Below are 57,671 nucleotides of genomic sequence, written 5' to 3'. Positions count from 1 at the left end.
ACTTCGATCAGGGCCGCGATCTTCTCGGGCTCGACCGCCGTGCGTTCCAGGGCGCGGATGTCGCGCATGTCCTTGGACGCTCGCAGCAGGGCCAACTGGTCCCAGCGGGCGAAGGCGGCGTAGTAGCGCTGCGGGATCGGCAGGCTGTTGGAGAACGACCGGTACTCCGACCCCTTGCCCAGCTCGGGCGAGACCAATTGGTCGATGATCCGATAGTCGAAGGCGTCGCCGGCGATGCCGACCCCCGACCGCGACAGCGGCGTCGAGCGCAGCGTGCCGTCGGCGTCGCGCTCGAAACGGACCAGCGAGAAGTCGGAGGTGCCGCCGCCGAAGTCCGCGACCAGCACGGTGGCGTCTTGCTTCAGTTGGCGGGCGAAGAAGAAGGCCGCGCCGACCGGCTCATAGGCGTAGCGGATGTCGCTGAAGCCCAGGCGCTTGAACGCTTCCTCGTAGCGGGTCAGGGCCAGGGCCTCGTTCGGCGACGAGCCGGCGAAGGTCACGGGACGGCCGACGATGATGCGCGAGGGCAGGGCGTCCAGCTGGGCGCCGGCGTGTTCCTTCAGGCGCAGCAGGAAAGCGGCCAGCAGGTCCTCGAACAGGTAGCGCTTGTTCAGGATCCGCGTCTCGGTGAAGGCCTGCGAGGCCGCGAAGGTCTTGAACGACTGGATGAACCGCGTCTCCAGCGGATCTTCCAGATAGGACTCGATCGCCCAGGGGCCGGCCTCGACCACGCGCTCGTTCGCCGCGCCGGCCGCGCCCTGCACGCTGTGGAAGCTGAGCGCCGAGCGGAAGGCGAACAGGTCGCGGTTGTCGATCGAGAAGCGCACCAGCCGCGCGTTGTCGTCGCCGTGTGTCAGCGAAACGACGGTGTTGGTGGTGCCGAAGTCGACGCCAATGGTCGGCGCGCCAAAAGTCGACGCAAGGGGGGCGGCCGTCATGGGATGGCTCGATATGGTCGGAACGGGGAGGGGCGTGCGTCGTAACGCCTCCCCGAAGAAGGTCAAGCGCGATGACCCGTTTAAGCGCTCATTTACAGTCGGCGCCCGATGGTCAGGCCAATTGAAACGGTGCGGTCGATTCGACTGATACCGGTGTCGCCGAAGCGCGAAAACTCAGGGGGCGCCGTGTTGGGGCGTCCGGTGTATTTGGGGGAACGCTGTGAAGCTCGACGATCTGAAGGTCTCGTCCAAGGTTCTGCTGCCCGCCATCGTGCTGGCCATCGCCACCGTGGCCTGCGCTGGCCTGGGCGTCTGGCAGCAGAAACGCGCCGACGCGGCGACCGAGGTGCTGGTCAAGCGCCGCTCGCCCGCCGAGGTCCAGTCGGCTCGTTTCCTGCGCCGGATCAGCATGATGGGCTACGCGGCCCACCGCACGGCGACGTATGACGGTCTCTCCGAGCAGGCCGCCGCCGCCTCCGAGGAGCTCGACAAGGTCTATGGCGAGGGCGCCGAAAGCCTCGACAAGATCGCCGCCGCCGATCCGGCGACCGCCGACTACACGGCCGGCATGAAGGCCAAGCTGGACGCGGCCTATGCCGACGCCCGTTCCGCCGCCGATCTGGCCCTGAAGAACGACGATGTCGGCGCTGTCAGCGGGTTGACCAGGGTCGATCCGGCCATCGACGCCATGGCCAAGGAAGGCAAGGCCTGGGGCGACGTCTACAACAAGGAGACGGCGGCCATGGTCGCCAGCGCCAGCAAGTCGGCCGCGGCCGGTTCGTGGTTGACGCTATTGTTCGGCCTGGGCGCCGCGGCCTGCGGCATGGGCTTCGCGCTCTATATCGGCTCGCACAAGATCTCGCGCCCCGTGCGCTCGCTGTCACGCAGCATGACCGACCTAGCCGACGGCCAGTTGGATGTCGACGTGGTCGGGGCCGGCCGCAAGGACGAGGTCGGGCTGATGGCCCGCGCCGTCCAGGTGTTCAAGGACAACGCCGTGGCCCTGCGCTCGTCCGAGGCCGAGCAGGCCCGGATCTCGGCCGCCAGCGAAAGCGCGCGGGTCCGCAATGAGGAAGTCTCGTCGGCCGCCGCCCGTGAGCAGGCCTTCGTCATGGATCGCCTGGCGAGCGCCCTGTCGAGTCTGTCGAACGGCGACTTGACCGTGCGCATCAGCGAGGCTTTCCCGACCGGCTACGAAGCTATCCGCAACGATTTCAACGGCGCCATCGTCCAGTTGGACGAGGCTATGAGCGGCATTGTCACCGTGGTCGGCACGGTTGGCTCCAGCGCTGACGAGATCGCCGCCGCCGCCGACAACACCGCCCGTCGCAGCGAGCAACAGGCCGCCAGCCTGGAAGAGACCGCCGCGGCGCTCGACGAGATCACCGCCACCGTCCGCCGGGCCTCGCAAGGCGCCGGCGAGGCCAGCCGCGTCGTCACCTCGACCCGTTCCGACGCAGAGCGTTCCGGAGAGGTCGTACGCGGCGCCGTCGCGGCCATGACCGGCATCGAGCAGTCGTCCTCCAAGATCGGCAATATCGTCGGCGTCATCGACGAGATCGCCTTCCAGACCAACCTGCTGGCCCTGAACGCCGGCGTCGAAGCGGCCCGCGCCGGTGAAAGCGGCAAGGGCTTCGCGGTCGTCGCGCAGGAAGTGCGGGCCCTGGCCCAGCGCTCGGCCGACGCCGCCAAGGAGATCAAGGGCCTGATCAGCGCCTCGACGGCCCAGGTCGACGAGGGCGTGCGCCTGGTCGGCCAGACTGGCGAGGCTCTGGACGGCATCGTGCTGAAGGTCGGCGAGATCGACGCCCTGGTGTCGGAATTGGCCAGCTCGGCCCAGGAACAGGCGCGTGGCCTCAACGAGGTCAACACCGCCGTCAACCAGATGGACCAGGGCGTGCAGCAGAACGCCGCCATGGTCGAACAGGCCACGGCCGTCAGCCATTCGCTGAAGAACGACATCGACGCTCTGGTGCGGATGATCGGCCGCTTCCAGGTCAGCCAGGCGGCCCAGCGTCCACAAGCCGCTTCGCGTCCGGGCTATCGCCGCGCGGGCTGATTGACTTCCTCGGCTTGCTCGGCTCGAACGAGGCCGAGCAAATCGTAGGAAGACCTTGGAAAACTTCGACGTCCTGGTGATCGGCGCGGGCGCGGCCGGCATGATGTGCGCCATCGAGGCCGGCAAGCGCGGGCGCTCGGTGCTGGTGATCGATCACGCCAAGGCGCCGGGCGAGAAGATCCGCATCAGCGGCGGCGGGCGGTGCAACTTCACCAACACCGGCGCGTCGATCCATAATTTCCTGTCGGCCAACCCGAAGTTCGCCCTGTCGGCCCTGCGCCGGTACAAGCCCCGGGATTTCATCGCCTTGGTCGAGCGGTATGGCATCGCCTATCACGAAAAGACCCTTGGCCAGCTCTTCTGCGACGGCTCGGCCAAGCAGATCATCGATATGCTGCTGACCGAGATGAAGGCCGCCGGCGCCAAGCTGCGCCTGGAGACCAGCTTCCAGGACGTCGCCAAGACCGAGGCCGGCTTCGAGGTCGAATTGTCTTCCGGCAAGGTAAGCTGCGCCTCGCTGGTCGTGGCGTGTGGCGGCAAGTCGATCCCAAAGATGGGCGCGACGGGCTTGGGCTATGAGATCGCCAAGCAGTTCGGGCTGAACATCGTCGAGACCCGGCCCGCGCTCGTGCCGCTGACCTTCGAGGCCGGCATGCTGGCGCGACTGACGCCGCTGTCAGGCGTGGCGCTGGACGCCGTGGTCGCCCACGGCAAGACCAAGTTCCGCGAAGGCATGCTGTTCACCCACCGGGGCCTGTCAGGTCCTTCGATCCTGCAGATCTCGTCCTATTGGCGCGAGGGCGACGAGATCCGGGTCGACATGGCGCCGGGCGTCGACGCCTTGGCGACGTTGAAAGCGGCCCGTACGGCCTCGCCGCGCCAGGCGGTCGCGACGGTGCTCTCGACCCTGGTTCCCAAGCGCGTGGCGCAACTGATCGCGGATGAGGAAGCGCCGGGCAAGGGCAACATCGCCGACTGCTCGGACAAGGTGCTGGGACCGCTGGCCACGGCGGTCAACGCCTGGACTTTCAAGCCGGTCGGCTCGGAAGGCTATCGCACGGCCGAAGTGACGCTGGGCGGGGTCGACACCGAGGCCCTGGATTCTCGCACCCTGGAGGCCAAGGCCGTGCCGGGTCTCTATTTCATCGGCGAGGTGGTCGACGTCACCGGCTGGCTGGGCGGCTATAACTTCCAGTGGGCCTGGGCGTCGGGCTGGTCGGCGGGACAAGAGGCCTAAGAAAAAGCCCCTCCGGTGAGGGAGGGGCTCTTCGTCATCTACTTCTTCTTGAACGGCTTACCGGCCGGCTTGCCGCCGGGCTTGGCGTCGAAGCTCTTGGCCTTGAAGGGCTTGGGACCCTTGAACGGCTTGCCAGCGCCCGCGTCGTCGCGCTTGCCGGCATAGGGCTTCGAGTACGGCTTCGGTCCGGCGGCGTTGTCGGCGAAGGCCTTCTTGAACGGCTTCTTCGGGCCATCGCCGTCCGCGCGGGGCGCGCGGGGCTTGTATTCGCGCGGAGCGTCAGCGCCGGCCTCGTGGCGCGGCTTGAAGGCGCGCTTTGGAGCGCCTTCGGAGTCCTGCGGCGAGTACGGACGCGGAGCTTCGTCACGCTTGAAGTCGCGCGGCGCGTCGTTGTCGCGCGGCGCGCGTGGCTTGAACTCCCGGGGCTTGTAGTCGCCCTTCGGCTCTTCGCCACGGCCGTAGGGCTTGGCGTTGCTGACGCCGTCGTCGCCATAGCTGGACGGACGCGGCGTGTGATCGCGCGAGCCCGGTGCGTTGGCGCGCGGCGTATAGGGACGATCTTCACGCGGCGGGCGCGGCTTGAACTCGCGCGGACCATCATTGTCACCACGCGGCGGACGCGGGGTGAACTCCCGACGCGGACCGGCTTCGCGCGCGGCCGGGGCCGCCGTCGGGGTGATCGTGACGTCCTCACGCACCGTCTGCTGAACAGCGGCGCCGAACTTCACGGCCGCCTCGGCCGAGATCTCGAACTTGGTGTCGTAGTCGAAGATCCGGATCGACCCGATGTCCTTCTTGGTGATGTGGCCCAGGCGGCAGATCAGCGGGATCAGCCACTTGGGGTCGGCATTATTGCGACGGCCGGTGTTGAGGCGGAACCACTCCGAGCCGTCCATGCTGACGCGTTCGGGGCGGTCACCAAAGTCACGGTCGCCGCCAAACTCACGGGGCTCACGCGGCTCGCGGCCGCGCGGGCCCGGATCGGCGCCGTGGCGCGGGTCGTCATAGATCTCTTCCGGCGCCGGCAGTTTGGCGCGGCGGGTGCGGATCAGCGCCGCGGCGATCTCCAGCGGCGTGCGCTTGGCGAGCATGGCCTCGGCCAGGGCGGTGTCTTCCTCGACCGCGGCCTCGTTGAAGATCGGATCGTCGAGCAGGCGCTCGGTGTCCTTGATGCGGATCTCGTCGGCGGTCGGAGCCCCGCCCCACTGGCCTTCGACGCCGGCGGCCATCAGCAGCTGCTCGGCCTTGCGGCGGCGGGTATAGGGCACCACGAGGGCCGAGACGCCCTTCTTGCCTGCCCGGCCGGTGCGGCCCGAACGGTGCAGCAGGGTCGCCTTGTTGACCGGCAGTTCGGCGTGGATGACCAGGCCCAGGTCGGGCAAGTCCAGGCCGCGCGCGGCGACGTCGGTGGCGACGCAGACGCGGGCGTGGCCATCGCGCAGGGCTTGGAGGGCGTCGGCGCGCTCGCGCTGGCTCAGCTCGCCCGACAGGCCGACGACGTCGAAGCCGCGCTCGCGCAGCTTGGAATGCAGCGAACGGACGCTTTCACGGGTGTTGGCGAACACCAGGGCGCCGGGGCTTTCGAAATAGCGCAGCAGGTTGACGACCGCGTGCTCGACCTCGTTCGGCGCGACGCGGACGGCGCGGTATTCGATGTCGCGGTGCGGCTCGTTGCGGCCGATCGTGTCGATGCGGATCGCGTCGTTCTGGTAGCTCTTGGCCAGCTGCACGATCTCGCGCGCCAGGGTGGCCGAGAACAGCAGGGTGCGGCGCTCGGCCGGGGCGGCGTCGAGGATGAACTCCAGGTCTTCGCGGAAGCCCATGTCGAGCATCTCGTCGGCCTCGTCGAGGACGGCGACCTTCAGCTCCGACAGGTCCAGGTGACCGCGCTCGATATGGTCGCGCAGGCGACCCGGGGTGCCGACGACGATGTGAGCGCCGTAGTTCAGGGCGCGCTGCTCGCGGCGAGCATCCATGCCGCCGACGCAGTTGACGACCACGGCCATGGCCTGGGCGTACAGCCAGGTCAGCTCGCGATTGACCTGGATGGCCAGTTCGCGGGTCGGGGCGATGACCAGGGCCAGCGGCGCGCCGGCGCGGCCGAAGATCTCTTCGTCGCCCAGCAGGGTCGGGGCGGCGGCGAGGCCGAAGGCCACGGTCTTGCCAGAGCCGGTCTGGGCGCTGACCAGCAGGTCGCGGCCTTCGGCGTCGGCTTCCAGCACGGCGGCCTGGACGGGGGTGGGCTCGAGATAACCTTGAGCGGCGAGAGCCCGCTCGAGAGCGGGGTGGGAGGCGGGGAAGGGCATATGGGTCCAGTTCATTTGCGGCCGCGCACACAAAAAACGCGCGGCTCGCGCCAATGACCAAATCGGGCCCCCTGAAGCCTGTAACGCTTCCCTCGGACCGCTTATTGGTCGAATTCCAACGAAAATAGCCCCCTCCGCGATGGAAGGGGGCCCACGAGAAGCCTTATGCGCTTGCTGCAGTGCAAAAAGCAAGCGCGATGACGGATTTGTTTCAGTTCACCGTCGCGAGGGCTTGATCGATCGCCTCGGCGATACGCTCGGGGGTCTCGGCCCCGACCACGGCGACCTTGCCGGCGAAGATCGCGAACGGCACGCCGGTCACGCCGCCCTGGACGGCCATGGCGTGTTCGCGCGCCACGGCCTCCTTGTCGGCTCCTTCGGACAACAGCTGCAGCACCACCATGCGCTCCATGCCGGCTGCCTCGGCGATGTCGGCCAGCACCATCGGATCGCCGATGTCGAGGCCTTGCTCGAAATAGGCCTTGAACAGGGCTTCGACGACGTGGTCCTGCACACCGGCCGTCAGGGCCCAGCGGATCAGGCGATGGGCGGCGTTGGTGTTGGGCGAGAACGCGATGGCCTCGAAGTTGAACGCGATGCCTTCCTCGGCGCCGCCCTCGACCAGGGCGGCGTGGACGGCCTTCAGCTTGTCGGGGTCCTTGAACTTGTTGGCCATGTACTGCTTGCGATCGACGCCTTCCTCGGGAAGCGTCGGATCCAGCTGGTAGGGCCGCCAGACCAGCTGGGCCTCGACATCGGGGCGCAGGGCCACGGCCGACTTCAGACGACGCCAACCCAGATAGCACCAGGGGCAGACCACGTCGGCGACGACGTCGATGATCATTTGCTGGGCCAAGGGCGCACTCCTACGAACCGATGTCCGCTACAGGACATGTTCCATATAGGCGCTGCCCCCGCGGCGCCCAAGCTCTAGCCGGCGTCGCGCTTCAGGGCGCTTGCGGCGGCGCGTTCCAGGGCCTTGACCGCGCCTTCGCCGCGCTGGACCTCGGCCACGCCGATGTCGAACTCGCAGACGAACGGCGGGCGGTCCTCGCCGGCGTCGAAGGCGGTGCAGCCGATCACGGCGGCGATCCGCTCCGCGGCGGCGCGGGCGGCGTTCTGATTGGTCGCCGGCAGGGCCAGGGCGAAGACCTCGGTGGCCAGGCGGGCTGGGGTGTCCTCGACACGGACCAGGCGGCCGACCATCGAGCCGATCTGCGGAATGGCGCGGTCCAGCCAGCCGTTCTGGCGGGCCCAGACGGTGTCTGGCTTGTCGGCGACTCGCAGGACGCAGATCGACAGCGGTCGGGCGCGGTCGGTGGCGGCCTTGGCCAGGCGCGCCAGGTGGGCGGCGAACAGGTCGCGGGTGAAAAGGCCGGTGGCGGCGTCCATCAGGCCCGAGCTGCGGGCCTTCTCCAGGGCGCCGCGGATCGACTCGCCGCGCCGGAAGCTGCGGGCCAGCTCCATCACGCGCATGGCCGTCTCGACCTCGGGCGTCTCGGGCGAGGCCACGTCGGACACGCCGCGATGGAACGCCTCGGACATGGTCACATAGCTCTCGGCCTTCAGGTACAGCAGGGCCGGGATGTGGAAGAGGCGGGTGTTGCGGCGCATGCCGGCCGCGATCGACAGGGCCTCCTGCTGGCTGTCGCCGGCCCACAGCACCACGGAGTCGAAGGCCCGCTCGTGCAGGTAGTCGAAGGCCGTATAGGCGGTGAAGGCGCCGACGACCTCGGCCCCGCTGCTCTGCAGGGCGTTGGACAGGGCCAGGAACTGCGGCGCCGGTTCGCCGACGGCCAGGATGCGGAACGGAACGTCCGAGTTCTCGGGCAGGTCCAGGCGGCGACCGCGCTCGCCGAAGGTCTCGAGGCGCAGCTCGAACTCTTCCTCGGCGATGGCCGTGCGCACTAGGCTCTCCAGGCGCAGGGCGGCCTGGGACGGGTGCAGCGGCGGCGACAGGGTCAGGTCGAAGGCCTGGTTGCGATAGTCGCCGTCCGGCTCGCCGATCGCGATGACCGGCAGGCGGCGCGGGGCCACGGCGGCCTTCAGCCGGCGGGCCAGGGTCTGGGTCTCGGGACCGGCGCTGGCCAGGTCGACGATCACCGCCTCGATGGGAAGATCGCCGAGGGCGGCGAGAGCGGCGTAGGGCCCCCGCGCCGTGATCGTGCGCCAGCCCAACCGGTCCAGCCCTTCGGCCAGCGGTCCGGCGCGAACATCGTCGCGCGCCACGATCAGGATCCGGGCGTCAACCGCCAAACCAACCTCCGGCCAAACGCTCGCATGCCCGGTCTGTACGCGACCGCCGAGATTCGACGCCGCAACATAGCAGAGGCTTGGTGCGGTCAAAGGTACGGAACGCCGCAGGCAGGGGATGAATCGACACCACTCCCGTAAGGGCTTGCCTGACCGAACGTCAGGGTCGTTCTAGTTAGCGCGATCGGTGTCGAAAGAGCGCCGAAAGGGAGAAGATCATGGGCCAGGGGCCGCTTTCGGGACTGAAGATCGTCGAGTTCGCCGGCATCGGCCCAGGACCGTTCTGCGGCATGTTGCTGTCGGACCTCGGCGCGGACGTGGTGCGCATCGACCGCAAGGGGCAGGGGCGAGGCTCCCCGGCCGACGTCACGGCGCGGGGGCGGCGCTCGGTGGCGCTGGACCTGAAGAACCCCGAGGCCATCGAGACCTGCCTGAAGTTGCTCGATCAGGCGGACGGCCTGATCGAGGGTTTCCGGCCAGGCGTCATGGAGCGGCTGGGTTTGGGTCCGGACGTCGCCCTGGCCCGCAATCCCAAGCTGGTCTACGGCCGCATGACCGGCTGGGGCCAGACGGGTCCCTACGCCAAGGCCGCCGGCCATGACATGAACTACATCGCCATCACCGGGGCGCTGGACGCGATCGGGACCAGCGACAAGCCGGTGCCGCCGCTGAACCTGGTCGGCGATTTCGGGGGCGGGGCGCTCTATCTGGCCTTCGGTCTGCTGGCTGGGGTGATCCACGCCCGCGAGACGGGGCAGGGACAGGTGATCGACTGCGCCATGAGCGACGGCGCGGCCTCGCTGATGGCCATGTTCTATGGCTTCAAGGCCGGGGGCATGTGGAACGAAGGGCGGCGGACCAATCTGCTCGACGGCGGGGCGCACTTCTACGACACCTACCAATGCGCCGACGGCAAGTGGATCTCGATTGGCTCGATCGAGCCGCAGTTCTACCTGCTGCTGCTGGAGAAGACCGGAATCAGCGATCCGCAGTTCCAGCACCAGATGAGCCGCGAGGAGTGGCCGGAGCTTCGCGAGAAGCTGGCCGCCGTCATCAAGACCAAGAGTCGCGATGACTGGTGCGCGATCATGGACGCCACCGACGTCTGTTTCGCCCCTGTCCTGACCATGGACGAGGCCCCCAAGCACGCCCACAACGCCGCCCGCGAGACCTTCGTCGAGGTGGCCGGGGTCATGCAGCCCGCGCCCGCGCCGCGTTTCTCGGCCACGCCGGGCGTCATCCAGGGGCCGCCGCCGAAGATCGGCGCGAACAATGACGACGCCTTGGCCGACTGGGGTTTCTCGGCCGACGCCATCGCGGCGTTGAAGGAAACTGGAGCCCTCTAGGACCTGACGAACACGTTCAGGTTCGGTTCAGGCGGCGGGTCATAGCTTGCGGGTGTCGACCGGTCGTCGCGCCATCCGTCCCTCGATGTGGCGATCGGTTCACAGGTCCAACCTGCGGAGACGCGTCGCTTTTCCCGAGCGGCGCGTCTTTGACTCTGGTCCCGTCTTTGACTCTGGGACCCCAGGTCGCCATGGTCCGCCGGATGCAAGACCCGCAGCATCAAATCCGCTGGCGCGACCTCGACCTCGATCCGACACACTGGGCCCGTGAAATCCTGCGCGTACTGGGCCTGGCCCTATCGCGCCTCTGGGGCCGCGACGTCATGCTGTACGTCGGTGGCGTCTCGTTTTTCGCCCTGCTGGCGGTGTTCCCCGGCTTGGCGATTCTGATCGGCCTCTACAGCTTCTTCCTGACCCCTTCGAGCGCCGCGCATCAGGCCAACAGGCTGGCCGAGCTGATTCCCTCCGGCGCCCGGTCGATGTTCCAGGACGAGTTCTCGCGCCTGGCTCACGCGCCGGGCCAGACGATCTCCCTGCAGAGCGCCATCGTGCTGATCGTCGGGGCCTATGCCGCCCATCGCGGCTTCAAGGCGCTGCTGGCGGGGCTGTCGTTCATCCACGACGAGGAAGATCAGCGCGGATTCGTCGGCTTCAACCTGATGGCGCTGTTCGTGCTGATCGCCGCGTTCGGCCTGCTGTTCGTGATGTCGGGCATCTTCCTGACCCTGCGCCTCCTGGGCTCCGCCCTGAACCTGCGGCCGCTGGCTGGCGTCTCGTGGATCCAGTCGGAATGGACCTGGGCCAGCTTCGGCATCGTGGTCGGCATGAGCCTTGTCTATCGCTACGCCATGTCGCGCGAGGTGGTCGGCTGGCGCGCGTCGATCTCGGGCGGCGTCGCGGCCGCGGCGCTGTGCGTCTTCATGTCGTGGGCCAGCGCCTTCTATGTCGAGAAGATCGTCCACCTGGGCGCCACCTACGGCTCGATCTCGGCTGTGATCATCTTCCTGATCTGGCTGTCATGGAGCGTGAACGCCATCTTCTTCGGCGGGGCCCTGGCCACCGAGGTCGAGATCGCCCTGGACGAACGCCCAAGGGCCCTGTTGGAGGGGCCTAGGGCAATCCCGCTTAAGTCGCCTTCCGAATACGAAAACGGATGACCCCGCCGTCCTGGTCGACGACGTCGAGCAACGTGGCGCCGATCTGGCCGGCGAAGTGCGGGACGTCGATCCGGGCCATGGGATCGGTGGCCAGCAGGATGAGCTCGGCTCCCGACGCGGCGGCCTCAAAAGCCTTTCGCAGCTTCAGCGTCGGCACGGGGCAATGATGGCCGCGCGCGTCGATCAGAATAGGTTCAGGCATCGAACACCGCCTCGGCCTCGGCGGCCGGCAGGATGCGATACTGGCCCGGCTCCAGGTCGGTCGGCAGGGTCAGGCCGCCGATCCGCTCGCGGTGCAGCGTGACCACGTGATTGCCGACGGCGGCGAACATGCGGCGCACCTGGTGGTAACGCCCTTCGGTGATCGTCAGCCGAGCGGTCTTGGCGTCGACGATGTCCAGCTGGGCCGGCAGCAGCGGCTTTTCCTCGCCATCCAGCATCAGCGTCCCGGCGGCGAAGACCTCTCCCTCGGTACCGGCCAGCGGCCGGTCAAGCGTGACGAGATAGGTCTTGGGCACATGGCGCTTGGGCGAAATCACGCGGTGCAGGAAGTCGCCGTCGTCGGTGATCAGGATCAGGCCGCTGGTATCCTTGTCGAGCCGGCCGACCGTCGACAGGCCCGGATCCCGGATCTGCCAGCGACGCGGCAGCAGGTCGTAGATCTTCTGGCCATCTTCCTTGTGCGAGCAGGTCACGCCCAGCGGCTTGTGCATCAGCAGCACCAGCGGCGCGGGTGGATCGACCGCGACGCCACGAACGGTCATGCGCGTAGGCAGGGTGGCGTCGACGGCGATGCGGGCGCCGGAGTCCTTCATCACCTTGTCATCCAGCACGACCTTGCCGGCGGCGATCAGGGCCTGGACGTCCTTGCGACTGCCGTAGCCCAGATTGGCCAGCAGCCGATCCAGCCGGGCCATCAGCGCCTTGGCCATTATTTGCGGGCCTCGAAGACCTTGTAGCCGCCGCCTTCACCGACCAGTCGCACCTTGGCGAAGCTCTCACCCAGGATCGCCTCGTAAGGCAGGTGGCGGTTGGCGACGATCCACAAGGTCCCGCCCTTGCGCAGCGCGGCCGCGGCCGAGGTGATGAAGGCCTGGCCCAGTGTCTTGTCCTCGCCGCCGCCCTCGTGGAACGGCGGGTTGCTGACGATGAAGTCGAGGTCCTTCAGCTCGATCTGGCGCACGTCGCCCCAGACGAAATCGGCGCGCGGATCGGCGACGTTGCGCTTGGAGACCTCGACGGCCCGATGGTCCAGCTCGACCAGGGTCAGCTTGGTCACCTTGGGCGAAGCCAGGACGTTCAGCGCCAGGATGCCGATGCCAGACCCGAAGTCGGCGCCCACGCCGGCGAACGGCGGCAGGACCTGGAGCAGGGCGTTGGTGCCGGCGTCCAGGCGGTCCCAGCTGAACACGCCGGGCTGGGTCCAGAGGCCGTCTTCGCTGATCCGGCGCGGCGCCCCGCTAGCGATGGCGTCGGCGAGGCCCGTGATCTCCGTCGGCCGGACCACGAGGCAGATGCGGTTATGGCGTCTGGCGCTCTCGCCGACCTCGCAACCCAGAGCCTGGAGCTCCTTTTTCATCCGCAGGCCGCCTCGGTCTTTCGGCGCGAAGGCGGTCAGGCGGCCGCCCGGTGTTAAAACGCGCAACGCTTGAGCGAGGACAAAACGTCGCTCCACCGCTCCGGCGGGCGCGCGGACGGTCACGGCGGTAAAGGATTCGTCTGGAACCGAGGCCAAGTTGGTCGAGCCGACTAGGAACGGTGACAGCTGGACAGCGTCCGGCGCGGACGGCGCCAGGTCGTGATCGGCCTGGCCATAGAGCGCGGTGGAGGTCGCCGACATGCTTGTCCTGAAAAGGTTTTTCGAGATTCAGAGATCTTGGCGGGCAGGGTGGGATTCGAACCCACGGTAGACTTTCACCTACGGCGGTTTTCAAGACCGCTGCCTTAAACCACTCGGCCACCTGCCCGGAGCAGGCGGCTATATCAGCGCGCTTCGCCCTTAACCAGACTTCAAAACAAACAGGCGACGATGTCCGCTCGGAAGGGGTGTCGCCCCTCTGGACGACGAGCGGAATGAACCAGCGTATCCATCAGGTCTGGCGGAACTGGCGCACCTTGGGCCTTCTGGCCATGGCGGCGGCGAGCCTGGCGGCCTGCGCGACGCCCAAGTATGAGACCGGCAAGTCCGGCTACACGGCCACCGCGCGCAACGACACCACACGAGGCTCGGCGCCGCGCGCGGGCTCGACGGTCGGCCGTGACGGCAAGCCTCTGCGGGGCACCGAAAAGCCCTATCAGATCAACGGTATCTGGTATTATCCGAAGGCCGACCCTGACTACAATGTCGTGGGAATCGGCTCGTGGTATGGTGAGCAGTTCCACAACCGCCGCACCGCCAACGGCGAAGTCTTCGACATGGATGTCCCATCGGCGGCCCATAAGACCCTGCCGTTGCCCAGCCTGGTCGAGGTGACCAATCTCGACACCGGCCAGAAGATGATCGTGCGAGTCAACGACCGCGGGCCGTTCGTCGGCGATCGTGTCATCGATTTGTCCAAGGCCGCCGCCGAACAACTGGGCTATCGCCGCCAAGGCGTGGCGCGCGTGCGGGTGAAATATATCGGCCCCGCCTCCAAGGGCGTTTTCAATCCACCGCGCCAATATGCCCGGGCCGCGACGCCGCCGCCCGTGCGATCCGGACCGCGAAGCTTCGACGACATCAAGGAACCAACCCAGCGCGTTCAGGTGCTGCCGTCGCGCGGCGAGCCTGACTGGTCGCCGATCATGCAGTCGGCGCCGCAGATCAATCCGCCGGATCGTGTCCCCAATCGCGTCTACGCCTCGGTCAAGTCAGCCTATCGTGTTCAAGCCGGTTCGTTTTCCAGCCGCGAGAACGCCGAGAAGGCCGTGCGCCAGCTCTCAGGGACCGGGCAGGCCGCGATCGACACCATCGAGCGCGCCAACGGCACGCTTTATCGCGTCACCGTGACCGCCGGCCAGGACGAGGGCTCGGCCTGGAGCCTTCGCGATCGCGTGGAGTCGCTGGGCTATCAGGGCGCGACCGTTCTGAAGCCCTAGACAAGGCCCGGAAACCGGTCGAATGGAAGCCGGTGACTAGAGGTTTCTTCATCAGTTTTGAAGGCGGCGAGGGGGCTGGAAAGTCGACCCAGATCCGCCGTCTCGCCGAGCGGCTGCGGGCCGCCGGCCATGACGTCGTCGTCACCCGCGAGCCGGGCGGCAGCGCGGGCGCCGAGGCGATTCGCGAGCTGCTGGTCAATGGTTCGGCCGACCGCTGGTCGCCAGTCACGGAGACGCTCCTGATGTACGCCGCCCGCCGCGACCACGTGGAGCGGGTGATCCGTCCGGGCCTGGCCGAGGGCAAGGTCGTGCTGTGCGACCGCTTCGCCGATTCCACGCGGGCCTACCAGGGCGCGGGCGGTGACGCCCCCGCCAGCCTGATCGCCTCGCTGGAAGAGCACGTGCTGAACGGTACGATCCCGGCGCTGACCCTGATCCTGGACCTGCCGGCCGAGGTCGGCCTGCATCGCGCCGAGGCCCGTGGTGGCGCGGCCCGCTTCGAGTCCAAGGGCCTCGACTTCCACCAGCGTCTGCGCGCCGGTTATCTGGAAATCGCCCGCCGGGAGCCCGAGCGCTGCGTCGTGATCGACGCCGACGCGCAGATCGACGCCGTGACCGCCGCGATCGCCGAGGCCGTCGCCCAGCGGCTGGATCTCTGATGGCCGCCCCGGCCCATCCGCGCGACGTCTACCAGCTGGACGGCCAATCGGCCGCGGAGGCCGCGTTCCTCGACGCCCTGGACCGTGGCCGGCTGCACCACGCCTGGCTGCTGACTGGCCCCGAGGGCGTGGGCAAGGCGACCTTGGCTTATCGCATGGCCCGCCGCCTGTTGGGCGCGCGGCATGAGCCGAGCCTTGGCCTGTTGGGCGCGGCGCCGTCCGACGTGGTCAGCCGCCAGGTCGCCGCGCGCTCGCATCCCGACCTCATGGTGCTGGAGCGCCTGACCGACGACGGCAAGGCCCGCAAGTCGATCCCGGTCGACGAGGCCCGCCAGCTGCCGGAGTTCTTCTCGACCACGCCGGCTGTTTCGCCTTATCGCGTAGCGATCATCGACGCCGCCGACGACCTGAACGTCAACGCCGCCAACGCCGTGCTGAAGACCCTGGAGGAGCCGCCGGCGCGTGGCGTGATCCTGCTGATCAGCCATGCGCCCGGCAAGCTGCTGCCGACCATCCGCTCGCGCTGCCGGCGTCTGGCCGTGCCCGCGCCGGGCGTGCCGGCCGCCGCCGAGATGGTCGAGCGCATGGCCGACGTCTCCGGGCGCGACGCCGAGCGTCTGGCCCGCATGGCGCATGGCGCCCCGGGCAAGGCGCTGCAACTGGCCGCGGCCAAGGCCATCGAGGTCGACGACGCGGCCAACGAGATCCTGCGCGGCCTGCCCAAGATCGACGAGGGCGCGCTGCTCGCCATGGCCGACACCTTCCGAGGCGGGGAGGGCATGGCGCGGTTCGAGCTCCTGATGGATCGCTTGGCCGACCAGGTGCGGATCTTCGCCACCCAGGTCGCGGCCGATGGCAAGCAGTCGCCGGGCCTGGACCGCTGGGCGGCCGCCTGGGAGCGGCTCTCCAACGTCTCCGGCGAGGTCGAGGCCGTGAACCTGGATCGCGCCGACGCCTTCTGGAGCGTCATCTCGGACTTGCGCGCGGCGGCCAAGACGGCGATTTGAGCGGCATGCTCATCGACAGCCACGTGAATCTGCACGCGCCCCAGTTCGCCGAGGACAAGGACGCCGTCATCGCCCGCGCCCGTGAGGCCGGCATCGCCTTGATGGTCACCATCTGTGACAAGGTCTCGTCATTCGAGGCCGTGCACGCGATCGCCATGGCCGAACCCGACGTCTGGTGCACGGTCGGGACTCATCCGCACGAGTCCAAGGAAGACCCGGGCCTGACCGCCGCCCGCTTGGTCGAGCTGGCCCAGCGGCCACGCGTCATCGGCATCGGCGAGTGCGGCCTGGACTTCCACTACGACCTGTCGCCGCGCGACGTGCAAGCGGCCGTGTTCCGACAGCACTGTGTCGCCGCGCGCGAAAGCGGCCTGCCGCTGGTGGTCCATACCCGCGAGGCCGACGATGTCATGGGCCCGATCCTCGAGGAGGAGCACGCGGCCGGACCGTTCAAGATCCTGATGCACTGCTACACCAGCGGTCCGGCGCTGGCCGCCCGCGCCATGGCGCTGGGCGCCTGGTTCTCGGTCTCGGGCATCGCCACCTTCAAGGCGGCCGAGGACGTGCGGGAGGTGATCCGCGACATGCCGGCCGACCGAATCATCGTCGAAACCGACTGTCCGTACCTGGCCCCCGTGCCGATGCGGGGCCGCCGCAACGAGCCGTCATATCTGCCGCATATCTACGACAAGCTGGCCGAGATTCGGGGCTGGAGCCGGGCTGACACCGAGCAACGGACCGAGGACGCCTTCTTCAACTTGTTCGACCGGATCCCGAGGCCATGACCGGACCGCTGGAGTTCACCATCCTGGGCTCCGGCTCGTCCGGCGGCGTTCCCCGAGCCGACGGCAATTGGGGTGACTGCGATCCCGCCGAGCCCAAGAACCATCGCTCGCGCTGTTCGATGCTGGTGCGCCGGAAAGGCGAGGGCGGTGCGCTGCACGAGACCACGGTCGTCGTCGACACCTCGCCCGACCTCCGCCTCCAAACCGCCACGGCCGGCGTGAAGCGGGTCGACGCGGCGCTGTTCACTCACGATCACGCCGACCAGGCCCACGGCATCGACGACCTGCGGCCGTTCTTCCTCAATCAGCGCCAACGCATCCCGACCTTCATGGACCAGGCCACGCACGACGGCCTGCTGACGCGGTTCGAATATATCTTCAAGACTCGCGGCGGGTATCCGGCCATCCTGGAACCGCGCCTGATCCCACCGCTGGGCGTAGACTTCGCGATTGATGGTCCCAGCGGCGCCATCCCGGTCCACACCTTCGACGTCGACCACGGCGAGATCCGCGCGGTCGGCTACCGCTTCGGCGGCGTGGCCTATACGCCCGATGTCCGCGCCATCCCGGACGGCAGCTGGGCGGACCTGGCGGATCTGGATGTCTGGATCGTCGACGCTCTGCGCTGGACGCCGCACCCGACCCACGCTCATGTCGAGCTGGCCCTAGAGTGGATCGCCAGGGCCAAGCCGAAGCGGGCCCTTCTGACCAATCTGCACATCGACTTGGACTATAACGCCCTGACCGCGCGGCTGCCGGCTGGCGTCGAGGCGGCCTATGACGGGCTTCGTTTCACGCTCTAGGCAACCTTCCAGCGTGTTGCGGAGTTTCCAAGCGACGCCGTATGCCTCGAGACGGGCGACGAATGTACGCCTCGATCGCAAGTTCGCCCAAGTTTGTCGAAAACCTGACTGTACGTAACAGGGTTGAAATAAGCTCGCCCAACAACACCGTCATAGGGACGCGGTAGAGTCACCTTCCCGTGCGTCACTGACCAGACCTTCCATGGCTGAAACCGTCACCATCTCCCGAGAAGTCTTCCAGCGCTTGCGCTCGCGGCTGCCCGCGGTCACCCGCGAGCATCTGTTCGATTGCTATGCGATCAGCGAAACGACCTGGACCAAGCTGCGCGACGGCAAGCCGGTGAAGCGTTCCACCCTGGACCGCATCCTGGCCAAGCTGGCCAAGCTGGACGCCCGCGTCGCCGCTTGAGGCATTCCTTTATGCCGCCCTTATGCGGCGGCCCAGCTTCGATATAGAGCCCTTACGCGCCGAAATGGTCTTTGCCCTCCAACACCAAAGGAGGCCGCGATGGCTGATCTTCTCTATGGGGCGCTGGCCTTGGGCCTGTTCGCCCTGTTCGGCGCATTCGTCGCCGCGCTGAGGCGCGTGTGACCATGCTCGTGAACCTGCTGTGGGCGGCCGGGGCCATCGTGGTCGCCGGCTACATGGTCGCCGCGATGATGCGACCCGACAAGTTCTGACGGATTTTCTCAAATGACTTGGCAAGGATGGGCGGAGATCGCCCTGACCCTGAGCCTGGCGGTCGCCATCGGTTGGCCGCTGGGCGTTTTCATGTCGCGCGTCTGGAATGGCGAGCGCACTTTTCTCGACCCGGTCATGCGACCCGTCGAAGCCTTGTTCTACACCGCCATCGGCGTTGACCCGAAGAAGAGCCAGAGCTGGCATGCCTATGCCCTGGCGCTGCTGACCTTTAACCTGGTCGGCTTCGCGATCACCTATGGCGTCCTGCGCCTGCAAGGCGTTCTGCCGCTGAACCCGCAGGGTTTCCCGGGCCTGTCGGGCCACCTGTCGTTCAACACGGCGATCAGCTTCGTCACCAACACCAACTGGCAGAGCTATGCGGGCGAAACGACGATGTCGACGCTCAGCCAGATGGTCGTGCTGACCGTGCAGAACTTCGTCTCGGCCGCGACCGGCGCGACCGTGGCCGCGGCCCTGGCGCGAGCCTTCCTGGCCAATCGCGGCGAGGGCGTCGGCAACTTCTGGGCCGACCTGATCCGCACCACGCTGTACGTGCTGCTGCCGCTGTCGTTCTTGGTGGCCGTGCTGCTCGTTGCCCTGGGCGTGCCGCAAGCGCTGTCGGCCGGCGTCACCGCCCACACCCTGGAAGGCGCCGACCAGAAGATCTCGCTCTACGCCGTGGCTTCGCAGGAGGCCATCAAGATGCTGGGCATCAACGGCGGCGGCGTCTTCAACGTCAACTCGGCGCACCCGTTCGAGAACCCGACGCCGCTGACCAACCTGATCACGGCGATCTCGATCAACACGTTGGGCTGGGCCGCCTTCTTCGCCTTCGGCCGCATGGTCATGGCCAAGAAGGACGTCCGCGCCCTGGTCATCGCCGCCTTCGTGCTGTTGTTCGCTGGCGCGGCGGGCATCTACGCCACGGAAACCCAGCCTTCTCCGGCCCAGGTCGCGGCCAAGGTCGACACGTCGGTCAACATGGAGGGCAAGGAGGTCCGCTTCGGCGCGCCCGCCACCGCCGCCTGGGCCGCCGCCACGACCGGCGCCTCTAACGGTTCGGTCAACGGCATGCACTCCAGCTTGATGCCCCTGGGCGGCGGCATCGCGATGTTCCTGATGCAACTGGGCGAGATCCTGCCGGGCGGCATCGGCTCGGGCATCGCCATCATGGTCGTCATGGCCCTGCTGTCGGTGTTCGTCGCCGGCCTGATGGTCGGCCGCACGCCCGAATATCTGGGCAAGAAGATCGAGGCCCGCGAGATCCAGTTCTCGATCCTGGCGGTCGTGATCATCCCGCTGTCGATGCTGGGGTTCTCGGGCGTCGCCGCGGTCCTGCCCGAGGCGCTGAAAGGCCTGATGCACACCGGGCCGCACGGTCTGTCGGAGATCCTCTACGCCTACGTCTCCGGCACGGCCAACAACGGCTCGGCCTTCGCCGGCCTGACCGCCAACGCGCCGTGGTGGAACGTCACCTTGGGCATCGCGATGGCCATGGGTCGTTTCCTGCCGATCGTGGCCGTCCTGGCCATCGCCGGCGCCCTGGTCGCCAAGCCCAAGCTCGCCCCGACCGCCGGCGCCATGCCGACCGACGGCGGCCTGTTCGTCGGCCTCCTGATCGGGGTGATCCTGATCCTGGGCGGCCTGCAATTCTTCCCCGCGATGGCGCTGGGACCGATCGTCGAGCACTTCCAAGCGCTCGGCGCGGTCGCGGCCCTTCGCTGAACGGTGACATCATGAGCGCCATCAATATCCGCGCCGGCGGTCTTTCCGGCCCGGTCCTGGCCCGAGCGGCCAAGGATTCCTTCCTCAAGCTCGATCCGCGCAAGCTGACGGGCAATCCGGTGATCTTCGCCACCTGGATCGTGGCCCTGCTCTCGACCGTCTCGGCGGTCGCGGCGGTGGCCAGCCACCAGGCGGCGGGCTTCGCCATCCAGGTCTCGGTGTGGCTGTGGGCCACGGTGCTGTTCGCCAACCTGGCCGAAAGCGTCGCCGAAGGTCGCGGCAAGGCGGCCGCCGACAGCCTGCGCGCCACCCGCGTCACCACCAAGGCCAAGCTGATCGTCGACCCGACCACGGGGACCTACATCCCGACTCCGGCCCACAAGCTGGGTGTCGGCGAGGTGATCCTGGTCGAGGCCGGCGACGTGATCCCGACAGACGGCGAGATCATCGAGGGCATGGCCAGCGTCAACGAAGCGGCCATCACCGGTGAAAGCGCCCCGGTGATCCGCGAGAGCGGCGGCGACCGCTCGGCCGTCACCGGCGGCACCACCATCGTCTCCGACTGGCTGAAGGTGCGAGTCACGGCCGAGGCCGGCAACACCTTCCTCGACCGCATGATCGCCATGGTCGAGGGCGCGGACCGTCGCAAGACTCCGAACGAGATCGCCCTGGCGGTGCTGCTGGCGGGCCTCACCCTGATCTTCCTGATCGCGGTCGTGACCCTGCTGGGCCTGGGCAAATTCTCGGGCGTGGTTTTGGATCCGCTGGTGCTGGGCGCGCTGTTCATCACGCTGATTCCGACGACCATCGGCGGCCTGCTGTCCGCCGTCGGCATCGCCGGCATGGACCGCCTGCTGAAGGTCAACGTCCTGGCCACCTCGGGCCGCGCGGTCGAGGCCGCCGGCGACGTCGACACCCTGTTGCTGGACAAGACCGGCACCATCACCTTTGGCAACCGCATGGCCACCGAAGTGATCCCGGCCCCAGGCGTACGTCCGGAGGCGGCCATGCGCGCCGCTCTCATGGCGTCGCTGGCCGACGAGACCCCGGAAGGCCGCTCGATCATCGAGCTGGCCCGCAACCAGGGCCTGACGGTCGAGCAACCGGTCGGCGCCACGGCGATCCCGTTCACCGCCCAGACCCGCCAGTCGGGCCTGGACCACGACGGCCGTTCTTGGCGGAAGGGCGCGGTGGACGCCGTCTATCGCTCGCTGGCCCTGGAGCCCAAGAGCGTCGCCGCCGAACTGACCGGCGCCGTGGACCGTATCGCCCGCTCGGGCGGCACCCCGCTGGCGGTCAGCGAGGACGGCGTCCTGGTCGGCGTCATCCACCTGAAGGACGTGGTCAAGCCGGGCGTGAAGGAGCGCTTCGCCGACCTGCGTCGCATGGGTCTGCGCACGGTGATGATCACCGGCGACAACCCGGTGACCGCCGCCGCCATCGCCTCGGAGGCCGGCGTAGACGACTTCCTCGCGGAAGCCACGCCCGAGGACAAGCTGCGCCTGATCCGGGAAGAGCAGGGCAAGGGCCGCCTGGTGGCCATGTGCGGCGACGGCGCCAACGACGCGCCCGCGCTCGCCCAGGCCGATGTCGGCGTGGCCATGCAGACCGGCGCCCAGGCCGCGCGCGAAGCGGGCAACATGGTCGATCTCGACAGCGACCCGACCAAGGTCATCGAGATCGTCGAGGTCGGCAAGCAAATGCTGATCACCCGCGGCGCCCTGACGACCTTCTCGATCGCCAACGACGTGGCCAAGTACTTCGCCATCATCCCGGCGATGTTCGTGGCCTCGCTGCCAGCCCTGGGCGCACTGAACGTCATGCACCTGCACAGCCCGCAGAGCGCGATCCTGTCGGCGGTGATCTTCAACGCCCTGGTGATCGTCGCCCTGATCCCTCTGGCCCTAAAGGGCGTGAAGTATCGCGCCATCGGCGCCGGCAAGCTGCTGTCGCGAAACCTGACCCTCTACGGAATCGGCGGCCTGGTCGCCCCGTTCGTCGGCATCAAGCTGATCGACATGATCGTCTCGACCCTGGGGCTGGCCTGATGCTCCGCCCGATCGTCAAGGACTTCGCCTTTGGCGCGGTGGCGATCGGGCTCGTCTTCCTGGCGGCCTTCTCCGCCGAACTCTTCCATTGAAAGAACGACTTCCATGACTTCGCAGTTCGCTTTCCGTGTTCTCGCCGCCGCCTCGGCCCTGGCCCTGTCGGCCGGCGTCGCTCAGGCGCAAGACGGGCCGAAGCCGAGCTACAACCTCGGCGTCGCTTCGGACTACGTGTTCCGTGGCGTTTCCCAGACCCAGGAAGATCCGCAGATCTTCGGCGGCGTCGACCTGAGCGCCGGCGAGTTCTACGCCGGGACCTGGGCCTCGAACGTCGATTTCGGCGACAAGACCGACGCCGAGGTCGATCTCTATGCGGGCTACAAACCCACCGTCGGCGTCGTCTCGCTGGATCTCGGCGTGATCTATTACGGCTATCTCGGCGCGCCCAAGGGCGCCGACTACGGCAATGTCGAGTTCAAGGCCGCCGCCTCGATCCCGGCCGGCAAGGGCGGTCTGGGCGCCGCAGTCTACTATAGCCCCGACAGCTTCGGCGCCGCGGACGAGGCCGTCTATTACGAGCTGAACGGCAGCTACCCGGTCATCGACAAACTGTCGGTCTCGGCCGCCGTTGGCCGCCAGACCTACAACGGCTCGGGCGACTACGCGACCTGGAACGTCGGAGCGGCTTACGCCATCAGCGACCACCTGTCGCTCGACCTCCGCTATCACGACACCGATGAACACGGCTTCGGCAAGATCTATGGCGCGCGCGCCGTGGCGTCGCTGAAGGCCGTGTTCTAGAAGGGAGTTCAAAGCCATGCTTTCACATCTTCGTCCCGCTCTGGTCTCGATGGGCCTGTTCACCGCGCTGCTGGGCGTGGCCTATCCGCTGGCCGTCACCGGCGTCGCCCAGGCGGCGTTTCCGGCCCAGGCCAACGGCAGCCTGATCAAGGACGCCAAGGGCCAGATCGTGGGCTCGGCCCTGATCGGCCAGGTCTTCGCCAAGCCGGAATATTTTCACGGTCGCCCGTCGGCCGCCGGCAATGGTTATGACGCCAGCGCCTCCAGCGGCTCGAACATGGGCCCGCTGAACGACACGCTGATCGAGCGCGAGAAAACCGACGCCGCGAGCCTGCGCGCCGAAAATCCCGGCGTGGCCATTCCCGCCGACGCGGTGACGACCTCGGGCTCGGGTCTGGATCCTGAAATCTCGCCGGCCAACGCTCGCTTCCAAGCGCCCCGCGTGGCCCGCGAACGCGGTGTTCCGGCAAGCCAGGTGACCGCGCTGGTCGACACGCTGGTTCAGCAGCCGCTGCTGGGCTTCATCGGCCAGCCGCGCGTCAACGTGCTGGCGCTCAACAGAGCGCTCGACGCTCGTTTTCCGAAGGGCGGATAGTTGCCGGCGGACGAGCGCTCGCAAAAGGAACCTGGGCGCCCCGACCCGGAGGCGCTCCTGGCCGCCGCCAACAAGGCGGGCCGGGGGCGCCTCAAGGTGTTTCTGGGCATGGCCCCGGGCGTGGGCAAGACCTACGAGATGCTGCGCGCCGCCCGTCGTCGAAAGGCGGAAGGCGTCGATGTCGTGATCGGCGTGGTGGAGACCCACGGACGCCGTGAGACCGAGAGCCTGCTGCGCGGCATGGACGTGCTGCCGCGCAAGCCCATCGAGCATCGCGGCCGCGTCCAGATGGAGTTCGACATCGACGCGGCGCTCGAGCGCAAGCCCAAGGTCCTGCTGGTCGACGAATACGCCCACTCCAACGCCATCGGCTCGCGCCATCCCAAGCGCTGGCAGGATGTCGAGGAACTGCTGGCCGCCGGCGTCGATGTCTGGACCACTCTGAACGTTCAGCACCTGGAGAGCCTGGTCGATGTCGTCCAGCGCATCACCGGCGTGCGCCAGCGTGAGACCGTGCCCGACAGCGCCCTGTCGCGCGCCGACGCGATCGAGCTGGTGGACATCACGCCCGACGAGCTGCGCGAGCGGATGGCGGCCGGCAAGGTCTATGTCCCCGAGACCGCCCGCCTAGCCTCGGAGAATTTCTTCAAGGTCGAGAACCTGACGGCCCTGCGCGAGTTGGCCTTGCGCCGCGCGGCGCAGACGGTGGACGACCAGCTGGTCGCCGCCATGCGTGAAAAGGGCGTCGAGGGGCCCTGGGCGGCGGGCGAGCGGATCCTCGTTTTGGTCAGCGGCGACGCCATGGCCGGCGCCTTGGTCCGCGCGGGCCGGCGGCTGTCGGACATGATGATGGACGCGCCCTGGATCGTCGCCCACGTCGAGCGCACCGACCGACCGGCGGCCGGAGAGGGCAGCGCGGCCCGTCTGCGCGAGGCCTATCGCCTGGCCGAGCAATTGGGTGGAACCACCGTGGCCCTGACCGGCGGCGACATTGTCGCCACCGTGATGGCCTATGCCCGGCGCGGCAACGTCACCCAGATCGTCATCGGAAAATCGGTGGAAAGACGCTGGCGCGAGATCCTCGGTCGCTCCCTGGCCGCTGCTCTGTTGCGCGAGGCGCGGGGGGTGGCGGTGCACGTGGTCACCGAAGCCGCTCCCGAGCGCAAAGCCAGGCCGACGCGGTCGCTGAGCCTGGGGCGCTGGCAGGGCTATGCGATCGGCGCGCTGTTCGTGGCGATCGCTACGCTGACGGCCTGGGGCCTGGATGTCGCCTTCGACCGTGTCGACCTGGGCATGATCTTTCTCGCCGCCGTGCTGGCCGCTGGCGTGCTGTACGGCCTGAGGCCCGCCCTGGCGGCGGCGACCGTGGCCTTCGTCCTCTATAACTACCTGTTCCTGGAGCCGCGCTACAGCTTGGCGATCGGCGCGCCGACGGACTTCATCACCCTGGTGGTGTTCTGGGCCGTGGCCCTGGCCTCCGGTGGCCTGGCTGGTCGAGTCCGCGACCAGGCGCTGGGCTCGCAGCGCCGGGCCGCCGCCGTCGCCACCTTGCTGGCCGCCAGCCGGACGCTCTCGGCCGCCACGGGCCGCGACGCCGTCGTCCGCGCCCTGGCCGAGCAGGTCGCCGCCGCGGCCGGCGGGCGGTCGATGGTGTTCCTGCCCGAGGGCGATGAGATCGCGCCCGCGGCCGGTTCGCCCAGCCTGGAACCGCTGGACGCCGCCCAGATGGCCGCCGCGCGCTGGGCCTGGGAAAAGGGCGAGTCGGCCGGCTTTGGCACAGGCACCTTGCCACAGGCCCGGTGGACCTTTTGGCCGCTGGAGGGCGTGCGCGCCCGCACCGGCGTGGCTGGCGTCGAGGCCGGCGCCGCGCCGCCCGGCTCGGACCTGGAGCGCCTGGTCCTTGCGCTGCTGGAGCAGGGCGCCGTGGCGCTGGAGCGCTCGCAATTGGCCTCCGAGGCGCTGGAGACCGAGACCCTGCGCCGCGCCGATCGCTTCCGCTCGGCCCTCATGAACTCGGTCAGCCACGATCTGCGCACGCCGCTCTCGACCGTGCTAGGCGCCTCGACCACGCTGCTCGACTATGGCGACAAGATGCAGAAGGCCGTGCGCCACGACCTGCTGCTCAGCATTCGCGAAGAGGCCGAGCGCCTGAGCCGCTACGTCGCCAACCTGCTCGACATGACCCGCCTGGAAGGCGGGGGCCTAAAGCTGCGCAGCGACTGGATCGACGTCCGCGACGTGCTCAACGCCGCCGCCGAACGCGTGACCCGGCGCCTGGGCCAGCGGGTGCTGGCGCGCGACTATCCCGCGACCCTGACCCTGGTCCAGGCCGACGCCAGCTTGCTGGAGCAAGTCATTGTCAACATTCTGGAAAACGCCATTACCTACAGCGGCGACGGCAGCCGCATCGAGCTCGCGGTCTACGAAGACCGCGGCAATGTCGTGATCAGCGTCGAGGACGAGGGCAGGGGCGTGCCCGCCGTCGAGCTGGAGCGTATCTTCGACAAGTTCCGCCGCCTGGAGGAGCCCAGCGACCGTCACCAGGGCGCGGGTCTGGGCCTGGCCATCGCCAAGGGTTTCATCGACGCCATGGGCGGCCGCATCGCCGCCGCCAGCCCGATTCACGACGGTCGCGGTACGCGGATGCTGATCAGCCTGCCCAAGGCCATCGCCACGCCGCGCGATCTGCTATGAGCCCTCCATGAGTTCGCGCCACCGCATCCTGGTCATCGACGACGAGCCGCAGATCCACCGCTTCCTGGGTCCGGCGCTAGACGCCGCCGGCTATGAGCCGCTGCGCGCCGACAGCGGCCAGGAAGGCTTGCGGGGCATCGCGCTGTGGTCGCCCGACGCCGTGGTGCTGGACCTCGGACTGCCCGACATGGACGGCAAGGACGTTCTGGAAAAGGCGCGGGCATTCTACGACGGTCCGATCCTGATCCTGTCGGCCCGTGATCGCGAGATCGAGAAGATCGAAGCGCTGGATCGCGGCGCCAACGATTATGTCGAAAAGCCCTTCGGTGTCGGTGAGTTGCTGGCGCGTCTTCGCGCGGCGCTGCGCCAGACTGGACGCACCCAGGCGCCCAGCGGTCCGATCCGCGCTGGCGATGTCGAGATCGATCTGGAGAAGCGCCGCGTCACTCGGGCCGGCGAGGCCGTGAAGCTTTCGCCGCGTGAATACGATGTGCTGACCCGCCTGGCGCTGGGTCACGGCAAGGTCCTGACCCACAAGGAACTGCTGACGGCGGTCTGGGGTCCGGCGCACGCCCACGACACCCAATATCTGCGCGTCTTCGTCGGCCAGCTGCGCCAGAAGCTGGAAGCCGATCCGGCGACGCCGAAACTGCTGCAGACCGAACCAGGCATCGGCTACCGCTTCGTCGGCGACGAATACTGAGGCGACGGACGCCCGCCTTCCCGGTTGGGGAGGCGAGCGCCTTTCGCGTTAGAACTTGGCGCGCACCCCGAAGAAGAAGCGCGAACCGAAGGTCTCGTTGCCGATCCGGCGGACGGCGTTGTTGTTCTCGATCCGGACCTCGTCGGTCAGGTTCACGCCTTCGACGAAGACCGTGATGTTGTCGTTGACGTTGTAGCTGGCCGAGGCGTCCAGCGAGCCGTAGGCCTCGTTGAACTCCGGCAGGCTGCCGCGTCCGACGGCCGTGATCAGCCACTGGTCGCGCCAGTTATAGGAGGCGCGAGCGCTGAACTTCTCGTTCTCGTAGTAGAGCGAGACATTGTAGCTCTTCCGCGACAGGCCTGGGAACGGCAGGATCTCGCCGGTCAGCAGGTTCGTGCCCTTGAAGCCTTCGTCCTTCTGGTAGGTGTAGTTGGCCAGGACCCCGAAGCCGTTGAACGGCGCGGGCAGGAAGTCGAACGCATACTGGCCGCCGATCTCCAGGCCATTGATGTTGACCTGGTCCGTGCCATTGACCGGCCGTGTGATGTTGTAGGTCGTGCCGTCGATGGTCTCGGCCGCGGCCTGGTTGATGATGAACGACGAGATTTCCTTCCGGAAATAGGTCGCCGAGATGAAGCTGTCGCGGCTGAAGTACCACTCCAGGCCCGCGTCATAGGCGGTGGCCTCGAACGGCTGCAGGTCCGGATTGCCGCGCGAGCCGGTCAGGCCGACAACGTCGATGCTGCGGCGCAGGGCTAGCTGGCTGGGCGCGGCGCGGGCCATCACCTTGCTGGCGGCGGCGCGGCCGATCAGCGTGTTGGGGATGATCTCGAAGCGCAGGTTCAGCGACGGCAGGGTCTTGGTGTAGCCGCCTTCCTGCTCGCCCTTGACGAAGTTGACCGGCGCGCCGCCACCGGGACCGGTCGTGCGGTTGTAGCCGGTCGAGACCGTCTTGGTGTCGACCACCCGGACGCCCAGCGTACCGCTGATCGGCACGGGCAGGTTGGCGAAGTCGAAGGCGGCCTGGATATAGGCGCTCTTGGTCTTCTCCTCGACCGACCAGGTGTCGAGGAAGGTCTGGAAGCTGCCCGTGCCGCCAGCGGTCTGGGCCGTGTTGGGGTTGGGATTAACGCCATGGACGTCGTTCTGCAGGCCGGCCGCCGCCAGGGTGGCGTTGTAGGTGGCCAGGGTGTTGTCATTCCAGTAGCGGACCCCGCCCGAGTAACCCAGGTCGCCAGTCTTGAAGAACGGGATGCTGTTGGTCACCGAGTTGCTGTTGACGATGCCCTCGATGGTCGCGCAGGGGACGTTCACCGCGACGGCGGCGCCGCCGCTGGCGTCGTTGCGGCAATTCAGGCGTGTGGTGCGCTGGTACAGGACCTGGTCAGTCTGGAACTGACGCGCCTGGACGCCGCCCTTGATCTGCGTCAGCCACGAATCCGTGGGCTTGTAGGTGATGTTGAACTGCTCGGCGGTCTCTTCCGAGGTATTGTTCCGTGGGTTGAACACGGCGTCCAGGCGGTTGACGCCCTGGCCCGTGGTCACATCCAGGCCCGGGAACGAGAAGTTCGGGGCGCGCTGCCCGCCGGTGTAGTCGATGATCGCGCGCGGCACGCCGAAGACGGTGGCGGTCGAGTTGATCTCGTTGTTCTGGACCTCGGCGTTGGAGTAGTCGAGGCGAGCGTCGAACACCCAGTTGTCCAGCTTCCACTCGCCGCCCAGGGCGGTCGTGTACTGGGTGCGGGTCAGGTCGCCCAGGATGTTGCGGTAGGCCAAATCCATCGGGAAGGCGGCGCTGCTGGTCAGCTCGATATGGTTGACCGTGTTGTCCGAACCCAGCGTCGTCTTGCTGTAGTCGATCAGGCCGCCCGAGGCGCCCAACTGCAGCAGCGTGCTGTTCACCTTCTCGGTGGCCGTGGCGTAGGTGCCGTCGAAATAGGCCTTGAAGTTGTCGTTCGGACGCCATTCCAGGATGCCGTTCAGCGCCTTCCGCTTGGTCTCGCGGCGGTCGATGATCAGGCGGGGGATTTCCGGAACCCAGTCGAGCGTGCCGTCGCCGTTGACGTCGGTGCTGCGCCCGGGCGTCGCGCCCGCGCCGGTGGCCGTGGCCGCGCGGCGAATCCAGCCGGTGGTGCGGGCGTTGTTGCTGTTGAGGTGACGGTTCTCCCAGGTGCCCGACAGCAGCACGCCCAGGGTGTCGTTGAAGAAGGTCTTGCTGCCGATCAGGGCGAACTTGGGGTCGTACTTCTTGGCCAGGTTCGAATAGACGCCCTGGACGGAGCCGGCGATGAAGGGCTCCTTGCTGTCGAACGGACGGCGGGTGATCACCCGCACGGTGCCGCCGATGCCGCCTTCGGCCATGTCGGCGGTCGGCGACTTGACGACGTCCAGGCGCGAGACGAACTCGACCGGGATGTCGCGGAAGTCGACCGCGCGGTCGCTGCCGCCCACGGTCAGGGATAGCGCGGAGGAGCCATTGATCTCGACGCGGTTCAGGCCGGGATCGGCGCCGCGGATGCTGACCCCGCGGCCTTCGCCGTCCTGGCGGCTGATCTGCACGCCGGTCACCCGTTGCAGGGCTTCGGAGAGGTTCTTGTCGGGGAAGTCGCCGATGTCCTCGGCCGAGATGGTGTCGACCACCTGCAGCGAGTTGCGCTTGACGTCCATGGCGCTGCGCAGGCTGGCGCGGATGCCGGTGACGACGATCTCGTCGACGACGGCGGGCTCGGAAGGGGCGGGGGCGGTCTGGGCCGCGGCGGCGCCGGCGACCGAAGACAGCAGGATAGTTGCGACCGCAAGGCGCGAGGCGCCCGACCGCCATTGCGTACGCTGAGACGTATTCATGGGTTTCCTCTCCATTGTGCGAACCCATCGTTGCTCGGCCTGTCTGCCCGTGCAGATCACCCAAGGTCGATGGTCTCATATTTTGGTATTCGATCCCGAATATGGGGAAGATACCGTCATTTCTGCATTCGTGTCGAGAGGGGCGCAAAGTTTCGGCGCCGAAATCCGTACAGCGCCCGAGCCTGCATGAACCATGCGGAGACCGCGCCCAGCGCGCCGCGGTTCAAATAGAAATTTCCGGATGTGGCCCTACGATACCTTGGCTGTATTGGGTTTCAGGGTGTCATCGATGTCGGCTGGAAACCTCGCGGGACCAAACCCGCAACGGCGTCGGATGATGCTAGCCGCCAGTCTGGCGCGTAAGACCGCCGAGAAGGGCCTGGACGGCGCCTGGAGCGATCGCGCGGCCCTGGCGCGTCAGTTGGAGGCTCTGAAGGCAGCTCGGTCGAGCGCCGTGCACGAGGCGATTCGGAGGCCGTGGCCGAAGCGATCCGGGTCTATCTCACTCGTTATGACGTCTGGAGCCAGCCGCTCTATATCGCCGGCGAGAGCCTGCGCCTCGACAGCGGCGTGTTCTTTGATCGCCTGCTGGCGGATCAGGGACTGGAATTGGGCCGCTACGATGGTCGGATCACCGTGAAGTCGCGGCCCGAGGGAACACCATGGTTGCCGACCGGCGACCCCAGCCTGCGGCGAGTGGCCGATCTGATGAACGGCACGTCGTGGATCTATAACGGCAATATCCGCCACGACCTGAGCTTACGGCGGTCGTTCAAGCGCCAGTTCGACGTCTTCGTCGAAGCGGGGAAGTAGGCGCGGCTCTAGCGGCGCCTACAGGTCACGGACATCATTCCCAACTGGATCGACGAGCGGGGAGAGTGTTCTCGATCAGGCTCCCCCGAAGATGAAGTCCGCCTTGTAGTAGCCCTTCGCGGGATCAAGGATGTCGATCGCGAACGGCGCGGACCCGTCGGCCAGATCGGTCAGCCAGGCGGCGTTGGATCGGGCCATGACGCCGACGTCGGCCTTCTCGGCCTCGGCCAGCAGCCAGCCGACCATCGCCGCCTTGGTCCCGAGACCATCGGCGCCATCGCCGCCATAGCTGGCGAAATAGTCGACGCGGGTGTCGATCAGGGCGTGGACCTTGGCGTCGCTCGGAACTCCGCCAAAGATCGCCGCATAGGCCTTCTTCGTGGCGTCGAATAGGGATAGCGCCGCATATTCAGCCGAGAATTTGGCGGCGCCTTCGCCCACCTTGCCGAGATTGACGGCGAAGTTGATGTAGCGGTTCTCCAGATTGAAGAACTGATAGTAGGCGCTGTTGAGGTTGTTGGCGTTGGGGCCGCTCGCCGACACCAGATAGTCGACCCCGGCCTGGCCCGGAATCTTGCCGGTGAAGAACAGGTAGCTCAGCGTCGCGACCGAGGTCGTCTGGTCGGCGGTCTTCACCACCTCGGCTATGGCGCCGGCTTGGGTCGAGGCGCCGGCGGTGATCTTGGCCGTTAGGTCGGCCACCAGAGTTCCGCCGGCGCCCGCCGCCGCGTTGACCCGCAGCAGCGAGGCGATCGCCAAACCCACCGTGGCGTCGCCCAAGTTGATGGTCTTGTCCGCGAAGACCAGGTTTTCGACATTGAGGAGGGTGTCGGCTCCGTCGCGTGGATTGGCGCGGGCGTCGACGACGGTCCAGCCGGACGCCGAAACGCCGATCGTGTAGTCGGCCGCCCGGCCGCCGTAGCGCGCCTCATCGACGCCGGGTCCGCCGTCGATCCTGTCCGCGCCCACGCCGCCCACCAGGATGTCGGCCCCATCGCCACCGTTCAGCGTGTCGTCGCCCGCGCCGCCGAACAGCACGTCGTTTCCGGCCAGACCGCTCAAGGTCTCATTGCGCGCATCACCGACCAGGGCGTCGGCCATCGCGCCGCCGTCGATGCTGCTTCCCGCGTCGCCGGCCAGATGCACGGTGATGTGTTCGGCCCCGTCCCACAGGCCGCGCCAGGCGATCACGTCCATGCGACCGTCGCCATTGACGTCGGCCGCCTGCAGTCGGTCGTACTGCGAAATGTTCAGCCAGCCTTCGGGCAGTTGGACGAACCGGCCCGCGCCGTCGTTCAGAAACACCGCCTGCTTGTGGCTGTTCGACGCCAGGAGGTCGACATAGCCGTCGCCGTTGATGTCGACCAGCTGGGTGCGCGTGTACCAGTCCTCGGTCGTCTGGACGGGCAGCCGGCTGGCGGTCTCGTTCGCGAAGCCGCCCTGCCCATCATTGATCCAGATCTGGGTTGTACCCGGCTTGAACAGATCAACGACAGTGGTCATCACCAGGTCCAGCTTGCCGTCGCCATCGATGTCGGCCGCCTTGGCGTCGATCACGGTTTCGGTCGCGCCGTTCTTGGGCATGGCGAACGCGGAGAGGGCCGTGAAGGCGCCCTTGCCATCATTCCGCAGCAGGCGAGCGTTCTGGCTCTGTGTCTCGTTCGGCGTCAGCAGCAGATCGAGGTCGCCGTCCCCATCGGCGTCGAACAATAGGCTGGTGGGCGAATTGTACTGACCCGCCGTGATATCGGCCGGCAGGCCCGTACGGCTGAGGGTGAAGTTGGCCGCGCCGTCGTTGATCAGGAAATACGGCGCTTCCTCGGTCCCGCCGTTGTAGTTGCCGACATAGAGATCGATGTCCCCATCGCCATCGATGTCCCCCGCGGCGGCCGTATGGCTGAAGTCCGCCAGGCTTGGCAGCCGCGATGTCGCGTTGGTCAGCCCCGTCGCGCCCGACGATAGGAAGAGCGCATTGCGCGCGCCTGGGAAGGGCGCGGCGTCATAGCCGTGGTCGGCGAAGAAGGCGTCGGCCCGGCCGTCCTTGTTGAAGTCGGCGACGACGATCTCCCGTCCATGAACGGTCACAGGCGGCAGGTCGCCGAACAGCGCCGTGGTCGAGTCGGTGAAATTCCCCGCGCCGTCTCCCGTCAGCACCCGGATGGGAACCGCTCGATCCTCCAGCGGATAGAGGAAATAGGAGAGAGCGACGTCGATCTTGCCGTCTCCGTTGAAGTCAGCGACCGCGATCTCGTGGGCCGAAGCGGCCGTAAGACCGCTGCGAAGGACGAGCGCCAGATCCTGGGTCAAGAAGTTGATAGCCATGGAACTCTCCGGCGCGGTTCAACGTGAGGGGGGCGCGGCCTCAGCTAATCCAGACTCATCGGAGCGGCCATCGCCGTTTGTAGGGTGTCGGCGTCGCCCCCTGGACGCCCGGCTCGGCTCACGCCAAGGTTCAGCGCTTTCGACTTTCGGGGACTTGCGTTGGCGGTTGTGGCTTTGGGGTCGGCGCTTGCCTGGGCATGACCTGCCCCTGTTCCTGCGGGCGGTGCTGGACGACGCCGACGCCGTCCTGGCCACGGCGCGAACCGCGCCCGACACCCTGGCCGGCTTGATCGCGGCGGATGCCGCCCAAGCCGAGTTCCTGCCTTTGTTCGATGCGCAGAGCATCGCCGCGGCCGTCTTGGATGCCCATGGCGCCGTCCGGCTCGCGTCGCGCTTGTTCGCGGAGGAGGGGGGCGAGCGCTATATCGATCCGGAGCTCGTCGACCGCGCGCTGCGCTCGGACAAGCCGATCGTGGCGCCGGTCGCGGTCGAGAACGATACCGGCTCGGAGTCGGCCATCTTCGTCTACGCGTCGGCCGCGGCGGCGCTGCCGCTCTGGCATCTGCCGCCGGAACTGGCCGCCGAGACGCCGGCGGGAAAGGTTGTGGTGCTGACGACCTTGGCCGCGCGCGCGGGCCCGGTCGAGCGAGCGTGCGCCGCCTTTGGCCTGACGGGATCTCAGACCCGCGTCGTCCTGGCCGTGATCCGGGCCGGATCGATCAAGGTGGCGGCCGAGATGCTGGGCCTGTCGCACGTCACGGCTCGGGAGACGCTGTCGGACATCTATCGCCGCACTGGCGCGCGGCGCTTGCCAGAGCTGGTGGGCCTGCTTTCCGGCCTGGCATTCGGTCTGTTGCCGTCGCGGTCAGGTCACGCCGAGCTGCTGGTCGACGTCTGGGGGCTGAACCAGAAACAGGCCTCGATAGCGTTGCTGGTCGCTGGCGGAGCCTCGCGTGAGGAGGCGGCCCGCACGCTTGGCTTGTCGGTCTCGGTCGTGCGCAAGGATCTGGAGCAGGTCTTCGCGGCCCTGCGGGTGAGTTCCGCCAGCGAATTGGCGCGGACGGTGGCCGCCATGAGCGCCCTGGCGGCGCTGCTGGGCGCGACCCGAGGGCAGTTGGGCTTTGCCGATCCGCGGGCTGAACCGCTGCGTCTGCTACCGCGGGCGGATGGGACGCGCATCGCCTGGAGCGACTACGGCCCGGCCGGGGCGAGGCCCGTCCTGATCGTCCATTCCAGCATGACGTCTCGGATCGCGCCGTCGGGTCTCGTCACCGCCTTGCAGGACGCCAGCTTCCGCGTCCTGTCCATCGACCGGCCCGGCTTTGGCATGACCGACACCGTCCCGGGATCGCGCGCGGGCGAGCATGATCCTTTCGACGCCTCGGCGCATGACGTGATCGCGCTGCTGGACGCGCTGCGGCTGCCAGTGATCGACGTCGTCGCGCGGGGCGGCGCCCAGGCGGTGCTGGCCCTGGCCCGCCTCGCGCCAGGCCGGCTGGGCAAGGTCGTGCTGGTCAATCCCGACCCGCCGTCCGTCGCCGACGGTCGCCGACACGGGCCACTGGGCGCCTTCAAGGAAGCCTATCTTCGCCGACCGGAACTGATCGGCGCCTTCGCGCGCCTACTGGCCGGCAGCCTGACGCGCGAGCGCCTCAACCGCATGGTTCGCCAGTCGATGCGGGGCAGTCCGCCGGACGAAGCGGCCGCCACCGACCCGCGCATGGCGGAAGACTACTGGCGATCGGTGCGGATGTTCGCGACGGGGCGGATCGAGGGCTATGTCAACGAGCAGGTGGCGATCGCGCGCGGCGGCGAGCTGGAGCCGATGCCGGGGTTGACCCATTGGTCGATCCTGATTGGAGCGCACGACACGATGCACGATCCGCGGCAGGTCGAGCGTTACTGGCGCGATGTGCTGCCGGACAGTCATTTCGCGTTGGCGCCGGAAGCCGGACGCTTCCTGGCCATGACCCACGCCTACCGTGTGGTGGAAGCCCTGCGAGGCTGACCTAGCACGCCCCCCTTGCGCCTCAGCATGCTCGGCTTGAGGCGATATTGGCCCGCGATCGGGTGTGGATGGCGTCGAAACCGTACACCATCGCGGGCTCTCGCAGCTGCTTCTCGATCGCCGCACGGACCGGCGCCTCGCGATCATAGGCCGCGCGTAGCTCCGCGGCCCGCAACGCCACCCGCGGCGGGCGGCGCTCCTCCGGCGTCTGGAACAGACCCAGAAAGTCGCCGATGTGGGGCTGCGACAGGAAGAGGGCCAACGGCGCCGAAAAGATCAGGCCCAGATAGACCGGGCTGGACCACCAGAACATTACTGGATCCAGCGTGAAGACCAGGACCGCGGCGACGCCGCCAATGCCCATGTGCGCGCGGTGAACGCGCCAGGCCTCGCGGCGGGTCAGGCGGCCGGGGTCACGCTGTTGCGTCGCCCAGCCGGCGTCGCGGCCCAGCAGCACCTGCAACACCGATACGCTCTGCATCAGCATCAAGACGGGCGCGACCAGGGCCGACAGCACGACCTCCATCAGCATGCTGACGACGAAACGATAGCCGCCGCCGAACGCCTTGCGTTGGGTGCGGCCGCGCAGGATCAGCGCTCCCGCCATCAGCTTCGGAGCGATCAGCAGCGCCATGGTCAGGCCGAACAGCCAGGCCGCGGCGTCGGCGCGGATCAGCATCGAGGGACCGCCTTGCTCCATCCAGACGCCGGCCCCGGCGATCAGCAGGAAAAGCCACAGCGGCGAGGTGGCGTAGGACAGAACGCCGCGCAGCAGGTGCAGGCGGCTGATCCAGTGCAGCCCCTTGGCCCCGATCACGCCCAGGTGCTGCAGGTTGCCCTGGCACCAGCGGCGGTCGCGGATGGCCATGTCGAGGATGGTCGGCGGGGTTTCCTCGTAGCTGCCGTGTAGGTCGGTCGCGAGGCCGATCTTCCAACCGCCCCGACGCATCAAGGCCGCTTCGACGAAGTCGTGGCTCATGATGTGGCCGCCGAACGGACGCGGTCCCGGCAGATGCGGCAGCCCCGCCTGCTCGGCGAAGGCCCGTGTGCGGATGATGGCGTTGTGGCCCCAGTAGTTGCCCTCCGACCCCGACCACCAGTCCTGGCCGGCCGCCAGCATCGAGCCGTAGGCGCGCGAGGCGAACTGCTGCAGGCGGGCGAAGGGCGTTTCGCCGTTGATGATCGAGGGCGAGGTCTGCAGCAAACCCAGCTTCGGGTCGCGTTCCATGCGGGCGGTCAGCCGGATGACGGTGTCGCCGGTCATCAGGCTGTCGGCGTCCAGGATCAGCATCTGCTCGTAGGCCCCGCCGAAGCGCTCGACCCATTCGGCGATGTTGCCGGCCTTGCGGTCGGTGTTCTTCTCGCGGCGGCGATAGAAGATCCGCGCCTTGGGGCCCAGCCGGGCGCGCAGCCGCAGCACGCCCACGGCCTCTTCACGCGCCACCGCCTCGACGCGCGTGTCGCTGAGCACGAAGAAGTCGTAGAGTTCGGCCACCTCGCGCTGGTCCAGCTCCTCGTACATGGCCTGGATGGCGGCCAGGATGCGGCCTGGATCCTCGTTATAGGTTGGCGCCAATAGGGCGGTGCGGGTCAGGATCACCGGCTGGGGCTGCTCGCGCCCCTCCGCGCCGCGCCAGCAGGTCCAAAAGCCGCCGATGGCGCTCATGAAGGCGAAGGCCACCCAGGCGAATAGCAGCACGAACAGACTGAAGGCAATCCCGTCGACCAGGCTCAGCCCGTTGGGCGAGAACAGCAGCGCCGTGATGACGGCCGCCACCCCGGTCAGCGCCGCCGAGCCGAACAGCAGGAACGCGCGGCGTCCCGCGATATTCTCGCCGGTCAGCCGGGCCAACTGTCCCGTCCGCAACGACTGGGCGGGCATGGCCAGGGGCTTTTCGGCCGGGACCCATTCGGCGAACGGCCCCGTCGCGGCGACGGCCGTTCTCGGGGGCGGCGTCTGGGCCTGTGGCGGCGCGGGATGGGGGCGGGCGGTTCTGCGCCGCAGGGAAGACAACAAAGCCACTACACTCTTCGTTCGGGGGAGGCGGGTCGCCGTTGATCTCGGAGAGGCCAAGCTCGCGAAGGCCGGGTTGGTTTCACGGCGCTGGCGGAAAAATCAGCGCCGTCCAGGTTTCGCTTATCGGGCGCCCATGTTGCCGCAAGACGACGCGCACATCGGCTGGTTCGGCGGCATCGCAGACCACGTCGAAGGTGACCCGCCACAGGGCGTCGGTCTCGGCCTCGTGGCGCGCGCCCGGATAGTGGGACAGCAGCCGGATCTGGCCGTTGCGGGCGGTGACGTCGGCCTCGATATCGATGGCCGTGCGCAGCGCCAAGAGGTTCGCGCCACGGAACTCGACCGCGATCTTGCGGCCTTGGGCGGCGGCCTGACGGCCGGGTTCGCCCGGCCGGCCCGAGCGCGTGGCCACGACCCGCGCCAGGTCGGTGTCCGGCGCCTCCGCCGTCCAGTGCAGGCGATAGCTCAGCTCAACCTTGCCGCCCGCCTTCACCGGTTCGTCCGGCGTCCAGAAGGCGACGATGTTGTCGTCGGTCTCGCTGCTGGTGGGGATCTCGACCAGGCGCACCGAGCCCTTGCCCCAATCCCCGATCGGCTCGACCCAGACGCTGGGGCGGCGCTCGGCCTTGGCCTGGTCGTCGTGATAATGCTCGAAGTCGCGGTCGCGCTGGATCAGGCCGAAACCCTTGGGGGTCTCGTCGCTGAAGACGCTGGTGACGACGCGGCTGGGGTTGGAGAGCGGCCGCCATAGACGCTCGCCCGCGCCGGTCCAGATCGCCAAGCCGTCGGAATCGTGGATCTCGGGGCGCCAGTCCGGGGCCGGGCCAGCGCGGTCCTCGCCGTACCAGAACATGCTGGTTAGGGGCGCGAAGCCCATCTGGTCAAAGGCCCGTCTGAAGAAGACGCTGGCCTGAACGGTCTGGGTCAGCGCCAGGCCTTCGCGGTCGTTGACGAACTTGTATGCGCCGACGATCCCCGGACTCTCCATCAGAGCATGGATGACCAGGCGGCCAGCGGCGTCGCGTTCAAGCCAGACTTCTCGCCAGTCCGGAAACTCCTCGGGCTGGATGGCGTAGGTGTCGGCCGCGATGGCGCGCGCCGACAAGCCGTACTGGCCGAAAGGGGCAGGGGACCGGAAATAGGATGCGCCATGGAAGACCAGCCACTCGCCGCGGTCGTCGCGGCTGATGGCGCGGAAGCCGGAAAAGCCCGCCTTTGCCGGCAAGGCTCGGACCGGACTGCCCACCGGCGAAGAGAGCATGGTCGGGTCGTAGACGAGGGGCGTGGCGCGGCCGTTCTCGACCAGGTTGAAGGCCACGGTCTTGGCGACGCCCCGGCTGAGCGGAAAGAACTCGATGCCCCAGTCGTCGCCCCAGAGGGGGATCTTCTCACGATAGAACCCGACCGCCTGGACGGCGTCATAGTCCATGGCCGCGACCTCGGGCGGCGGCGGCGGCGGGGCGACGTAAGGACGGTCGGCCAGGGCGCTCGCGCGCGCTCGCACGGTGTCGAAGGAGCAGGTCGCGGGGCGCGCATCGGCTCGCGCGGGCGACAGGTTCGCGGCGACGGCGCCGCCGGCGAGGAGCGTCAGGGCGGCGCGGCGATCAAACAGGGGCAATGGAAAACCTCGGGCGAGTACCGACTCGGCGCGCGGATAAAGGAGACTTGAGGCCGAAATGGTTCAACGGGATCGCAGCAGAGATTAGCCGCAGGCAGAGCGCTTTGCTGTTTCGCTGTGTGGCCATTCATTGACGCTAGCTTACACACCGAGCCCTACGAAGCAGAATGGTCAGCGGCGCCAGGAAGACGCTGGCCAAGAAAAATAGAAAAGCGCGTTCGACGCGACCATGGCCAGGGTCCTGGGGACTGAAGGCACGGCCTCTACAAGGCCGAGGTCATCCACCGGCGCGGCCCTTGGCGCTCCTACGAGGCCGTCGAGTACGCCACGCGGGCTCCTCGAGCCCATCGGCGATATCCCGCCCGCCGAAGCCGAGGCCGCCTACCATGCCGCGCTCACGCCGTCCGCTATGGCCGAATGACCCAAACCAAATGGCCTCCGGCAAACCCGGGGCGGTTCAGGCTGTCCATCATTCCCTTCGCAACGGCCTGGATGGAGCAACCCATTTCCAGCGGGTCCCCGTCGCCACCTATGGGGTGGTCCTGCTACTCACGGCCTTCGCGTTCAAGATCCTGGCCGCGCGGCTCGTGCGCCAAGAAGGCCAGCGATCCGAACTCGCCGCGGCCTTGGGCCGGGACCGCAAGCTACATCTTAGAGACCCACCAAGCATGGCCTTGATCCGGCCATGGGTGGCGATGAAGGTGGCGTCGTCCCACTGCGAAGAGCCTTCAATGTCCGGCAATGCTCAAACTCGTCGGACCGCGATCGGCGGCGCCGTGCTGACGATGGCCTCGGCCCGTTCCCCGGCGGCCCTCGCCGCGCCACGGGTCGACGTCAGGACAGGACTGGAGACCGGAGCGATCCGGGCCATCGGCGTCGAGACGGCGCGGACGGACTATCAGGGCCGTCCCGCCCTGCGCGCCTCGGCGTTGGAAAACACCCCGGGGCTCGATCGGCTGGTGGTGCTGGACACGCCCGCCTTCGGCGACGGCCTCATCGAGGCCTGGATCAGCGGCGCCCCGAGCGCTACGGCTAGCGCCACGGCGCGAGGCTTCGTGGGCGTGGCCTTCCGGGTGCGCGACGAGGCCAAGCTGGAGGCCATCTATCTGCGTCCGACCAACGGCCGGGCCGACGACCAGCTGCGCCGCAACCATGCCGTCCAGTACATCTCGCACCCCGACCACCCCTGGGAGCGGCTGCGCGCCGAAGCCCCGGCCAAGTACGAGACCTATGTCGATCTCGAACCGGGTCGGTGGACGCATGTGCGGATCGTGGTGGCGGGACCCAAGGCCCAGCTACATGTCGACGGCGCCGAACAGCCGACCCTGATCGTCGGCGACCTAAAGCACGGCGCCAACGCCAAGGGCGCCGTGGCGCTCTGGATCGGCCCCGGCACGCTTGCCCATTTCAGCGGCGTGCGGGTCACGTCCTAGGCTGTCGTGAGGACCAAGCGCTTCAGCGCGACAGCAAGGCCGATGGCGGCGATGGCGACCGCTCCAGACGATCGTCCCATTCGCGCCGACGCCTTGTTCGCGCGCGATGGCTTCGGGGGATAGCGACCGGGGTTAAGTTCGGACGGGTTCCGGGACGCCCTGGGCCTGCTTCGCCCAGTTTGGCGTGGCGTTCCGCCAAGCCGAGGGCCGCTGTCTGGTCGTTCGAAAACCAGGATCGGAGAAATTTCTCCGGCGCGCGCCTCCAAACGCCACCGCCCGAGCCTCTAACCTGGGGAGGCTCACAGCATGTCCATCCATACCATCTTGTCCGCTTCGCCCGGCTATCGCGGGGGAGCTGACACCTCACGCGCCAGGCCGGGCCCGCCGAACGCGCCGCAAGGCCATGGTCGAGGGGGCGGCGCTCGCCACGAGGCCTGCCGCATGATCACGCTGAGGGCGCTTTACGCCGCGTTTTTGGTCTTCGCGCTCGCCGCGATGCCTTGCCAGGCCGCTCCACGCGTCGTCGAAGGCGTCCGGCCCGAAGCCGAAGACATCGACGCGTTCGCGCGCAAGGCGCTGGCCAGAGTCGGGGTCGTGCCCGGTCTCTCCGTGACGGTGGTCAAAGGGCCCGATGTCGTGATGACCGCCGGCTATGGCGTGGCCGACCTGCGGTCGGGCAAGACCGTCGATGCGGACACGGGATTCTACATCGCCTCATCGACCAAGGCGTTCACCGCGCTCTCGATCGCCGCCATGGCCGAGCGCGGGATGTTCAGCCTTGAGGCGCCTCTCAACACCTGGATCGGCAAGAGTCCGTTGCCGGCCGACCTGGCCGCTTCCATCAGCCTGAACGATCTGCTGAGCCATCGCTCGGGCCTCGAGAACGCGCCGATCACCTTCCGGGCGGCCTATTCGGGCGCGAGCACGCCCAGGATCATGATCCATTTGCTGGCGGATACGCGCCGTGGCCGGCCGTACGGAACGTTCCGCTACGCGAACACCGGCTACAACCTGGCCACCACACTGATCGAGGACCGCTTCGGCCGCGACTGGCGAACGATGGTCGACAAGGAAGTTCTGGGGCCGGTCGGGATGCGCCACACCACGGCCCGGATCGACCGGGCGCGGCGCACGATGCTGATCGCGGTCGGCCACACACCGGGGCCGGACGAGCGCATGGCGCCAAGCGCTCTACAGAAGACCGACGCCACCATGCAATCAGCCGGCGGTCTGGTCTCGACCGCGCGCGATATGGCCCGGTGGCTGGAAATCCAGCTGAACGACGGCGTCGTGGATGGCCGTCGCGCGTTTCCATCCGGCCTCGTCGCCTCCACCCACCGGTCGCTGATCGCCCAACAGGCCAAGTTCGGCCACTATCTGCGCGATGGTTATGGCCTGGGCTGGCAGACGGGGCGCTATGGCGAGGCGGTGCTGATCCACCATTTCGGCAACTTCGCTGGATCGCGGACGCACGTCTCCTTGATGCCGGAGCGTGGACTGGGCGTTGCGGTGATGGCCAACGAGGACGCGCTGGCCGGAGAGCTAGTCGATCTGGTGGCGAACTATGCCTACGACCGTTTTGCTGGTCGGCCCGACCTTGAAGCCTACTACGACAACGAATTGGCGGCGCTGGTGGAACGCCTGGACAAGCGACGCGGAGGCCTGGCGGCGAGCCGGATCGAACGCGCCGCGCGGCCCTGGTCGCTGAAACGCCCAATGAGAACCTATGTCGGCGCGTACGAGAATCCGGCCATGGGGCGCATCGACATCGCCGAGAAGGAGGGCCGCATGGTCGTGAAGGTGGGGCCGATGTCCTCGTTGGCCGAGGCCGCCACCGATCAGGAGAGCGTTCGGGTCGAGTTGATCCCGCTCACGGGGCAAATCGTTCGCTTCGAGGCTCCCGGCAAGCTCGTCTACGACGGCCAGACATATGCCCGGCGGTAGCGCGCTGACCCAAGGCCGCTTGGGGCGTACCTGGTCATCAGCGTCGGCGCCGAGGTTTGGCATCCGGCGGCGCGCCTGCGGGGGCAAATGGCGCTATTGAGCGATGCGATAGAGTCGTCTTTACGCCGCGATATGCTGCGCCGGGAGAAGCGCGCCAACGACGAGCCGGCTGAGCAAGCGATCCCCGATCGGAATAATCGCGTCGACGAAAAGGTCCGATGACGTGGTTTCGATGTGAGGCGGCTCTTGCAGCACGCTGGCGTCCACCTGGAAGGTTTCCTGGACGCCGTCGACGAGCACGCCCGCCAACTGCGCGCCGTGCTGGATCACGACGATGACATGGCGCGACGAGACTTCGGTCATGCTCAAACCTAACCGGCAGCGCAGATCGATGACCGGCATCACCGCACCCCGAAGATTAATGACCCCGAGCACGTAGCTTGGCGTGTGCGGCATCGGCGTCGCCGCGGTCCAACCCCGGATCTCTCTCACGCTGCGGATATCGATACAGAACTCCTGGCCGCCGATCTCAAAGGAGATCAGTTCTAGTTGCCCGGCGCTGGGCAGGCCGCCATCGTTCAGCATTGGGCCATCTCCCTTCGCGCGGATCAGAATTCTTCCCAGGACTGCGCCGCCGCCTGCGCGCCGCCGCCGCCGGGACGCGCGAAGGCGGCGATCTTGGCCTGGGCCCGCGCCACGGGGCGGGGGGCTGGGGCGTGACGGCCAGGCTGCGCGCGTTCGATCCGCGCGGCGGGCGCGCCGGTCTGGAAGCGCGCGACCAGCGAGGCCAGCTCGGCGGATTCGGTCTTCAGATTGGCGGCCGCGGCGGTGACTTCCTCGACCCTGGCGGCGTTCTGCTGAGTGACCTGATCCATCTGATTGACGGCGGTGTTGACCTCATTGAGGCCGGTGGCTTGTTCCTGCGACGAGGTGGCGATCTCGGAGATCAAGACATCGATCTCGGCGATCTTGGTCACGATTCCCGTCAGCGCTTGGCCGGTGTCGCCGACGAGCCTGACGCGGCGTTCGACCTGCGCCGTGCTGCTGGCGATCAAGGTCTTGATCTCCTTGGCCGCCTCGGCCGAACGCTGCGCCAAGGCCCGGACCTCTTGGGCGACGACGGCAAAGCCGCGTCCGGCTTCGCCCGCGCGCGCGGCTTCGACACCGGTGGTGGCGTGAGTATGGGTTTGGAAGATCTATTGGCCGTCCTGACAGCCGACTCGGAGACGGCGGTGGTTGTCACGGATGGCGAGCTTTCGCATCCGGGCCCGACCATCCTGTACGTCAACGGCGCCTTCGAGCGCATGACGGGTTATCCGGGGGCGGAACTGGTGGGGCGGACGCCTCGACTGCTCCAAGGCGAGAAGACCAGTCTTGCGACACGCCGCGCGCTGTCGCGCGCCCTGCGCGCCCTGCGCGCCCTGCGCGCCCTGCGCGCCGGAAAGCGGCTGAAGGTCGCCTTGGTCAACTATCGCAAGTCAGGCGAGGCCTACCGGTGTGAGGTCGAGGTCTTCCCGATTCTCGATAGGGATGGTGTTTTGGTCAACGCCGTGGCGTTGGAGCGTGAAGTCAGGCGACGGCCTGGGCGACGTTCCAGGCTTGGTGAGGTCTAGGCGAGCCCAGCCAAGCCCAGAGCGTCCATCGGCTCGGTGAGGGGCCGGTGATAGGACACCTTCAGCTCCAGGGTCGTGAAGGCTTGCTTCGCGTTGAGCTTGGAGTGCACCGCGCGGCCGCAGGCGGCGTCGAGCAATGTCGCCGCCTAGCCGCCATGCACCGTGCCGATCGGATTGTAGGGCGGCGGCCGGGCAGACCCTCGAAGGTCGCCCAGCCGTCGCCGGCTTCGGTTAGGGAAAACTCCAGGGTGTCGCCGATGGGCGGGCGCCCACCAGCGGCGATCATCGCCTGAATTTGCTCCAGCCCGGAGATGCCTGGCGCGAGCTGGTCAGCCAGAGTGATTTCAGGAACGCTCAGGGTCAGACTCCAGGTCGAGGCGACGGGATGCAGGGCGGCGGTGGGTCCGGCAGGTCAGGTCGCCAGCTGTTTCGGCCCATCGCCCTTGGCCGCGTCGAGCCCAGGATCCTTGATCCTAAACCACATCGCGTAGAGCGCCGGCAGGAAGACGAGGGTCAGGATGGTCCCGCCAATCGTCCCGCCGATTAGGGTGTAGGCCATCGAGGACCAGAACACCGAGAAGGTCAGCGGAATGAAGGCGAAGATCGCGGCCAGGGCGGTGAGGATCACCGGCCTGGCCCGTTGCACCGTCGCCTCGATGACGGCGTGGAACGGGTCCAGGCCCTCGTCCTGATTGTGATGGATCTGGCCGATCAGGATCAGGCTGTTGCGCATGATGATGCCGGCCAGGCCGATCAGGCCGAGGATGGCGTTGAACCCGAACGGCTGGTGGAAGATCAGTAAGGTCGGCGCGACCCCGACCAGGGCCAGCGGCGCGGTCAGCAGCACCATGAACATCGCCGACAGCGAGCGCACTTGGAAGATGATCACCACCATCATCAGGATGAACATCAGCGGGAAGATCGCGGCCAGGGCGACATTGGCCTTGCCGGCCTCCTCAATGGAGCCGCCCATCTCGATCCTGTAGCCGGCCGGAAGGGTCGCGATAATCGGCTTGAGGTCCTTCATCACCTGGCTGGAGACGTCCGGCGGCTGCAGTCGCTCGTCGATATCGCCGCGCACGGTGATCGTTGTCAGCCGGTCGCGGCGGCGCAGGATGGGATCTTCCATGCGCACTTCGGCCCGTCCGATCTGGTCGAGCGGGATGCGCTCGCCCGAGGCCCCGACCAGGGTGAAGGCGCCGAGCCTGGCCGGATCGAGACGGTCGGCGCCGGTGGTGCGGGCCACGATCTCGACCGAGCGGATGTCCTCGCGCACCTGGGTCACGGGCACGCCGGTCAGCAGAAACTGAAGCTGCAGCGACGCATCGCTCGAGCTCAGGCCAAAGGCCCGCAGGCGATCCTGATCGAGTACGAAGTGGACCGTCGGCATGCGCTCGCCCCAGTCGGTGTTGACTTGGCGAAGACCCTCGTTGCGCAGCATCACCGTGCGGACCTGCTCGGCGATCTGGCGAACGCGCGCGGCTTCGGGGCCCATGACGCGGAAGGCCACGGGGAAGGGCGAGGGCGGACCAAACACGATTTGGGTGGCGCGGATCCTGGCGCCGGGCACGGTTCCGCTCGCCGCGAACTGGCGAAGACGACGTTTGAGCACCTCGCGGGCCTTCTGGTCGGGTGTCAGCACGACGATCTTGGCGAAGGACGGATCGGGCAGCTCCGGCGAGATGGCCAGGAAGAACCGCGGCGCGCCCTGGCCGACATAGCTGGTGACGATCTTGGCTTCGGGCTGCTGGCGCAGCCAGGCCTCGACCTTCTCCACCGCCTGGCTGGTCGAGGCGATGCTCTCACCTTCGGGCATCTGCACCTCGATCAGCACTTCTGGCCGATCGGAGATGGGGAAGAACTGCTTCTTGGTCCCGCCCATCATCAGCACGGCGATCACCATCGCCACGCCGACGCTGGCGGCCACCTTGAAGCGGTTGTCCACGGTCCAGGTGACCATCGAACGCAGGCGCCGATAGCGGGGCGTGTCGTAGATCCCCGCGTGCCCGCCCTCGACCGGCTTGATCTTGGGGATCATCAGCACGCCCAGATAGGGCGTGAAGATCACCGCCACGAACCACGAGGTGATCAAGGCGAAGGCCACGACCCAGAAGATGTTGCCGGCATACTCGCCGGCCGTGGACTTGGCGAAGCCCACCGGCATCAGGCCGATGATCGTCACCAGCGTGCCGGCCAGCATCGGCGCGGCGGTGTGGCCCCAGGCATAGGTCGCCGCCGAGATCCGATCCTTACCTTCCTCCATCTTCACGACAATCGTCTCGATGATGATGATGGCGTCGTCGACGAGCAGCCCCAGAGACAGGATCAGCGCGCCCAGCGTGATGCGGTCGAAGTCGCGGCCGGTGACCAGCATGATCACGAACACGCCCGCCAGGGTCAGCGGAACGGCCATGGCCACCACCAGCCCGACCCGGAAGCCCAGGCTGACAAGGCTGACGACGATGACGACCGCGAGCGCCACGAAGAACTTGAGCATGAACTCGTCATAGGCTTCCTCGATGTTCACCGATTGATCGGTGACCTTGGCGAAGGTCATGCCCAGCGGCATCTCCGCGGAGATGGCCTTGGCTTCCTTCTCGAGGCTCTTGCCGAGCTCCAGCCCGTTGTAGCGATCCTTCATCACCACCCCGAGCTCGATGGCCGGCTCGCCGTCACTGCGGATCAGGAAGGTGGCGGGGTCCTGGTAGCCGCGCTTGACCTCGGCGATGTCGGCCAGCTTGAGCGTGCGGCCGCCGACCACGATCGGCGTCTGGCGGATTTTCTCCAGATCGTCGAGCGCGCCGTCCAGGCGGATCTGCACCTGCGGTCCCTGGGTCTCGATCGAGCCGCCCGGGGTGACGAGGTTTTGGTCGTTGAGGCCGGCGAAGAGGTCTCGGGGATTCACGCCCAGCGTCGCCAGGCGCGCCTGCGAGAACTCCACGAAGATCTTCTGCGGCTGCTCGCCGATGATCATCACCTTCTTGACGCCCGGGACGTGCAGTAGTCGCTGGCGCAGCGTCTCGGCCTGGCGCACCAGCTGGCGGTGAGGCTCGCCCTTGGCCTTGAGGGCGTAGAGGGCGAAGGTGACGTCGCCGTACTCGTCATTGACGAACGGACCCAGGACGCCGCGCGGAAGATTGGCCGCTTCGTCGCTCATCTTCTTGCGGGTCTGGTAGAACTGCTCGGGAACCTCCTTGGGCGGGATCTGATCCTTCAGCGTCAGGGTCGTGAAGGCCATGCCCGGCCGCGTGAAGGTCTCGGACCGATCGTACCACTTCAGCTCTTGCAGGCGCTTTTCGAGCGGCTCGGCGACCTGGTCCTGCATCTCCTGGGCCGTGGCGCCGGGCCAGGCGCTGATGATGGTCATGACCTTGATCGAGAAGCTGGGGTCTTCGGCGCGCCCCAGTTTCATGAAGGCGAAGGCGCCCGCGAAGGTCACGGCGATGATCAGGAACAGGGTGATCGAGCGCTCGCGGACCGCCAGGGCGGAGAGATTGAAATTCATTGGACCGCTCCGGTCTGGACGCGGACTTTCTGGCCCTGGTGGAGCATGTGGGCGCCCAAGGCCACGAAGCGGTCGCCGCCGGACAGGCCGCTGGCGATCGTCACCGTCTCGGTCCCCAGCGACGCCACTTGCACGGCGCGCCATTGGACGGTGGAGGTGCGCGGGTCGATGACCCAGACGCCCGGGCCCTTGCCGGGGTCGTAGAGGGCGCCGATCGGCGCCTCGACGCCGCGCGCCGCCGCGCCGCCGGCTTGGCCGGGCAGGGCCACGACCATGGTCGAGCCCAGCGGCGCCTGGGCGGCGGGGCCGCTCAACACGTACTTGGCCTCATAGGTGCGGGTGCGCGGGTCGGCCGCGTCCGAGAGCTGGCGAAGCCGCGCCCGGCCAGCCTTGGCGCCCGTGAAGACATAGGCGTCCGCCGTCGAGCCGAGCGCGGGGCGAACGGTCTCGGGCAAGGTGATGGTGGCCTCGCGCGGCCCGGCATGAGCCAGGCGCACGACGGGCTGGCCAGCGGCAACGACCTGTCCGGGCTCGGCCAGGGTCTCCATCACCACGCCGTCGCCGTCGGCGGTCAGCACCGCGTAGCCGGCGGTGTTGCGCGAGACGCGGGCCTGGGCCCGAGCCGCCGCCAGTTGCGCTTGGGCCGCGTCGGCGGCGGCCTTGGTCTGGTCGTAGACCAGCGCGGAAACCGCGCCGGCTGAAACCAGCCCCCGGTAGCGTCGCTCCTCCGACGCCGCCTGCACCGCGCGGGCGCGGGCGGCTTCGACCAGCTCGTTCTGGGCCGCGACGGCCAGGGCGTAGTCGGCGGCGTCGATGCGCATTAGCGGCTGGCCGCGACGCACCGTCTGGCCGGCGTCGACCAGGCGGGCGACCACCTTGCCGGCGACTCGAAAGCCCAGGTCGCTCTGGACGCGGGCCGAAACAACGCCGCTGAACCGCCGCTCGCCGGTGGCCGCCGGCCCCGCGACCGCCGCCCGGACGATCGGGGGCTGGGTGCGCGGATCGTTGGCGTCGGCCTTGCCGCCACAGGCGGCCAACGGCGTGAGGCCGGCCAGGAGCAGGGCGGTGGCGAGGGTTCGGGACGACATGGCTTAAGGCTCCTGCCTTGACGGAAGGCGCTTAAGCTGATGGCGAGTGACTAAATTGTCAACTAGTCACTTTGCGCTCAGGGTGCGAGACTCCTGAGCACCAGGTTTACGGCCTTGGTCGGCGCTTCGGGCAGGTCGTCCAGATTGTGCTTGAGCATCAGTGGATTCATGAAGCTCTGCATAACTAGCAAGATCGCCTCGCAGATCTCGTCGATCGGGGTCTTGCGCTCGAACTCGCCCGTCTCGCGGCCCAGCAGGATAATGTCGCGAAGGATGGCTTCGGCTCGCGCCAGATAGGCGATCACCGAGGGCCAGCGTTCCTCGGCCGAGTGGGCCGCGATGTCGTAAAGTAGCTTGTCTTGGAAAAAGAGCTCGGCGCTAGTTCCGATTATTCCATTGAAAAAGCGTCGCAATTTGTCGGAGGCTGTCTTGCCCTCGGCGACTCCGGCCTCGCCCGCGGCAAGCACCTTGTCCAGGCATTGAACGCAGATCGCCTGACCGATCGCCTGCTTGGAGTCGAAGAACTTGTAGATGTAGGCCTTGGAGAATCCGATCGCCTTGGCGAGGTCCGCGACCGTCGTCTTGCCGTAGCCATAGCGGCTGAAATGCGCCTCGGCCGCGTCCACGATCTGGTCGCGAATGCCGTGCTCGACTGGGCCGCGTTGGCCGTCGGCTGAAGGTGAGGGTTCGAGATTGCTCATGGCTGGGAGGCTAACATCGGTCGCCACGATTGACAAACTGTTGACGATATTGGAATTTGGTCACGAACGAACTGTCATGCCCGGAAAGTTTGCCATGCGCCCCGTCTTCCTTCGGACCCTTCCCGCGCTCGCCGGCGTCGCCGTGCTGGGCGGGTGCGCGATCGGACCCAACTATGCGGCCCCGAAAATCACCGCCCCAGCGTCCTACATGGGGCAGGGCGCCGTTCTGGCGAGGCCCGAGTCAGCCGCGCCGGTCGACGCTTGGTGGCGCGGCTTCAACGATCCCGTGCTCGACAAGATGGTCGACCGCGCCCTAGCCCAGAACCTCGACCTGACGCAGGCCGCTGCCCGCGTGATCCAGGCGCGGGCGGGCTTGGGCGCGGCGACCGCCGCCCTGCTGCCGTCGGCCTCGGTCGAGGCGCGCGGAGCCCGGGCCCATGCCTCCACCCACACGCCGACCGGCCGGCTGCTGGCCGCCACGCCCAACTTCGATCGCGACGGCGCGCTCTATGAGGCCAATTTCGTCTCTGGCTGGGAGCTGGACGTGTTCGGCGGTTCGCGCCGCGACCAGGAGGCGGCCCGCGCCCAATACGAGGGCGCGCGGGCCGGCGTCGCCGCGGCGCGGCTGGCGGTCGCCGCCCAGACCGCCGATACCTACATGCTGATCCGCGGCCTGCAGGCCAGGTTGGCCGTCGCCCGCCAGCAGGTGGAGACGCAAGGCCGGCTGGTCGAGACGGTCCGCCTGCAGCGCGCGCAGGGCGTCGCCGCCGAACTTCAACTCGAGCAGGCGCTCGGCGCCCTGCAGCAGACCAAGGCCGGCATCCCCGCCCTCGAGGAAGGCCTGGACGCGGCGCTCAACGCCATGGACGTGCTCTTGGGCGCGCAGCCGGGTACCTATCGCGCCGAGCTGGCCGTGGCGGCCCCGATCCCGGCCGCGCCGGGCCTGGCCGAGGCCGGTGGTCCGGCCGACCTGCTGCTGCGGCGTCCCGACCTGGTGGTGGCCGAGCAGCGGCTTCGCGCGAGCAACGCTCAGATCGGCTCGGCCCTGTCGCAATATTTCCCGAAGTTCTCATTGAGCGGCCTAGTCGGCACAGCCACCACCAGCAGCGGCGCCCTTTTTGAGAGTCCTGCCTCCCAGGCCCAGGGCCTCCTGGGCCTTCGCTGGCGGCTTTTCGACTTTGGGCGGGTCGGCGCCGAGGTTAGCGCCGCGCGCGGTCAGAAGGCCGAGGCGCTCGCGGCCTACCAGCAGTCGCTCCTGCGCGCGACCGAGGACGTAGAGAACGCGTTCTCCAGCCTGATCAAGCGCGAAGACCAAGAGCGAGTTCTGGCGGAGGGTGAGGAGTCGCTGGTTCGGGCCAGGAACGCTTCCAAGCTCGCCTATGAATCCGGCGTCGTTAGTCTCATCGAGGTGCTGGATGCCGATACCCGCCTGCTGTCGGTGCGAGACGCCAGGGTCCAGGCCCGCGCGGAAGCGGCCCGCGCCTCCATTCGTTCGTTCCGAGCCTTGGGCGGCGGCTGGGACCAAATGGTCAGGGCGAGCGACGGTTAGCGCTCCGCCGTCAGCGTTAGCAATTGAACGTCCGGAGTCTGGCGTGGCTCCAAGGTCAGCTCGCGTCCTCGCCACTCGCGGACAATCTCATTCGGTAGCCGAAACGCCTTCGCGCACCGTATCGATGAAGGCGCGCAGGGCGGGGCTCATCTGGCGCTGACGAGGAAAGCAAAGGTGGTGGCCCGGGAAGGGCTCGCACCAGGGCTCCAGCATGGGGACCAGCAGGCCATCGGCGATGGCCTGGCGGGCGGCGCGCTCGACGGAGAAGGCGATGCCGACGCCGTCGATGGCGGCCTTCAGGGCCATGTCCTTGCTGTTGACGATTAGCGGCCCGTCGACCTCGACCTCGAACCAGGCGCCATTTTCGAAGAACTCCCAGCGATAGGGCTGGGTGCGGCCCGGCCAGCGCCAGCGGATGCAGTCGTGGCCTAGCAGGTCGCGCGGATGGACCGGCAGGTCGCGTTCGGCGAGGTAGCTTGGCGCGGCGACCGGGATCTGCCGCACGGGCGGCTCCAATGGCGCGGCGATCATGTCGCGCTCGATAACCTCGCCGATGCGGATCGCCGCGTCGAACCCCGCCGCCACGGTGTCGACGACCTCGTCGTCGATCGTGATGTCCAGCACGACCTGCGGAAAGGCGCTGTGGAACGCGGGCAGGATCGGCTGGACGTAGAGCTCCGCGGCCGAGCGGAACACGTGGACCCGTACCGTACCCGATGGACGCTCCTGGTAGAGGCGGGCCTGGCCGACGGCCTGGCTGAGCTCGACCACCGCCGGGGCGACGCGGCGCAGCAGGTTCTCGCCGGCTTCGGTCAGCGAGACGCTGCGGGTGGTGCGGTTCAGCAGACGAACGCCGATCCGGTCCTCGAAGACCCGAACCACCTGGCTGAGGGCGGAGGGCGTGACCCCGAGGGTCTCGGCGGCGCGGGTAAAGCTCAGGGCCTGGGCCACCGCCACGAAAGCGCGCAGGTGAGCGAAGTCGCTGCCGCTCAGCATCGCGTCGGTATCCAGGGTCATTGCTTAGCTCACCTTATAAGCTCGCGAAGATATAGCTCTATTCTGAAGTCGCGCCTGCGGGGGCACAAGGTACGCCTGACAAGGAGCATGCGATGACGAAGCATTGGTTCATCACTGGGATCTCGCGCGGCCTGGGGCTCGCGCTGGCCCAGGCGGTCCTGGCGCGGGGCGACACCGTGGTCGGCACGGTACGCTCGGGCGCGCCGGTGATCGAGGCAGGGCCGGGGAGGCTGCACGTCCTAATCCTGGATGTCACCGATGGCGCGGCCATCGACCGCGCCGTCGACGAGGCCTTCCGCCTGGCCAGTGGAAGGTTGGACATCGTGGTCAACAACGCCGGCTACGGCCTGCTGGGGGCGCTGGAGGACGCCACGGACGCGGAGGCCGAGCGGCTGTTCGCCACCGACGTCTTCGGGCCGTTCAAGGTCATTCGCGCGGCCTTGCCCAGACTGCGTGCGCAGGGGGAAGCGCGGATTCTCAACATCACCTCGATCGCCGGCCGGGCGCCGGGGGCGGCCTCGGCGCTCTACGCCGCGGCGAAGTACGCCTTGGAGGGGATGACGGCGTCGCTGCACCAGGAAGTCGCGCCGCTGGGCGTCAAGCTGACCGCCGTCGCGCCGGGCGCCTTCCGCACGGACTTCCTCTCGGCCCATTCGATCCGGCTGAGCGAGACGCGCGCGGCGGGCTATGACGCCACGGTCGGCGCGGCGAACGCGGCCTTCTCGTCGATGGCCGGCCAGCAACTGGGCGATCCGGATCGCGCGGCCGAGGCCCTGCTGCGCATCGTCGACGCGCCCGATCCGCCGCTGCACCTGCTGCTCGGCTCCGACGCCTTGCGCCGGGCGCGCGCCAAGCTCGCGGCGGTCGAGGCGGAGATCGGGACTTGGGAGGACCTTACGATCAGCACCGACTTCCCGGACGCTTGAGGGAAGATACAGCCGCGGCGCCGGCCTGGCGTCGCGGCTGATCAGGACCCTCGCGCGACGGCCCCAGGCGGAATGTCGGGTTCCTGGACCTGATCCAAGGTCGGCTCTTGATGCCGTGGGCCTCGGGTAACCCTGGCTCGGCTCCGATAGGCCGATCGTGCTGCGATCTGGGCGAGACCCGGTGGCGAGCACATCGGAGGGTAAGATGACATCGACTGCTGGGTTCCATTCCTCAACGATCCACTCGACGGGAGCTGTGTCGTTCACCACCTCGCGAACGGGGAAATTGTCTCTGAACTGGGGTTAGGGCGCCAACGCGCCATTCATTCTCCCCATCCCATAGCCACCAAGTACCTACGACTCCGGTCCGAAAGCTGAGGGACCTAGCGCCCTCAGTCTTGCGCCAGGCAAGGCGAAACGAAGAGCTCGCCGCGCCAGACGCCCCGTGCGGTCAAGGCCGCGACGATCAGCCAGAGCACGGCCAGGGCGGCGACCAGGCCCTGGGCGAAGACCGCCAGGATGGGGATCGGCAGCAAGGTCGACAGCCGCAGGGTCGCCACGGCATAGACGCCCAGGGGAAAGGTGTAGGCCCACCAACCCAGATTGAACGGCAGGCCGGCGCGCAGGTGACGCAGCGTGATCATCGTCGCCATGGCCAGCCACCACAGGCCATAACCCCACATCAGCACCCCGCCGATCAGGCCGATCCCTCTCGCCGCCTCGCCATAGGCGCCAAGGCCGTTGGCCGCGAGGATGGCCGGCGCGGCCGCGCCGGTCACCAGCAGGCCCAGCGCTCCGGTGCCGATCGGCCCCAAGGCCAGCCAGCTGGTCGCGGCCATGTGGGCCGGCGGTAGCTTGTGCAGCGCCAGACGCAGAAACAGGATGACCAGGACGCCCAGGGCCAGGGGCACCGAGCAGGCCCACAGGCCATAGCTGGCGATCAGCACCGCCAGGGCCGGCGCCGCCGTCAGATGCGGCGCCAGAAGACCGCCGCTGACCGCCGCCACCTCGCTGGCCACGATCGGCAGCAGCCAGGTCGCGGTCATCTGTTCCAGGCTATGGTCCTGGCGGGTGAACATCAGGAACGGAACGGCAAGGCCACAGGCCAGGGCCATCAGCGCGTCCAGGCCCCAGAGCGCCTGGGCGATCACGATTGCCTGATGGCCCCAGCGCGGCGCGCCAAACAGCAGCAGACCGTTGATGATCGTCGCCAGACCCATGGGCACGCAGCCCAGGGACATCGACATCACACCATGGCGGAAGATCCGCCGCGCGCCGTCGAAATAGAACATCCAGCGCGCCGCGTAGAGGCTCGCGAACAGAACAAACAGGCCGGTGTCGAACATCCACAGGCCCCGGGCGATCGCCTTCTGTCCGGGCAGCTGGACCGGGATCTGGGCCAAGGCGAGCGCCAGAATGCCCGTGCCCATCGTCGCGGCGAACCAGTTGGGCGTGAACTGGCGCACGACCTCGGTGGGCCCGGCCAGCTTTGACAGGGACCCCAGCCTGTAGACGGAATGGGTTTGGGCTTGGAACACGAGACGCTCTCCTGGGGAGCGCACCAAGCGCCCGCGCCGAGGTTATGAACGCCAAGGACCGTTCTCTTCCAACACGATTTTTAACTCAAATCATTCGATAAAATCGAACAATCAGCCCAGCGCCAGGAAGACGTCCGCCGCTCGGCCGCGGTAGCGATCCTTGTGACGCAGCAGGCTGTAGGCGCGCGGCGGCAGGTCGAGTGGGATTTCGACAAGGGCGCCATTGGTCAGGCCCGAGGCGGCGACGCTGCGAGCCATGACCGCCGCCCCCGCGCCGGCCTCGATGGCGGTGCGCACCGCCTCGTTGGACGGCAGCACCAAGGCGACATCCAGCCCGCCCAATGTCAGCCCTCGCTGCCCCAGAGCCGCCTCGAAGGCGCCGCGCGTTCCCGAGCCGGGCTCACGCAGCACCCAGGCCGTCGACGTCAGGTCCAGGGCCGCCGAGGATGGGGCCGCCGCCCAAGGATGGTCCCGGCCGACCACCAGGCTCAACCGGTCGTGATCGACGACCTGGACGGTCAAGGCCGCCGCATCGACGTCGCCCTCGACGAAACCCAGTTCCGCCTCGCCTTCCTCCACCGCGCGAGCGACCTGGGCGGTGTTGCCGATGGCGATGTCGAGCACGATCCCAGGATAGGTCCGGTGAAAGGCGGCCAGCCTTGGCGGAAGCCAGTAGCTGGCGATCGTCTGGCTGGCGTGGATCGTCAACCGCCCGCGCGACAGGTCGCCAAGATCGGCGAGCGCGGCTTCCGCCGCCGCCGCGCGGGCCAGGACCGCCCGCGCCTCGACCAGGAAGATTTCGCCGGCCGGGTTGAGCACGATGGAGCGCCCGACCCGATCGAACAGGGCCACGCCATGACGCGCTTCCAGCGCCGTGACCGCGCTGCTGACCGCCGACTGGGTCAGGTGGAGCGCCTGGGCCGCCTTCGTCACATGCGCCCGCTCGGCGACCGCGACGAAGATACGGAGCTGCTCAAGGGTCATGCCTAACCCTAGCCCGCGGCCCGGCTCGAGGTCCATGCGCGCCGGACCGGGCCCGGCGGCGGGGCGAGCCTGGTCATCGGGGCGTCAAGCCCGCGATCAGATCACGGCCTCGGCCTGCCGGCGCACCTCGTTGGCCAGGGGATGGAGGGATTTCGGCGTCGTCGGCGCGACCAGACTGTAGCCGATCCCGTCGGTCGCCCAGGAGACGCCGTCCAGGCCACGGTCGGTCTGCTCCGACATGGCGGTGTCCTTTTCAACCTTCATCGGCCGGACCATCACCGCTAGCCGTTCACCCTGCGCGCTGTCGTAAATGAACATCGCCGCCGGACCGTGCGGCGTCGTCACCAGGCGCCCGCCGATGAAGCGATAGCCGGCCGATTGCAGGTCGGGGACCGCGACCGGGCTGCGCAGACGGTTCGACACCCAGCGGACCAGGTCGGCCTTTTGCGCCGAGCCGATCTCGACGGGCCGATGCAGATCGGACGCATAGACGCGGTAGTTGTCGGCGGCCTCGCGGGCCAGGGCGCCGACGCCATTGACCGGCGGGGCGAAGACGGCGCGCGCCGTCCAGCCGCCCAGGCCGCCCAGGCAGAGGATCATCGCGGCCGCCGCGGCCGGCCGCCAGGCGATCAGACGGGCGCGCCGGGCTTCGGCCAAGGCGCGTATCCCAAGTTCCGGCGGGATCGGCTCCTCGGCGATCGGCGCCAGGGCGGCGCGCAGGGCGGCGCGCTGGGCGATATAGCCGTCAATCCGGCGGGCCGCCTCGGGGTGAAGCCGCAGATAGTCGGCGACCTCCTGCTGGCGGCCGGCGTCCAGCACCTGGTCGACATAGGCTTGCAGGTCGTCTTCGCTGATCGGGCGTGACGCGCTCATTTGATTCTCCGCAGGTGTGCGCGTTGGACAGGGCTGGCCGCATCGGCGGCGATCAATTGCGCCAGGCGCTCGCGGGCCCGGGAAAGCCGTGACATCACCGTGCCGATCGGAACACTCAGAACCTCGGCCGTCTGGGCGTAGGTCAATTCCTCGACGCCGACCAGCAGGATCACCGCCCGATAGTCGGGCGTGAGCTCGGCCAAGGCTCGGAGCAGGTCGGCGTGCTGCACTCCGTCCGATTGACTGGCGGGCAGGGACAGAGCGGCCTCCGCCACGCCGTCGATCGCCAGATGCCGGCCTCGACGCTGGATTTGTCGCCAGCGACTGACCGCCAGATTGTGCAGGATCGAGAACAGCCAGCTTCGCGCATCGCTGGTCTTGCGCCGCTGCCCCCAGCGGCCGATCGCGCGCTCCAGGCAATCCTGGACGAGATCGTCGGCCTCGGACGGGTCGGACACCAGCGACCGCGCATAGCGGCGGAGGCTCGGAATCGACGGCTCGATCAGGCGGATCATGTCGTCCATGGCGCCGCTCCGGTCCGTCGGCTCATAGAGCCTGCACCTGCACCGGCGCGCCCGGCCCCGCCGGGCCGCCGGCCGCGATCACAAGGTAGCGTCGCTGGTCCGGCTGGCCAGCCTGAACCAACTGCCGGATGGGGCCGATGGCGTTGACGATCGCCGAACCGGCCGGATTGGTCATGAAGTTGGCCAGCGGCTGAAGCGCCCCGCCGCCGTCGGCCTGGTCCGACAGGGCCAACACATAGGGGGACTTGGGCGTCAGGCCGGTGACCGAGGCCTGCACGACCTGGATCAGGCCCTGGTCGAACAGGCTGACGCTGGTCGGCGTGGAGCCCGCCGGGCCGCCGACCGCCGCCAGGGTCAGGTGGGCTGCCTGGCCGGCGACGCCCAGCGGCTGCAAGTTCTGGGTCCCCGGTCCCTCGGGGACGGCGTTGGGGACATAGGTCAGCGCCTGGGGCGCCTGGCCGATCGGCACGTTGGCGATCACCTTGTTGCCGGCCGTGTCGATCACCGCCAATTCGTCGGCGTTCTCCAGGCCGACATAGACGCGCGTCCCGTCTCCCGACGGCCAGATTCCGTGCGGCAGCTTGCCAACCGGGATGGTCGCGACCTTGCTGAAATCGTCGGTGCGGAACACCTGCACCTGGTTGAGACCGCCGACCGTCACATAGGCGAACTGCCCTTTGGCGTTGCGGATGAAATTGACGTGGTTGGTGATCGGACCGGTGTCGATGACCTTGAGGATGTTGAACGGCGGCCGAGCGTTGAAGGCCACCGCCTTGCCGACGTCCTTGAGGGTAAACCACACCTGCTGGCCATCCGGCGAGGCGGCGATGTTGGGGCAGAAGGGGCTGGGCTGGACCACCTTGGCGACGATCTTGTGGTCGGCGACGCTGATCACATCGGTCTCGGGATTGAACGACGAGCAAACATAGCCGTACTGGCCGTCGGGCGAGAAGATGGTCATGCCTGGGCCGGCCGGCGTGATGATCCGGGCCTTTTCCTCGAACGTCGCGCCATCGAGCACCGCCAGATAGTTTTCGCCGCGCACCGTGACCCACACCTCCTTGCCGTCGGGCGTGAAGAAGGCCTCGTGGGGCGAGCGGCCGACATAGGTGGTGTGCTTGACCGCGTTGGTGGCGGTGTCGATGAAGGTCACCGAGTTGGAGCCGATCGACACCACCGCGAGCGTCTTGTGGTCGGGCGAGAAGCCCATGCCGTGGACCAGCACCTGGCCCTTGTAGAGCGGACTGAAATTGCCCGGCGACGGATCGCCCAGCCGGATCACGCCCAGGAGCTTGTTGTCGACCGGATCGGTGACCGAGACGGTGTTGGAGAATTGCTCGGCGGCGTAGACGCGATCGCGGTGGCTGATGGCGATGTCGGCGTCGCTGGCCTTGCCTGGAGCCTGCCCGGCCCACGCGGCGGCGCAGAGGGCGCTGGCGGCGAAAAGCGACAGCATGAAGGAAGCGGTTTTCATCTCAGTG

At 68.0% G+C, this 57,671-nt stretch carries 46 protein-coding genes, 1 tRNA gene and 2 pseudogenes (2 of these 49 cut by a window edge); 24 read left to right on the top strand and 25 right to left on the bottom strand.

The window, feature by feature from the left end:
- Window positions 1-938: the 5' portion of an Hsp70 family protein gene (locus ACW173_RS19055; RefSeq protein WP_492081657.1), read on the bottom strand. Its footprint begins 403 nt before the window's first position; 938 of the gene's 1,341 nt are visible here — the first part of the coding sequence; it begins with the start codon at window positions 936-938; its stop codon lies off the left edge, out of view.
- A gap of 220 nt (window positions 939-1,158) precedes the next feature.
- Here ACW173_RS19055 and ACW173_RS19050 point away from each other — a divergent pair, with 220 nt between their 5' ends.
- A complete protein-coding gene (locus ACW173_RS19050; protein ID WP_492081656.1) occupies window positions 1,159-2,997 on the top strand; it encodes a methyl-accepting chemotaxis protein in 1,839 nt (612 codons plus the stop codon).
- Between the two features lie 55 nt (window positions 2,998-3,052).
- Window positions 3,053-4,234, top strand: a complete 1,182-nt coding sequence (locus ACW173_RS19045) for a BaiN/RdsA family NAD(P)/FAD-dependent oxidoreductase (protein ID WP_492081655.1) — start codon at window positions 3,053-3,055, stop codon at window positions 4,232-4,234.
- Between the two features lie 38 nt (window positions 4,235-4,272).
- Here the strand turns inward: ACW173_RS19045 and ACW173_RS19040 are convergent, their stop codons facing one another.
- The 3 genes from ACW173_RS19040 to ACW173_RS19030 all read right to left on the bottom strand — a co-directional run bounded on the left by ACW173_RS19040 (window position 4,273) and on the right by ACW173_RS19030 (window position 8,796).
- Window positions 4,273-6,540 (bottom strand): DEAD/DEAH box helicase, encoded by a 2,268-nt coding sequence (locus ACW173_RS19040; protein WP_492086016.1) that lies wholly within the window; start codon window positions 6,538-6,540, stop codon window positions 4,273-4,275.
- 211 nt (window positions 6,541-6,751) lie between these two features.
- The gene (locus ACW173_RS19035) at window positions 6,752-7,384 is read right to left on the bottom strand and encodes a DsbA family oxidoreductase (protein WP_492086015.1); all 633 of its coding nucleotides are present in this window, start codon (window positions 7,382-7,384) and stop codon (window positions 6,752-6,754) included.
- Window positions 7,385-7,470: 86 nt separating this feature from the next.
- A complete protein-coding gene (locus tag ACW173_RS19030) occupies window positions 7,471-8,796 on the bottom strand; it encodes a diguanylate cyclase domain-containing protein (protein WP_492081654.1) in 1,326 nt (441 codons plus the stop codon).
- A gap of 215 nt (window positions 8,797-9,011) precedes the next feature.
- On the opposite strand from ACW173_RS19030, the gene ACW173_RS19025 reads away from it, so the two are divergent.
- Both ACW173_RS19025 and ACW173_RS19020 read left to right on the top strand, forming a co-directional pair.
- Window positions 9,012-10,139, top strand: coding sequence for a CaiB/BaiF CoA transferase family protein (locus tag ACW173_RS19025; RefSeq protein WP_492081653.1), 1,128 nt, complete (start codon window positions 9,012-9,014; stop codon window positions 10,137-10,139).
- 191 nt (window positions 10,140-10,330) lie between these two features.
- Entirely contained in the window at window positions 10,331-11,296 is a 966-nt protein-coding gene (locus ACW173_RS19020) for a YihY/virulence factor BrkB family protein (RefSeq protein ID WP_492086014.1), read from the top strand.
- Here ACW173_RS19020 and ACW173_RS19015 read toward each other — a convergent pair.
- The 4 genes from ACW173_RS19015 to ACW173_RS19000 form a co-directional block, all read right to left on the bottom strand.
- The gene (locus tag ACW173_RS19015) at window positions 11,265-11,498 is read right to left on the bottom strand and encodes a sulfurtransferase TusA family protein (protein WP_492081652.1); all 234 of its coding nucleotides are present in this window, start codon (window positions 11,496-11,498) and stop codon (window positions 11,265-11,267) included. The two genes, ACW173_RS19020 and ACW173_RS19015, sit on opposite strands and share 32 nt — an antisense overlap.
- On the bottom strand, window positions 11,491-12,228 hold the full coding sequence (locus tag ACW173_RS19010) for a pseudouridine synthase (RefSeq protein WP_492081651.1): 738 nt from the start codon (window positions 12,226-12,228) through the stop codon (window positions 11,491-11,493). Before ACW173_RS19010 ends, ACW173_RS19015 begins: the two co-directional genes overlap by 8 nt.
- Window positions 12,228-13,136, bottom strand: coding sequence for a class I SAM-dependent methyltransferase (locus ACW173_RS19005; RefSeq protein WP_492081650.1), 909 nt, complete (start codon window positions 13,134-13,136; stop codon window positions 12,228-12,230). Before ACW173_RS19005 ends, ACW173_RS19010 begins: the two co-directional genes overlap by 1 nt.
- Window positions 13,137-13,173: 37 nt before the next feature.
- Window positions 13,174-13,263: transfer RNA gene (locus ACW173_RS19000), tRNA-Ser, on the bottom strand.
- A 106-nt stretch (window positions 13,264-13,369) separates the two neighbouring features.
- Between ACW173_RS19000 and ACW173_RS18995 the strand changes: the two genes are divergently transcribed.
- The 12 genes from ACW173_RS18995 (at window position 13,370) to ACW173_RS18940 (ending at window position 26,873) form a co-directional block, all read left to right on the top strand.
- Window positions 13,370-14,374 carry a septal ring lytic transglycosylase RlpA family protein gene (locus ACW173_RS18995; protein ID WP_492081649.1) on the top strand — a complete coding sequence of 335 codons (1,005 nt, stop codon included), beginning with the start codon at window positions 13,370-13,372 and terminating at the stop codon, window positions 14,372-14,374.
- Between the two features lie 32 nt (window positions 14,375-14,406).
- Window positions 14,407-15,033: a dTMP kinase gene (gene tmk / locus ACW173_RS18990; protein ID WP_492081648.1), complete on the top strand. Its 627-nt coding sequence runs from the start codon at window positions 14,407-14,409 to the stop codon at window positions 15,031-15,033.
- Window positions 15,030-16,040 carry a DNA polymerase III subunit delta' gene (locus ACW173_RS18985; RefSeq protein WP_492086013.1) on the top strand — a complete coding sequence of 337 codons (1,011 nt, stop codon included), beginning with the start codon at window positions 15,030-15,032 and terminating at the stop codon, window positions 16,038-16,040. The genes tmk and ACW173_RS18985 overlap by 4 nt, the downstream gene beginning before the upstream one ends.
- The gene (locus tag ACW173_RS18980; RefSeq protein WP_492081647.1) at window positions 16,037-16,825 is read left to right on the top strand and encodes a TatD family hydrolase; all 789 of its coding nucleotides are present in this window, start codon (window positions 16,037-16,039) and stop codon (window positions 16,823-16,825) included. Before ACW173_RS18985 ends, ACW173_RS18980 begins: the two co-directional genes overlap by 4 nt.
- Window positions 16,822-17,628 carry an MBL fold metallo-hydrolase gene (locus ACW173_RS18975; RefSeq protein ID WP_492081646.1) on the top strand — a complete coding sequence of 269 codons (807 nt, stop codon included), beginning with the start codon at window positions 16,822-16,824 and terminating at the stop codon, window positions 17,626-17,628. The genes ACW173_RS18980 and ACW173_RS18975 overlap by 4 nt, the downstream gene beginning before the upstream one ends.
- A 202-nt stretch (window positions 17,629-17,830) precedes the next feature.
- Entirely contained in the window at window positions 17,831-18,037 is a 207-nt protein-coding gene (locus ACW173_RS18970) for a hypothetical protein (protein ID WP_492081645.1), read from the top strand.
- Window positions 18,038-18,322: 285 nt separating this feature from the next.
- The gene (gene kdpA, locus ACW173_RS18965; RefSeq protein WP_492081644.1) at window positions 18,323-20,035 is read left to right on the top strand and encodes a potassium-transporting ATPase subunit KdpA; all 1,713 of its coding nucleotides are present in this window, start codon (window positions 18,323-18,325) and stop codon (window positions 20,033-20,035) included.
- 11 nt (window positions 20,036-20,046) lie between these two features.
- A complete protein-coding gene (gene kdpB / locus ACW173_RS18960) occupies window positions 20,047-22,083 on the top strand; it encodes a potassium-transporting ATPase subunit KdpB (protein ID WP_492081643.1) in 2,037 nt (678 codons plus the stop codon).
- A 105-nt stretch (window positions 22,084-22,188) separates the two neighbouring features.
- Window positions 22,189-22,881 carry a TorF family putative porin gene (locus ACW173_RS18955; RefSeq protein WP_492081642.1) on the top strand — a complete coding sequence of 231 codons (693 nt, stop codon included), beginning with the start codon at window positions 22,189-22,191 and terminating at the stop codon, window positions 22,879-22,881.
- Window positions 22,882-22,897: 16 nt separating this feature from the next.
- Window positions 22,898-23,476: a potassium-transporting ATPase subunit KdpC gene (gene kdpC, locus ACW173_RS18950; protein WP_492081641.1), complete on the top strand. Its 579-nt coding sequence runs from the start codon at window positions 22,898-22,900 to the stop codon at window positions 23,474-23,476.
- Entirely contained in the window at window positions 23,477-26,170 is a 2,694-nt protein-coding gene (locus ACW173_RS18945) for a DUF4118 domain-containing protein (protein ID WP_492081640.1), read from the top strand.
- 7 nt (window positions 26,171-26,177) lie between these two features.
- The gene (locus ACW173_RS18940) at window positions 26,178-26,873 is read left to right on the top strand and encodes a winged helix-turn-helix domain-containing protein (protein ID WP_492081639.1); all 696 of its coding nucleotides are present in this window, start codon (window positions 26,178-26,180) and stop codon (window positions 26,871-26,873) included.
- 48 nt (window positions 26,874-26,921) lie between these two features.
- Here ACW173_RS18940 and ACW173_RS18935 read toward each other — a convergent pair whose 3' ends face one another.
- A complete protein-coding gene (locus tag ACW173_RS18935) occupies window positions 26,922-29,717 on the bottom strand; it encodes a TonB-dependent receptor (protein WP_492081638.1) in 2,796 nt (931 codons plus the stop codon).
- 477 nt (window positions 29,718-30,194) lie between these two features.
- Between ACW173_RS18935 and ACW173_RS18930 the strand changes: the two genes are divergently transcribed.
- Entirely contained in the window at window positions 30,195-30,530 is a 336-nt protein-coding gene (locus ACW173_RS18930; RefSeq protein WP_492081637.1) for a hypothetical protein, read from the top strand.
- Window positions 30,531-30,605: 75 nt separating this feature from the next.
- Here ACW173_RS18930 and ACW173_RS18925 read toward each other — a convergent pair whose 3' ends face one another.
- Window positions 30,606-32,852 carry an FG-GAP-like repeat-containing protein gene (locus tag ACW173_RS18925; RefSeq protein WP_492081636.1) on the bottom strand — a complete coding sequence of 749 codons (2,247 nt, stop codon included), beginning with the start codon at window positions 32,850-32,852 and terminating at the stop codon, window positions 30,606-30,608.
- A gap of 187 nt (window positions 32,853-33,039) precedes the next feature.
- Here ACW173_RS18925 and ACW173_RS18920 point away from each other — a divergent pair, with 187 nt between their 5' ends.
- Complete coding sequence (locus tag ACW173_RS18920) at window positions 33,040-34,860, top strand: alpha/beta fold hydrolase (protein WP_492081635.1); 1,821 nt, start codon at window positions 33,040-33,042, stop codon at window positions 34,858-34,860.
- 22 nt (window positions 34,861-34,882) lie between these two features.
- On the opposite strand, the gene mdoH is transcribed toward ACW173_RS18920, so the two are convergent.
- Together mdoH and ACW173_RS18910 are read right to left on the bottom strand one after the other, a co-directional pair.
- Window positions 34,883-36,883, bottom strand: a complete 2,001-nt coding sequence (gene mdoH, locus ACW173_RS18915; RefSeq protein WP_492081634.1) for a glucans biosynthesis glucosyltransferase MdoH — start codon at window positions 36,881-36,883, stop codon at window positions 34,883-34,885.
- A 73-nt stretch (window positions 36,884-36,956) separates the two neighbouring features.
- Entirely contained in the window at window positions 36,957-38,495 is a 1,539-nt protein-coding gene (locus ACW173_RS18910) for an OpgD/OpgG family glucan biosynthesis protein (RefSeq protein WP_492081633.1), read from the bottom strand.
- 255 nt (window positions 38,496-38,750) lie between these two features.
- Between ACW173_RS18910 and ACW173_RS18905 the strand changes: the two are divergent.
- From ACW173_RS18905 to ACW173_RS18895, 3 genes and pseudogenes are all read left to right on the top strand, one after another.
- A pseudogene (locus ACW173_RS18905) lies at window positions 38,751-38,916 on the top strand (IS3 family transposase); the annotation flags it as partial.
- Window positions 38,917-39,226: 310 nt separating this feature from the next.
- Window positions 39,227-39,928 carry a hypothetical protein gene (locus ACW173_RS18900; RefSeq protein WP_492081632.1) on the top strand — a complete coding sequence of 234 codons (702 nt, stop codon included), beginning with the start codon at window positions 39,227-39,229 and terminating at the stop codon, window positions 39,926-39,928.
- A 441-nt stretch (window positions 39,929-40,369) separates the two neighbouring features.
- A complete protein-coding gene (locus ACW173_RS18895) occupies window positions 40,370-41,872 on the top strand; it encodes a serine hydrolase (RefSeq protein ID WP_492081631.1) in 1,503 nt (500 codons plus the stop codon).
- Window positions 41,873-41,992: 120 nt separating this feature from the next.
- Here the strand turns inward: ACW173_RS18895 and ACW173_RS18890 are convergent, their stop codons facing one another.
- Window positions 41,993-42,457, bottom strand: coding sequence for a chemotaxis protein CheW (locus ACW173_RS18890; RefSeq protein ID WP_492081630.1), 465 nt, complete (start codon window positions 42,455-42,457; stop codon window positions 41,993-41,995).
- A gap of 23 nt (window positions 42,458-42,480) precedes the next feature.
- A pseudogene (locus ACW173_RS18885) lies at window positions 42,481-43,065 on the bottom strand (methyl-accepting chemotaxis protein); the annotation flags it as partial.
- Here ACW173_RS18885 and ACW173_RS18880 point away from each other — a divergent pair.
- Complete coding sequence (locus tag ACW173_RS18880) at window positions 43,054-43,485, top strand: PAS domain-containing protein (RefSeq protein WP_492086012.1); 432 nt, start codon at window positions 43,054-43,056, stop codon at window positions 43,483-43,485. The pseudogene ACW173_RS18885 and the gene ACW173_RS18880 sit on opposite strands and share 12 nt — an antisense overlap.
- Here the strand turns inward: ACW173_RS18880 and ACW173_RS18875 are convergent.
- The 4 genes from ACW173_RS18875 to ACW173_RS18860 form a co-directional block, all read right to left on the bottom strand.
- On the bottom strand, window positions 43,482-43,622 hold the full coding sequence (locus ACW173_RS18875; RefSeq protein WP_492081629.1) for a hotdog domain-containing protein: 141 nt from the start codon (window positions 43,620-43,622) through the stop codon (window positions 43,482-43,484). The two genes, ACW173_RS18880 and ACW173_RS18875, sit on opposite strands and share 4 nt — an antisense overlap.
- A 275-nt stretch (window positions 43,623-43,897) precedes the next feature.
- Window positions 43,898-46,990: an efflux RND transporter permease subunit gene (locus tag ACW173_RS18870; protein WP_492081628.1), complete on the bottom strand. Its 3,093-nt coding sequence runs from the start codon at window positions 46,988-46,990 to the stop codon at window positions 43,898-43,900.
- Window positions 46,987-48,078 (bottom strand): efflux RND transporter periplasmic adaptor subunit, encoded by a 1,092-nt coding sequence (locus ACW173_RS18865; protein ID WP_492081627.1) that lies wholly within the window; start codon window positions 48,076-48,078, stop codon window positions 46,987-46,989. The genes ACW173_RS18870 and ACW173_RS18865 overlap by 4 nt, the downstream gene beginning before the upstream one ends.
- 77 nt (window positions 48,079-48,155) lie before the next feature.
- A complete protein-coding gene (locus ACW173_RS18860; RefSeq protein ID WP_492086011.1) occupies window positions 48,156-48,779 on the bottom strand; it encodes a TetR/AcrR family transcriptional regulator in 624 nt (207 codons plus the stop codon).
- A 94-nt stretch (window positions 48,780-48,873) separates the two neighbouring features.
- Here ACW173_RS18860 and ACW173_RS18855 point away from each other — a divergent pair, with 94 nt between their 5' ends.
- On the top strand, window positions 48,874-50,328 hold the full coding sequence (locus tag ACW173_RS18855; protein ID WP_492081626.1) for an efflux transporter outer membrane subunit: 1,455 nt from the start codon (window positions 48,874-48,876) through the stop codon (window positions 50,326-50,328).
- Window positions 50,329-50,415: 87 nt separating this feature from the next.
- On the opposite strand, the gene ACW173_RS18850 is transcribed toward ACW173_RS18855, so the two are convergent.
- Window positions 50,416-51,345: a LysR family transcriptional regulator gene (locus ACW173_RS18850; RefSeq protein WP_492081625.1), complete on the bottom strand. Its 930-nt coding sequence runs from the start codon at window positions 51,343-51,345 to the stop codon at window positions 50,416-50,418.
- 92 nt (window positions 51,346-51,437) lie between these two features.
- On the opposite strand from ACW173_RS18850, the gene ACW173_RS18845 reads away from it, so the two are divergent.
- On the top strand, window positions 51,438-52,271 hold the full coding sequence (locus tag ACW173_RS18845) for an oxidoreductase (RefSeq protein WP_492081624.1): 834 nt from the start codon (window positions 51,438-51,440) through the stop codon (window positions 52,269-52,271).
- A 392-nt stretch (window positions 52,272-52,663) separates the two neighbouring features.
- Here the strand turns inward: ACW173_RS18845 and ACW173_RS18840 are convergent, their stop codons facing one another.
- The 6 genes from ACW173_RS18840 to ACW173_RS18815 all read right to left on the bottom strand — a co-directional run.
- On the bottom strand, window positions 52,664-53,809 hold the full coding sequence (locus ACW173_RS18840) for a TDT family transporter (protein WP_492081623.1): 1,146 nt from the start codon (window positions 53,807-53,809) through the stop codon (window positions 52,664-52,666).
- A 111-nt stretch (window positions 53,810-53,920) separates the two neighbouring features.
- Window positions 53,921-54,793: a LysR family transcriptional regulator gene (locus ACW173_RS18835; RefSeq protein ID WP_492081622.1), complete on the bottom strand. Its 873-nt coding sequence runs from the start codon at window positions 54,791-54,793 to the stop codon at window positions 53,921-53,923.
- Between the two features lie 96 nt (window positions 54,794-54,889).
- On the bottom strand, window positions 54,890-55,666 hold the full coding sequence (locus ACW173_RS18830) for an anti-sigma factor family protein (RefSeq protein ID WP_492081621.1): 777 nt from the start codon (window positions 55,664-55,666) through the stop codon (window positions 54,890-54,892).
- Window positions 55,663-56,190 carry an RNA polymerase sigma factor gene (locus tag ACW173_RS18825; RefSeq protein ID WP_492081620.1) on the bottom strand — a complete coding sequence of 176 codons (528 nt, stop codon included), beginning with the start codon at window positions 56,188-56,190 and terminating at the stop codon, window positions 55,663-55,665. The genes ACW173_RS18830 and ACW173_RS18825 overlap by 4 nt, the downstream gene beginning before the upstream one ends.
- Window positions 56,191-56,212: 22 nt before the next feature.
- Window positions 56,213-57,664, bottom strand: coding sequence for a YncE family protein (locus ACW173_RS18820; RefSeq protein WP_492081619.1), 1,452 nt, complete (start codon window positions 57,662-57,664; stop codon window positions 56,213-56,215).
- Between the two features lies 1 nt (window position 57,665).
- Window positions 57,666-57,671, bottom strand: partial view of a DUF305 domain-containing protein gene (locus tag ACW173_RS18815; RefSeq protein WP_492081618.1) — the final stretch only. The gene runs 435 nt beyond the window's last position; 6 of the gene's 441 nt are visible here — the last part of the coding sequence; its start codon lies beyond the right edge, outside the window; it ends in the stop codon at window positions 57,666-57,668.

The sequence above is a fragment of the Caulobacter sp. ALps2 genome (assembly GCF_058681635.1).
Note: the sequence above shows the minus strand (reverse complement) of the source record. Positions and strands in the feature narration are given on the sequence as shown.

Coding starts and splice junctions, on each gene's coding strand:
- ACW173_RS18995 (WP_492081649.1), top strand. CDS start 13,370: ATGAACCAGCGTATCCATCAGGTCTGGCGGAACTGGCGCACCTTGGGC.
- ACW173_RS18865 (WP_492081627.1), bottom strand. CDS start 48,078: ATGTCGTCCCGAACCCTCGCCACCGCCCTGCTCCTGGCCGGCCTCACG.
- ACW173_RS18830 (WP_492081621.1), bottom strand. CDS start 55,666: ATGAGCGCGTCACGCCCGATCAGCGAAGACGACCTGCAAGCCTATGTC.
- ACW173_RS18925 (WP_492081636.1), bottom strand. CDS start 32,852: ATGGCTATCAACTTCTTGACCCAGGATCTGGCGCTCGTCCTTCGCAGC.
- ACW173_RS18970 (WP_492081645.1), top strand. CDS start 17,831: ATGGCTGAAACCGTCACCATCTCCCGAGAAGTCTTCCAGCGCTTGCGC.
- ACW173_RS19010 (WP_492081651.1), bottom strand. CDS start 12,228: ATGGCCAAGGCGCTGATGGCCCGGCTGGATCGGCTGCTGGCCAATCTG.
- ACW173_RS18880 (WP_492086012.1), top strand. CDS start 43,054: ATGGGTTTGGAAGATCTATTGGCCGTCCTGACAGCCGACTCGGAGACG.
- ACW173_RS18895 (WP_492081631.1), top strand. CDS start 40,370: ATGATCACGCTGAGGGCGCTTTACGCCGCGTTTTTGGTCTTCGCGCTC.
- ACW173_RS19015 (WP_492081652.1), bottom strand. CDS start 11,498: ATGCCTGAACCTATTCTGATCGACGCGCGCGGCCATCATTGCCCCGTG.
- ACW173_RS18940 (WP_492081639.1), top strand. CDS start 26,178: ATGAGTTCGCGCCACCGCATCCTGGTCATCGACGACGAGCCGCAGATC.
- ACW173_RS18955 (WP_492081642.1), top strand. CDS start 22,189: ATGACTTCGCAGTTCGCTTTCCGTGTTCTCGCCGCCGCCTCGGCCCTG.
- kdpA (WP_492081644.1), top strand. CDS start 18,323: ATGACTTGGCAAGGATGGGCGGAGATCGCCCTGACCCTGAGCCTGGCG.
- ACW173_RS18900 (WP_492081632.1), top strand. CDS start 39,227: ATGTCCGGCAATGCTCAAACTCGTCGGACCGCGATCGGCGGCGCCGTG.
- ACW173_RS19035 (WP_492086015.1), bottom strand. CDS start 7,384: ATGATCATCGACGTCGTCGCCGACGTGGTCTGCCCCTGGTGCTATCTG.
- ACW173_RS18860 (WP_492086011.1), bottom strand. CDS start 48,779: ATGAGCAATCTCGAACCCTCACCTTCAGCCGACGGCCAACGCGGCCCA.
- ACW173_RS19040 (WP_492086016.1), bottom strand. CDS start 6,540: ATGCCCTTCCCCGCCTCCCACCCCGCTCTCGAGCGGGCTCTCGCCGCT.
- ACW173_RS18855 (WP_492081626.1), top strand. CDS start 48,874: ATGCGCCCCGTCTTCCTTCGGACCCTTCCCGCGCTCGCCGGCGTCGCC.
- ACW173_RS19005 (WP_492081650.1), bottom strand. CDS start 13,136: ATGTCGGCGACCTCCACCGCGCTCTATGGCCAGGCCGATCACGACCTG.
- kdpC (WP_492081641.1), top strand. CDS start 22,898: ATGCTTTCACATCTTCGTCCCGCTCTGGTCTCGATGGGCCTGTTCACC.
- ACW173_RS18820 (WP_492081619.1), bottom strand. CDS start 57,664: ATGAAAACCGCTTCCTTCATGCTGTCGCTTTTCGCCGCCAGCGCCCTC.
- ACW173_RS18935 (WP_492081638.1), bottom strand. CDS start 29,717: ATGAATACGTCTCAGCGTACGCAATGGCGGTCGGGCGCCTCGCGCCTT.
- kdpB (WP_492081643.1), top strand. CDS start 20,047: ATGAGCGCCATCAATATCCGCGCCGGCGGTCTTTCCGGCCCGGTCCTG.
- ACW173_RS19020 (WP_492086014.1), top strand. CDS start 10,331: ATGGTCCGCCGGATGCAAGACCCGCAGCATCAAATCCGCTGGCGCGAC.
- ACW173_RS18975 (WP_492081646.1), top strand. CDS start 16,822: ATGACCGGACCGCTGGAGTTCACCATCCTGGGCTCCGGCTCGTCCGGC.
- ACW173_RS19025 (WP_492081653.1), top strand. CDS start 9,012: ATGGGCCAGGGGCCGCTTTCGGGACTGAAGATCGTCGAGTTCGCCGGC.
- ACW173_RS18850 (WP_492081625.1), bottom strand. CDS start 51,345: ATGACCCTGGATACCGACGCGATGCTGAGCGGCAGCGACTTCGCTCAC.
- ACW173_RS18870 (WP_492081628.1), bottom strand. CDS start 46,990: ATGAATTTCAATCTCTCCGCCCTGGCGGTCCGCGAGCGCTCGATCACC.
- ACW173_RS18845 (WP_492081624.1), top strand. CDS start 51,438: ATGACGAAGCATTGGTTCATCACTGGGATCTCGCGCGGCCTGGGGCTC.
- ACW173_RS18825 (WP_492081620.1), bottom strand. CDS start 56,190: ATGGACGACATGATCCGCCTGATCGAGCCGTCGATTCCGAGCCTCCGC.
- ACW173_RS18835 (WP_492081622.1), bottom strand. CDS start 54,793: ATGACCCTTGAGCAGCTCCGTATCTTCGTCGCGGTCGCCGAGCGGGCG.
- ACW173_RS18890 (WP_492081630.1), bottom strand. CDS start 42,457: ATGCTGAACGATGGCGGCCTGCCCAGCGCCGGGCAACTAGAACTGATC.